The organism is Catenuloplanes japonicus (genome assembly GCF_000717135.1).
Lineage (GTDB): Bacteria > Actinomycetota > Actinomycetes > Mycobacteriales > Micromonosporaceae > Catenuloplanes > Catenuloplanes japonicus.
Genome location: NZ_JNXY01000030.1, coordinates 1 through 55,235, shown reverse-complemented (window position 1 = coordinate 55,235; position 55,235 = coordinate 1). Strand labels below are relative to the sequence as shown.

Below are 55,235 nucleotides of genomic sequence, written 5' to 3'. Positions count from 1 at the left end.
CCAACGCACCCGGCGGCAAACAGCGTTACGCAAGCCTGAACCCGACCACGACGCTGACCGGCAGCAGCCCACCCTACGCAACCCTCAAAACCGGACCACCCACGGACCGCCGCCGATCAGCGAGAAGCGACCGCCCAAACGTGAGAACCGCGCTGCCGCCGCGCGACAGACCAAAGCTGGCGGCCCTGCCGATGATCTGCTCGGCTTGTCCCGGATCGACGGCAGACGGGGCAGACAGGCCACGCGAAACCCAGCCACCCACGGGTGTGGGGCATCGCAGTTGAAATTGCCTTTCCGCTGCCCCGGTGTCGGAGGCTCCCGCCGGAGGCAAAAACAGCAACCAGCCCACCCAACACAACCAATAACACGAAATATCGGGCGCGGCAGCGCCCGACGACCGAGCGCATGCTGGCGATGCCCTCCTCCCAGCGGCGCCCGCAACGTCGCGGCTCAACAACCGGGCCTGCCCACCACGGTCCGGTTCATCATCACCAACCCGACCACACCCCACCCGGCCACCCATACCAAGAGAGACGGGACCGCAACCCCGCCCAAAAAAGCCGATCAGGCCGCCGAACCGACAAGCATGACCTGAAGAAGAGCTGAGACCTGCCCGGTCAGTTCCGGAATGGTAGATCCACGGGCGGCGGTCATCTGTTCCAGGGGACCGTCGACGGAGAGCATGGCAAGACCAGCACAGATCGACCAGATCATGGTGACCAGCGGTGCCGGGTCCCCGGCCGGCGCACCCCCGGAAGCCTGGCAGGCAAGCACAGTCTCGGTAAGCAGCTGAATCGCCGCCTGCGCCAGCGCCTCCGTCGCCGGGTCCTTGGCCGGCTCAGAGAGCTCCGGCCGGTACATCAGCTGCGCATAGGCCGGATGGGCACGGGAGAAGCGCACATAGGTCTCGACCATCGCGCCGATGGCTTCGACAGGACTGCCAGCAGCGGCATGGGCGGCACGCGCCTCTTCGAGCAGCGCCGCATACCCGCGCGCCGCCACCGCGTTGAGCAGGGCGGCGCGGTCCTCGAAGTGATGATAGGGCGCCCCCGGACTGACGCCGGCCTCGCGCGCGACGCGCCGGAGGCTGACCGCACCGATTCCGTCGGACTCGATCAGCGCGATGGAAGCAGTGATCAGTTCCTCCCGTAGCGCGCCGTGGTGGTACGTAGCTCGTGACACGCGATCAAGCCTATCGGCCTTGACATCACCCCCCATTCTAAGCGATGTTTAGATTCTGAACACCGTTTAGATTGGACCACGAATGACACGAGTCCTCGTCACCGGCGCCAGCGGCTTCCTGGCCGGTCACTGCATCGCCGACCTGCGCACGCACGGTTACACGGTCCGCGGCACCGTCCGCGATCCGCACACGGCCGACGTCGGCCATCTGGACGGCATCCAGCTGTGCAAGGCCACGCTCGACGCCGACGACGGCTGGCGCGAGGCCGTCGACGGCTGCGACTACGTCCTGCACGTCGCCTCGCCGTTCCCGGCCACGATCCCCCGCGACGAGAACGAAGTGATCAGGCCGGCGGTCGACGGCACGCTGCGCGTGCTCAGAGCGGCAAAGGCAGCGGGGGTACGCCGTGTGGTGCTCACCTCGTCCGTCGCGGCCGTCTCCTACGGCCACCCGGAAGGCACGCTGCTCACCGAGCAGGACTGGTCGGACACGGCGGTCACCGACGCGTATCCGAAGAGCAAGACACTCGCGGAACGGTCCGCCTGGGAGTTCGCACGAGACACCGGATTGGAGCTGGTCACGATCCTGCCGGGGTCGATCTTCGGCCCGGTGCTGCACGGGAACGAGCGCACCACCTCGCTGGAGGCGATCCGTCAGCTGCTGGCCGGCGAGATCCCCGCGGTCCCCCGGATCGGCTGGTCCACGGTCGACGTCCGCGACCTGGCCACGGCACACCGGCTCGCGATGGAGACGCCGGGCGCGGCCGGGAAACGGTACATCTGCGCGGGACCGCACGCCTGGCTCGGCGACATCGCGGGCATCCTGGCGGAACGGCACCGGGTCGTCACGCGGCGGCTGCCGTACTGGCTGATGTGGGTGCTGGGTCGTTTTGATCCGACGATCCGGCTCGGGCTCACGTTCTACGGCCGGAGTCAGCACGTCAGCGCCAGCCGGGCCGTCGGCGAGCTCGGCTGGTCCATGCGCCCGCTGCGCGAGACGCTGCACGACGCGGCGGAGAGCATGATCCGGCACGGTGTGGTCGCGGCGCGCTGAGTTGCGGGCCTGCGGCAGGATCACGGGGGTGAAGGCCCTTCGGATTCTCCCGCTGATCGCCCTCCTGCTGCTGGCCGGCTGCGTGCGGGACGGGGAGGGACACCGCACCTGGACACTGTGGAGCCCCGGCGACCGGAGTGCGGACGACGCGCGCGGTGGGGAGCCGGTCCTGGAGCCTCCGGTCGTCCCGTCCCCGACGCCGCGGTGGACGCCGCCGATCGAGTGCTCGGCGGACGGGCTCCGGATGGAGTTCGGTGAGGGTGACGCCGCCATGGGCCTGCGTGTCAGCGCCGTCCGCCTGATCAACTGCGGCACCGAGCCCTACCGGGTCGACGGCGTGGCGCAGGTCCGCGCGCTCGACGAGGACCGGCAGCCGCTCGACGTGGCGATCCTGACCGACGTCGGCGAGATCTCCGCCGGCCTCGACGACCTCGCGACCACGCCCTCGACCTTCACGCTGGAGCCGGGCGGAACCGCGCACGCGCCCGTGGCCTGGCGCAACACGTACGACAACCCGGAGAATCCGCCGGTCGACGTCGTGTACCTGGAGGTTGCGCCCCGGCCGGGCAGCCCGGCGCTGATCGTCATGCCGCCGGGGCCGCTCGACCTGGGCAGCACCGGCCGCTTCGCGTTCGGCCCCTGGAAGCCGGCGGGCTGACGTGCGGTGGACCGACCGGTGGCGGGCGTGATCAGGAGCGGGTAGATGGTGCGTGGGAGCGCGCGGGCACGTCGTACCCGGGCATCGCGGTGTGTCCTTTCCACGAACAACCACCGCGACGGTACGAACGGGAGCGCGCCCACGGCGTACCCCCGCTGCTCTTGGTCGTCGATTTTCGGTCTTTCTCAGCCGAGCCGGGCGGCCAGCTCGTCCGCGACGCGCTGCCAGCCGCGACGGTCCTCGTCCGTCGGCTCGCCCTCGGCCGGGGCCGCGATCGTGGTGAACAGCGCGCTGCCGACCGTGGTGCCGGAGTAGTGGGCCAGTGTGTCCGCGGCGTGGTTGCGCACCAGGAACGCGGGGTCGCCGATCGCGGCCGTCACCGCGGCCACGGTCGGCGGCACCGGCGGGAAGTCGCGCAGCGCGATCGCCGCGTCCAGCCGCACGTACTCGGAATCGTCGCCCTGCAGCACGCTGATCAGCGACGATGCCCAGGACGGGTCGCCGGTCAGCGTGAACAGCGCCTCGGCCAGCCGGATCAGGAAGCGGCCGTCCGCGCGCTCGGCCGCGGACCGCAGCAGGCCGGCGGCGCCGGGCGGCGCGAGGTCCACCGTGGACAGATGACGGTAGGACTGGGCCGCGACCGGGTCCTGCTCGCGCAGGCCGAGCGCGAGCATCGCCGCGACCTCGTCCGGCGCGGTCCGCGCCCGCGGCTCCAGCTCCGCGAAGGACGCGCCGTCGTGCCACACGTCGAACGGCTCGCCGAAGATCTCCAGCGACCAGGCGGACCACTTCTCGTTCACGGGCGTCCTCCGGTGTCGAGGCTAGGCCAGGAGCTTCTCGCGCATGGTCTTGCCGGGGTTGAACTGGCCGACGATCTGCTGGCCGGTGGGGAGGTAGACGTCGATGGTGTTGTTGCGGCGCATCAGCTCACGGACCGGCTGCGGCAGCGGCGGCTCCTGCGGCATGGCGGAGCGCAGGTCGGTGGCGCAGACGATGAGGCGGTCCGCGAGCATGGCGGAGTCGGCGTCGACGCGGACGCGGCCGAACTCCCAGCCGCAGATGAGCAGGTCGAGCGCCTCGAACAGGTGGGTGAGCGTGGCGTACGAGTCGGTGACGTCGATGTAGCGGCCGGCGTTGCGCCCGATCGCGGTGGCCGCGGCCTGCACGTGGATGTACGGGTGGAAGCCGCACGGCAGCGCGAACAGCGGCCACTGCAGCGCGTTCCCGGCGTCGCGCCAGAGCGGCCGGTAGTTGCGGCGGTCGACGACCATCCGGTGGCCGGTGCGGCGGTAGAGGTCCGCGAGCTGGGCCGCGAGCGCGTCGTTGGCCGTGTCCGCGAACTCGCGCAGGATCGTGCCGGCCACGAGCAGCCCGTCGTCGCCCTGGAGGAACGGCGTGACACCGGCCGCCTGGTCCGGGTAGCGGCCCTGCACGTGCGCGCCGAAACCCTCCCGGATCTGCGCGAGCAGCGCGGCCTGCTGGCCCAGATCCTGCTGGACCTTCCGCTTACCCAGTCCGAAAAGTCGCATCTGCCCTCGTTTCGACCTACGTAAGCGAACCCGGTCATGCTAACGAAGATCATGCCGGACGCTCGCCGGAGGGCCGGGGCATACCACCGGGACCATGGTGAAATTGATTGATTGACACCCATCAACCCCGATGTGAGGGTACGACTCGGCGGCACACCCCGAGCCGCCGCCTCGCGGAAGGGATCCTTCATGCAGCTTCGACGGGCACTCGCCACGGCGGCCGCCGCGGTCTTCGCGGCGGTCCTGATAGGACAGCCGGCCTCCGCGGCGCCCGCGCCGCCCGGGAAAGCAGTGGCGCCGGCGCCTGCCGCCCTTGCCACCACGCTGGCGTCCACCATCTCGCTCAGCAACTGCTCGGCGTCGCTGGTGCGCTACCCCACCTCGGTCAGCACGGACCGGGCCATGATGCTGACGAACGGGCACTGCTACGAGCGCGGCTTCATCAGCGCCGGCACCGTGCTGCGCAACGTCGCCAGCACCCGCTCCGGCACGCTGCTCAACGCGTCCGGCGGCGCGCTCGGCACCGTCCGCGCGGACCTGGTGCTCTACGCCACGATGACCGGGACCGACGTCACGCTCTACCGGCTGAACACCACGTTCGCGTCGCTGCAGAGCCAGTACGGCGCCACCGCGCTCACGCTCTCCGCGAGCCACCCCAGCGCCGGCACCTCGATGTCGATCCCGTCCGGCTACTGGAAGCGCATCTGGAACTGCTCCATCGACGGCTTCGTGCCCACGCTGCGTGAGGACGAGTGGTCGTGGACGGACTCGATCCGCTACAACGACGGCTGCGACACGATCGGCGGAACGTCCGGCTCCCCCATCGTGGACGCGACGTCCGGTCAGGTGGTCGGCATCAACAACACCGGCAACGAGGACGGCGGGCGCTGCACGCTCAACAACCCGTGTGAGGTTTCGGCGAACGGCACGATAACGGTGCTTGCCGGGCGGGGGTACGGCGAGCAGACGTACTGGTTCACCACGTGCCTGACCTCGGCACGCGTCATCGACCTGACCATCTCGGGCTGCCTGCTGCCACGCTGACCGCCACGGGCGGCCGGGTGTTCCCGGTCGCCCGTTCCGGCGAAAGATGCGGAAGATCCAGGAAACCGTGCTACGGTTCAACCCGTTGCAGTTTTGATTTCCGTAGACGTTGTGTTGCATGAATGACAGCGCCTGTTGGGTATCCGGACCCATCTAGGCGCTTTTTTCATATTCGTCTTTTCCGGACGGGCGATCAAACGCGGCAACGAGAGGTTCGCGCAGTGCGGACCTCCCACAGCTCGCGAAGGAGAAGACATGGCCACCGGCACCGTCAAGTGGTTCAACGCGGACAAGGGCTTCGGCTTCATCGTTCAGGATGAGGGTGGCGCCGACGTGTTCGCCCACTTCTCGGCGATCGCCTCCAGCGGTTTCCGCAGCCTGGAGGAGAACCAGCGGGTCGAGTTCGACATCACCCCTGGCCAGAAGGGCCCGCAGGCGGCCAACATCCGCCCGCTCTGATTTTCGTCCGGGTGGCGGCGTAACCGATTCGGTGCGCCGCCACCCGGGTTTTTCTCTGCCATATCACCTCGGTTCGTTTCCATCGATGCCTCGTGTCACGGTGCGGCGCGCGCCGTTTCCAGAAAGGCATCGGCAGACATATGACCGCTGGTACCGTCTCCCCCTCCCGGCGTGGCCGCAGACGCCCGCCGAGGAAGCCCGCAGAGGCTTCACTTCCCCCCGCGCCGACCACGGCGATGCCCACCGGCGCCGGCACGTTCGCCGAGCTGCCGCTGGCCCCTGGTCTGGCGAAGGCGTTGCACCGTAACGGCCTCACCACGCCGTTCCCCATACAGACTGCCGTGCTGGCCGACGCGCTGGCCGGACGGGACGTGCTCGGTCGCGGCCGCACCGGTTCCGGCAAGACGCTCGCGTTCGGACTTCCGCTGCTCACGCTGCTCGCCGGCAAGAGGGCCGCGAGCAAGGCGCCGCTGGCGCTGATCCTGGCACCGACCCGCGAGCTCGCCCAGCAGGTGACCGCGTCGCTGACGCCGTACGCGACCGCGCTCCGGCTGCGGATGGCCACCGTGGTCGGCGGCCTCTCCGCCACCGCGCAGGCGCAGACGCTCGCCCGCGGCGCCGAGATCGTGGTCGCCACCCCCGGTCGCCTCGCCGACCTGGTCAAGGCCGGTCAGTGCCGCCTGGACCAGATCACCACGACCGTGATCGACGAGGCCGACCAGATGTCCGACATCGGGTTCCTGCCGCAGGTCAGCGCGCTGCTCGACCAGACCCCGAGGAACGGGCAGCGCATGCTGTTCTCCGCCACGCTGGACAAGGCCGTCGACCGGCTCGTCCGGCGGTTCCTGCACGACCCGGTCACGCACGGCGTCGACCCGCCGACCGGCAGCGTCACCACGATGCGTCATCACCTGCTCGAGGTGGCCGCCGGTGACAAGCTGGCGATCGCGGCCGACATCGCCGCGCGCAACCCGCGGTCCATCATGTTCGTCGCCACCAAGCGTGCGGCGGACCGGCTGGCCACCCGGCTCAGCGCCACCGGCCTTCCCGCCGTCGCGCTCCACGGTGGACGGTCGCAGAACCAGCGCACGCGCGCGCTGGAGCAGTTCCGCACCGGCACGGCCACGGTCCTGGTCGCGACGAACGTGGCGGCGCGCGGCATCCACATCGACGAGCTCGACCTGGTCGTCAACGTGGACCCGCCGGCCGACGGCAAGGACTACCTGCACCGCGGCGGGCGTACCGCGCGGGCCGGCCGGTCCGGCACCGTCTTCACGCTGGTCTTCCCGGAGCAGCGCCGCGAGGTGCACCGGCTGCTCACCAAGGCCGGCATCCGGCCGGACATGACCGCGGTCACGCCCGGTCACCCGGCACTGATTCCCGCTTAAGATCAACAACGCCACGGGGGTACGAGCGCGCGCTCGTACCCCCGTGGCGTTGTTTTTCAGGCTGTTACGGCCGTGCGGCGGCGTACCAGCGGCGTGAGCAGCGAGTCCACGCTGACCCGGCCGGCGCCGACCGCGGCGAGCATCAGCGCGCCGACGCCGAGGACCAGCACCAGCTCCGCGCCGCCCGCGTCCACGAAGATGCCGTTCCCGGCGTGGACGAAGACGTAGGCGCCGAGCATGTTCAGCGCCAGCAGCACGCCGACGACCGGCGTGAGCAGGCCGAGGATCAGCGCGACGCCGCCGCCGACCTCGAGCAGCGCGGCGAACCAGGCGGCCGCGGTCGGCAGCGGGATGCCGACGCTGCCGAAGAATCCGGCGGTGCCGTCCACGCCGTTGGTGACCAGCTTCTGCCAGCCGTGTGCGATGAAGACCGCGCCGATGCCGATGCGGGCGACGAGAATCGCGAGATCGCGGGCCAGGGTCATCAGGGCTCCCGTTCTGGTTGAGCGTTCAACTTTCCGTCCGCCAGAACGTTAGCGGGATCGATGCCCGAAAGCCCGCGATCGTGATTTATCCCCGCACGGGGAACCAAATCCGGCGCTAATGCCTTTGGAGCAGATCCTCGATGCCGGACAGCAGCGTGTCCGCGACGTCGCCGGAGCCGGACAGGCAGCCGGACGCCATCGCGCCGTCCCGCAGCATCACGAAACGGCGGGCCAGCAACGCGGAATCCACGTCCGGCACGCGCACGAACAGCGCGGTGACCGTGTCCAGGAACCACTGCCGGTGCGCGAGGACGGCCCGGTGCACCGGGTGCGCCGGGTCGGGATATTCGGCGACGGCGTTGAGGAACGCGCAGCCGCGGAAACCGGGCCGCCCGATGTCGCCGGCGATCCCCCGTCCTATCCCGCGCAGCACCTCGACCGGCGGCAGACCGCTGGCCAGCACCGTCTCGACATGGCCGCGAATGGCGTGGTCGGCCTCGTTGAGGTAGGCCACGACCAGATCCTCCTTGCCGGGAAAGTGCCGGTAGAGCGTGGCGCGGGTGATCTGCGCCTCCGCCACGATCCGGTCGATGCCGACGGAGTGGATGCCCTCGGCGTAGAAGATCCGGGTCGCGGTGGCGAGCAGCCGGGCCCGCGCTTCGGACGTCCTGGGTTCGCTCATGATCCCATCGTAGCGGATAGAACGTTCGGTCTTGGTGTCTCGCGCGGGCCCGGACGGCCCGCCACGCTCGCGGGGCCCGTCGATGCACCGCTCAGGGCGTGATCAACGGGCGCTCCACGCCCGAAATTTCGTGAAATAGCAGGCTGCTATGCCTTACCGACGACCATCCCAGCGATCCTCATGACGAGCCATCTCCAGCGAGCGGCGACTGCGCCACCCATGGCGTTCCAGGTCCGGCACGTCGTGCAGGTGGGTGACCGGCCCCAGGCACAGCCAGGCGACCGGGCGGATCCCGGCCGGAATGCCGAGCAGCCCCCGGAGGAAGTCCTCGCGGTAGAAGGACACCCAGCCGACGCCCAGGCGCTCCGCGGTCGCGGCCAGCCACAGGTTCTGGATGGCCAGGCAGGACGAGTAGAGCCCGGCGTCCGCGATCGCATGCCGGCCCAGCACCCCCGGCCCGCCGCGCTCCGGGTCGTAGGTGACCACGACCGACAGCGTCGACTCCAGCACCCCGTCGATCCTGATCCGGGCGAACCGGGCCGCCGCCTCCGCGTCCAGCGTGGCCGCGAAGACCTCGCGCTCCTCCCGCACGTGCGCGTGGAACGTCTCGCGCAGTCGCCGATCGCGCACCACCACGAAGTCCCACGGCTGGGACAGCCCCACGCTCGGCGCCGCGTGCGCCGCCGTCAGAATCCGGTCCAGCGTGTCGTCCGGCACCGGCTCCCCGGTGAACTCGCCGCGCACGTCCCGGCGGCGGTGGATGATCTCGTACAGGTCATGACCCATGGCAGGCTCCCGCTGCGCTCCGGCCCCGGGCATGCCGGGGCCACCTCAGCGCGAGGCCGGTCTTCGGACTCCCGGATCGTCACCTCACCGCCCGCCTTCCCAGCCGTCACCGGCCAGTGGCTGCGCTCTCACGCATGGGCGGCAGCTCCCCGGTCACCGCGGCGGGCCCGTGCCGGACTCCCACCGGCTTCCCAGATTCTCCTCACCCGCGAACGGGCCGAGGCACCTCGCAACAGTTCGTGCCACCCGGCAGCCTACGTCAGGATCACCAACTGCCGGGTGGCGCGTGTCATCGCGACGTAGCGGTCCACCGGGGGCCACGACTGGGGGTCGATCAGCACGACGAGGTCGAACTCGAGGCCCTTGGCCAGCTCCGGCGTCAATGCGCGCACCCGGTCCGTACCGTCGAATGCGGGGTGTCCGATGACGCAGGCGACGCCGTCGTCGTGCAGGTGGGCGGACAGGACCAGATCAAGATCTTCGACCTTGGCGTGTACGACCGGGAGCCCGCTGCTGCGGATCGAGGACGGCACGTTCGCGTCCGGGAGCGCGGCGCGGATGATCGGCTCCGCCTCCGCCATGACCTCGGCGGGTGTGCGGTAATTGACGGTCAGCGACGACAGCCTGATGCTGTCGAGGCCGATCCGGGTCAGCCGTTCCTGCCACGACTCGGGGAACGGGCGGCGGGCCTGCGCGCGGTCGCCCACGATCGTCAGGCTGCGGGACGGGCAGCGCAGCAGCAGCATCTGCCACTCCGCGTCCGTCAGCTCCTGTGCCTCGTCCACCACGATGTGCGCGAACGGGCCGGCCAGCGCGTCCGGCTGGGCGTCGGGCAGCACGTCCTCGTTGACCAGCACGTCGTGCAGGTCCTTCTGGACCAGCATCTTCATCAGGCCCTCGCCGTCGTCGTAGGCGGACGAGTCGATCAGGTCGTCGATGACCGTGGCCATCCGCGCCCGCTGGGTGGCGACCGCGGCCTGGCGTTGCCGCTGCCGCTGGTCCGTCCCCGCGTCGCCGAGCCGTTGCCGGGCCGCGTCCAGCAGCGGCAGGTCGGCGGTGGTCCACGGGCCCTTCCTCTGCAGCTTCCGGACCTCGTCCGCGGTCAGGTGCGGCGCGCATCGGCGCAGGTAGGCCGGGACCGACCAGAGGTCGGCGATCAGGTCGGCGGCGTCGAGCATCGGCCAGGCGCGCAGCAGCGTCTCCCGGTCGCGGCGGCGCTCGTCGGCGTCCGCGTCGTCCCGGATCGCGATCAGCTCCTCCCAGATCAGCTCTCGGGCCTCGTTGTGCGGCGTGCCGGCCGCCGCGGCAAAGGCCTCCGCCCAATCGTTCGTGTCCGGCGGCGCCTCGTAGAACCGGACGGCGGCCTCGACCGCGTCGACCATGTCCTTCGAGGACTTGAGGCGCGCGACCTCCGGGTCTTCTTCGACGACGGCCGTCGCGCCCTCCGGGACGAGGTCGCGCAGCGTGCAGGTCTGGACGTCGTCCTCGCCGAGGCTGGGGAGCACGTCGGACACGTACGCGAGGTAGGGCTCGTGCGGGCCGACGAACAGCACGCCGCCGCGCCGCCGGCCGAGGCCGAGCCGTGGGTCGCTGTAGAGCAGGTAGGCGGTGCGGTGCAGCGCGACCACGGTCTTCCCGGTGCCCGGCCCGCCGTCCACCACGAGCGCGCCGCGTGATCCGGCCCGGATGATCGCGTCCTGGTCGGCCTGGATCGTGCCCAGCACGTCGCGCATCCGGTCGGAGCGGGAACCGCCGAGGCCGGCGATGAACGCGGACTGGTCGTCCAGAGCGGCGTGGCCCTCCAGTCCCTCCGCGGTGAAGACCTCGTCCCAGTAGTCGGTGATCCGGCCCCGCGTCCACCGGTAGCGGCGGCGGCTGGCCAGGCCCATCGGGTCCTTGTGCGTACCGCCGAAGAACGGCTCCGCGGCCGGGGACCGCCAGTCGGTGAGCAGGCGTCTTCCCTCGCTGTCGGTCAGGCCGAGACGTCCGATGTAGACGGCCTCACCGGTGACCGCGTCGATCATCCGGCCCAGGCACAGGTCCAGGCTGTAGCGGCGCAACGTCCGCAGCCTGGCCGCGAGCCGTTTGGCCTCCTCGTCCCGCTCCACCGCCTGCCGTCCGCGGCCCGCCGCGTTCTTCCGCACCGCGTTCAGCCGGTCGGACAGATCCTCGATCTGCGCGCGCGTCGACGCCGCCATGGCCGCGAAGTGCCGCTCGTCGTCCGCGATCAGCGTGGGATCCGTCTTCGCCTGCTCACGAAGATCGAAAACGCTGGTGGTTTGCATCGTCGCCAATCCCCCCATGTGCCGTGTTCACGGCTCCGGCCAGCGATTATGCGGGCGAACCGGGGTCTTGCGGCAAGACCCCCTGTCTGATATAGCTTGGAAGTGGCGGAGGACGGTGTCCCGCCTTTTTTGTTTCTCCCCGGCCTGGTCCGGGCCCCGGAGCGGCGTCCCGAATCCACGCCGGAGGAGCCCGCGCGTGCCGGCAACCACGTCGGCGTCGGCCGTCTGCCCTGAACCGCTGCCCGGAGGGCTCAGCGGAGGGTCAGCGGAACACGGCGTTCGGGACCGTCCTCGACGGGGAGCAGCCAGGCCTCGGTGAGATCCGCACGGTAGAGGCGAAGTGCCGCGCCACCGGTGACCTGCTCCGGACGCCAGCCGGGGAATCCGACGGCGAGCGACCGGGCGGAGAACTCCTGCAGCTCATCCGCCAGTTCGTCATCGGGGCAGAGGCCGGCGGTGCCGAGGCCGTAGAAGGCCGTGGCGCCACCCATCGGCACCGTCGAGTCGAACACCGTGACGGCCACCCGGCCGTTCTCCGCGATCAGTGCCGAATGCCGGGCGGTCGGACGGGAGAGCCAGAGCAGACTGCCGATCCCCGGGCTGACGAAGTAGACCGGGCTCACCCACGGTTCGCCGGCCGGGGTAGCCGTTCCGAGTACCGCGTAGCGGTTGCCGGCCAGGATCGCACGCGCCTGAGCAGTCATCTCATCGGTCATGCGATCCACGATGCCGCACGGCGCCCATCGCTGCAGGATGGCGAACGGGCGTGGCCGACGGCGTACCGGTGATCATTTCAGAGGGGGCGAACGCCCCAGCCGGCTTCGCGCTCGGCTCTTGCCGCCGACCAGATCCGTTCGAAGTCCTCTGCGGTGATCGTTTCTATGCGGTACTCGGCGGCGTCCTGTGGCGTGAAGTCGAACGGAGCTTCCGGGCTCACGCCATAGATGCGTTCGTAGTCGCCGACGGCCTGGAAGCCACCGGTGTCTCGCGCATGGAGCGTCTCCGGCAGAGAGGCGGCCGCGAGGACGACGTCGTCACGCTCGCGTTGCTCGACGTGACGCTGGGACCATCGGGACTCATCGAGTTCGTCATAACACCACAGGTCTTCCTCTGCCATGTACCACCGGATGTACGTCGCCACCAGCGCAATATAGGGCCGGTTCGGCAGCCAGTGGCCGCTCCCCCGCTTCAGGCAACGTTCTCGATGGCGGTCCGGCGGGTCGATCACCTGACCACGAGCCCGCCGGCCGCGCACGTCGCGGCTGGTGCCGGAAGGGACGACGGGGATCGCGGGTCTTCCCGGACCACGGCGGAACCGGCTCCGACGCGAAGGGGAAAGCGGAGCGCCAGCGGAGTCTTTGCCCGAAGCGAGGTTTGCCTGCGGGAGCAAACGGGCTGCACCACGCCGGAAGCGGGAAGATATTGATCTATGGGGCTTCTTCGGGGGTGCGGTGGAAGCGGCGCAGCAGGGTGGCCAGCACGCTCATCTCCGCGGCCAGCGCCTCGCGGCCCTTCGGCGTGATCGCGACCCAGGTGCGCGGGCGGCGGCCCTCGTAACCCTTGGTCACCTCGACGAGGGCCTGGCCGGCCAGGACGTCGAGGTGGCGGCCGAGATTGCCGTCGGTCAGCGCCAGCGTGCGTTTCAGGAAGGGGAAGTCGGCGCGGCCGGCCTCGTCGAGAACGGTGAGGAGCGCGAGCCGGGTCTTCTGGTGGACCGCGTCGTCAAGGTTGAGCGCGGGGTGCGGGCCGGGGTCGGCCGCGTCGGGCGGAGCGCTCACGCCGCGGCCTCGCGACGGCGGATGACCAGGCCACCGATGATCATGGCCAAGCCTACCGCCGCGTGGATGGGGAGCCAGAACCAGCCGTTCCCCTCGGGAGAGCTCGCGGCGAGCAGGACGGTGGTGACGCCGCCGGTGATGCCGATGGCGGCGGCCCAGGTGTAGAGCGGGTTGGAGCGCTGCCAGACCGCGAGCGCGATCAGGACCAGCGCGGGCCAGACCAGGGGCATGAAGACGCCGATGAAGAGCGCGGGGATGAAGCCGACGAGCATGATGACCAGGACTACGAGGTACGTCCGGGTGGCGGTGCCGTAGTCGTGCGTGCCCTCGCCGACGCCGTCGCGGAGGGTGCGGCGGCGTGCGGCGAGCCAGAGCGTGACCAGGCCGGCCGCGGTGGCGAGCGGCCAGTAGGCGAGGACCACCAGGTGGTTGCCGCCGGCGCCGAGCAGGCCGGCGAGCAGCGCGACGAGCGGGTAGATCAGCACCAGCACGCCGAACGTGAGCAGCGGGGCGGAGACGATGCGTTGCGCGCCCCGCACCCGGGCCCGCAGCTGTGCGAGATCGTCGATCATCTGGTTCGACATGGGTCAGCTCCCTCGTAGCGATTACTCTGCACTAGAGAGTACTCCATGATGGCAAGGGCGCGGTCAGATGATGCCGCCGTTCGCGCGGACGACCTGGCCGTTGACCCAGTGGCCGTCCGGGCCGGTCAGGAACGCGACCACGGACGCCATGTCCTCCGGCGTGCCGAGACGCTCCAGCGGCGGCTGCTTGGCCAGGTGGTCGACGGTGGCCTGGTCCTTGCCCTCGAAGAAGAAGTCGGTGGCGGTCGGACCGGGGGCCACCGTGTTCACCGTGATGTTCCGGCCGCGCAGCTCGCGCGCGAAGATGAGCGTGAACGCCTCGGCCGCGCCCTTGCTGGCGACATATCCGCCGTAGGACGGGAACTGCAGGCCGACCACCGAGGTCGAGACCATCACGAAGCTGCCGCCGTCGCGCAGCCGGCGGGCGGCCTCGCGCGCCACCACGAACGTGCCGCGGATGTTGGTGCGGTGCATGCGGTCGAGCGCGTCGAGGTCCAGGTCGGCGATGGGCGAGAGCGTCATGATGCCGGCCGAGTTGACGACCGTGTCGACGCCGCCGAACTCCTTCTCGGCCAGGTCGAACAGTGCGGCCACGTCGTGCTCGTCGCCGACGTCGCCGCCGGCCGCGACGGCCCGGCCGCCGGCGGCGGTGATCTCGTCGACCACCTCGGCGGCGCGGTCGGCCTTTCCGGCGTAGCCGACGACGACGGCGGTGCCGCGGGCGGCCAGGCGCAGTGCGACGGCACGTCCGATGCCGCGGGATGCTCCGGTGACGATAGCGACGTGAGTCATGGCCATTCCCTTTCGTATCAGCGCTAACGATGCGCCATAACGTTGATACGACGACCGTAGCACGGATAGTCGCGTGCCGTATCATTGATTTCATGACTGCGATCACGCCCGACCTGCGGGCCGTCATGCTGGAGGCGGCCGAGCGGCAGCTGGCGGCCTCACCGGACCGCGACATCGCCACCCGGGCCGTCAGCGAGGCGGCCGGCGTCACCCAGCCGGTGCTCTACCGGATCTTCGGGGACAAGAACGGGCTGCTGGACGCGCTGGCCGACGACGGGCTGCGGCGGTACGCGGAGCGCAAGGCGGCCCAGGAGCGCACCGGAGACCCGGTGGCGGATCTCCGGTCCGGGTGGGACGACCACACCGCGTTCGCGATGGAGAACCCGGCGCTCTACCAGCTGATGTTCACGCCCAGGCCGCGGTCGCACGCGCAGGCCTGGCGGAAGATCATGGATCTTCTGGAGGCCACGCTGCTGCGCTGTTCCGCCGTGGGCGCGCTGCGGATGTCACCGCAGGCGGCGGCGCAGCTGATCCTCCCGGCCAACGTCGGGCTCGCACTCAGCATGATCGCGCAACCGGAACTCTTTACAGATCCCGATTTATCGGTACGTATGCGCGAGTCCATGTTCGGCGCGGTGCTGACCGAACCGGCCCGCACCGAGGACCGCGAACCGGTGCCGGACGCGGCCCTGCGCCTGCGCTCCCAACTGGCCGTCTCCGGCACGACCACGTTGGAACCGGCCGAGGTCACACTGCTGGACCGATGGCTGGAACGGCTGTCGGCACCTCAGTCGTGAACGTCCGGGCCTCGTTCATGAGCGTCATCGCCTGGTCCACGCTCGCGTCCTGCGCCTCGTAGAACCCCGCCGGCGTCGCCACGCCGACCGTCATCCGGTCGCCCCACCGCTGGAACACCGTCTGCCGCAGCTTCCAGCCGACGACCGCGTCCCGGCGCAGCGCCACCGTGTGCCGGTTGACCGCGCCCCGGCGCAGCACCAGATAAGGCCCGGACATGGTGTGCCCCAGCGCGCGGAACCCGGCCACGGCCAGCAGCAGCGTGACCGGCAACGCGGACAGCGGCAGCGCCCACCACGGCCCCGGGATCGCGCCGCTGAGCGTGAACGCGCCGAGCACACCGGACACGATCACCGGCCCGGCGACCGCGCGGATCAGCAGGCTGGTCAGCGCGCCGCGCGGGTGGCGGCGCAGCGGCGCCTCGAGGGGACGGTGGCCGTCCGTGAGCACCTGCGCCGCGGCCGCGCGCGCCTCCGCCCGGGGCAGGCGGGGCAGCAGCGTCCCGGCGCCGGACTCGGCGCGCAGGCCGGTGGTGATCAGCGACGTCTCGGTGAGCCGCAGCCGGCGCCAGGCCAGCGGCTCCTTGAACGCGACGCCGCGTACCCGCCGGTCGTCGCGCTGCACGGTCCGCGTGTGGAACAGCCCGCGCCGGGTGACCAGCGTGTCCCCCTCGCGGAACAGCGTGAACCGCCAGTTCTCGGCCAGGAACGCGGCGGCGTTCAGCAGGATCCCGATCGGGTAGGCCAGCGCGACGATCCAGACCGGGCCGAGCAGGTGGTACAGCTCGCGTGCGTCCACGTCGAACAGCCGCAGGAACCAGTAGATGCCGAACGCTGGGCCGACCACGGCGAACACGGCCCAGACCCGCGCCGCGTTGTAGAGCACCCAGGCGGGGCGGATGGTCGCGATCGCGGGCGTTTCGGCAGGGCGTTCCACCGCGCCGAGCAGTTCGCCGCGGAGCAGCGCCGCGTCCCGGCGGTCCAGCGCGTCCAGCGAGAACGACGACTCCCGCTCGCCGGTGCCGATGTGCACCACGCGCAGCCCGAACGGCCGGTGCATCAGACGCGCGCCGGTGTCCACGCTGCGGATCCGGTCCCGGGCCACGGTGCGGTGCCGGCGGGCGATCCAGCCGCTGCGCATCTCCACCCGGTCGGGGTGCACGGCGTACCGCGTGGTCAGCAGCCGGACCAGGTCGGACAACGCCCGCAGCACGCCGATCACGGACGCGACCACGAGCGGCCACACCGGGCCGTCGTCGCCGAGGACCACGATGCCGACATATCCGGGCACGGACGTGGCCGCGGCCCTGATCAGGTCGACCCAGACGAGCCGCAGGCTCAGCCGTCTCACGTGGCGTCGCCCGGCGTCGCGGCGGTCACCTGGCGCAGCCGGTCCGCGGTCGCCTCCGCCGTGGCGACGTCCAGGCCGGCGATCGAGATCGTGCCCTCGGACGACGCGGTGGTCACCTTGATCGTGGCCAGGCCGAGCAGGTTCTGCAGCGGGCCGATCTCGGTGTCGATGCTCTGGATCCGGGAGATCGGCACGACCTGCCAGGTGCGGGTCAGCCAGCCCTCCAGCGCGTAGACCGCGTCGTCGGTCGCCTCCCAGCGGTGCACGTGGTACCGCCAGGCCGGCGTCACGGTGGTCCCGATCAGGTGGCTGAGCGCGAGCAACAACCAGATCGGACCGATCCACGGCCGGGCCGCGTCGAAGAACAGCCAGGCCAGGCCGAGCGGCGTCAGGACGACCACGGCCGAGATCAGCGTCTGCAGCGTCCGCCAGATCACGAAGCGCGGATGGACCCGGTGCCGGGGAGGGATCATCACCTCATCGTGACCGACGCCCGCCATCCGCGTGGTCGCCGCCGATCCGGCCGTCACCGGCGACCTGGCCCGCCACGCGACCGCCGTCGGCGACCCGGCCGAGCAACCGCATCGTCCGGCGCTGCTCGTCCGCATCGCCGAACGGCGAACCGACGAACTCCGCGACGCCCGCACCTGCGATCCGGTCCAGCTCGCGCGCGACCTGCTCCTCGTCGCCGATCAGCGCCACGTCCTGCGGGCCGGTCACGCCCTCCCGGTCGAAGACCGCGCGGTACTCGGGCACGCCCGCCGCCATCCCGAACCGGGCCGCGATCCACGCCCGCGCACCGTCCGGATCGCTCGTGACACAGACCGGCAGCCCGGCCACGATCTCCGCGCCGGACGCGCACTGCTCCGCCAGCACACGCGGGCCGGCCATCCAGGTGATCGCGCCGTCCGCGCGCTCGGCGGCCAGGCGCAGCATCGCGGGCCCGAGCGCGGCCAGCAGTACCGGCGGCGGCGTCGTACCCGGGATCACGGTGTCGTGCAGCAGCGGCACGAGCTGATCCAGGTAGTCCCGCATGCGCCGCACCGGGCGGTCGACCGGGAGTCCGAAGAGTCCGCTCATCATGCTGCCGATGCCCAGGCCGATGCCGAGCCGCAACCGGTTGCCGGTGGCGGCCTGCACGCTCAGCGCCTGGCTCGCGAGCGTGCGCGGGTGTCGTGGCGCGACCGGGACGACCGCGGTGCCGAGCGCGATCCCGGGCACCCTCGTGCCGGCCACGGCGAGGCCGGTCAGCGCGTCCCAGCCCAGTGCCTGCGCGGTCCAGGCCGTGCCGATGCCGTGCGCGACCACGTCCGCCACCTGTGCCACCAGGTCATCGACGGTCACCGGGCCGCGTACCTCGCCGACCATCACGCCGATCCGCATCGCCGCCCCCTTCCAAGCGGAGACCTTCTCCGCTTGACTCGGGCTACGATACGGAGACCCTCTCCGAATGACAACACCGGGATGACGATGAGAGCCGACGCCCGCCAGAACCGCGACCGCGTGCTGGCCGCCGCCCGCAACGAACTCGCCGAGCGCGGCACCCAGGCCTCGCTCAACGCGATCGCCCGTCGCGCCGGCGTCGGCCCCGGCACGCTCTACCGCCACTTCCCGACGCTGCAGGACCTGCTGGTCACGATCGTCCGGGACGATGTGGACACGCTCTGCACGCACGGCCGCGACCTGCTGTCCGATCCGGATCCGAGCGCCGCGCTGCGCACCTGGCTGCGGGCGCTGGCCGCGCACAGCACCGCCATGCGCGGCCTGCTCGCCACCGAGCTGCTGACCTCGGCCGGCACCGCGCTCCACGACTGCCACCAGGACATCCAGGCCACCGGCGCCGCGCTGCTCACCCGCGCCGAGGCCGGCCGCACGCCGCCGCTGCGGATCAGCGACGTCCTGACCGCGGTCAGCGCGGTCGCCTGGGCCAGCGAACAGGCCCCGCCGGGCGACGACGCCCGCCTCGACCGCCTCCTCGACCTGGTCATGGCCGGACTTCCATGACCACGAAGGCCTCGCCACCTCTCGACAGTCGAAGCCGCAGCAGCCTATTGCCGGTCGCCGTTAGAGCTTCAAGCACATTTTCCCACTTCGCGGTGGTTGCGGTCCGCGCGCTCCCGCGGGCACCGGTCGTCGCTGGCGCTCCTCCCTTCCGCTGCCGCGCCACACCGGCTCGGAACAAAACCCGCCGGGCGGTTTTCACCCACGGCCGCGCGGCACGGGACGCGCCACGGTCAGCGCGAGCACGGCGGGAGCCGCGTGCTCTTCCCCGCCCCGCGCGGAACCGGCTCCGACGCCAGGAGGCAAGCGGAGCGCCAGCGAAGTCTTGGCGTATGGCGAGGTTTGCCCGCGGGAGCAACGCTGCCGGACCACGCCGGGAGCGGGAACGTGAACTTGAATTTGATCTTGATCTTCGCGAGCCGGCAACGAGCCACCCGGCGCAAGAGCGTCAGGGCCGGGGGTCTGGGGTCGCCCCCAGGCAAGATCAAGCGCCCGCGGGAGCAACGCTGCCGGACCACGCCGGAAGCGGGAAACGATTTGGGTCTTGGTGGTGTGGTGCGGGTGCGGGCGACGTCACGTCCGCACCCGCGGCGTCACCATCGGTGGGCGATGTCCAGCGCGATGCGGCTGTGGGTGGCGGGGCCGGGCAGGGTGAGGATGCGGAAGGGGAGGCGGGCGCGGACGCCGACCGCGAACGTGGAGTAGCCCTCGAAGGTGCCGCCGTAGACGACGTCGCGGAGCGTGTCGTAGGGGACGACGGCGGCTACGTGTTCGCCGGAGATCGCGCCGAAGGTGAGGGACGGGGCGCGAAGGGAGACGCGGAGCCAGGCGGTGCCGGCGGTGTACGGGACGAGGTCGAGACCCTGGCCGTCCGTGAGGACCTGGGTGCCGTAGGCGACGGAGTAGCCCTGGGCGGCGCCGTCGAACTCGAAGACGACGCGGTCCCAGCACTCGTGGCGGCCGGTACGGACGTCGAGCAGTCCGGCCGTGCTCAGGTCGCCGGCGGTCTTCTCGCCACTGCCCCAGGTGATGCCGCAGAACGGGGCGGCGACGGCGGGGATCGCACCACCTCCGGCGACCGCCATCACGACGCCTGCCACCAGCGCCGACACCACTCCTCTGCGGAATGTTCGCATAGCGCACCTCCAGTGCTCGCCTCGGAGGTTATGCCTGCTCACGCATGGTCACATCGACCCGGGAGGGTGCTTCGGCGCGATGATCGGTGGTGGGCCGGGCCGATCGGGCGAGCCCGGCCCACCGGTGGTGTCAGGCGGCGGTGCAGGCGAGCGTGGGCGCGCCGTTCGTGCCGGTCCAGGAGCCGAGGAAGCCGAAATTGGTGCTGGCACCGGCGCCGAGCGTGCCGTTGTAGGACACGTTGCGGGCGGTGAGCGTGGAGCCGGTGCCGGTGATGGTGGCGTTCCAGGCCTGGGAGACGGTCTGGCCGTTCGGGAACGTGAGCGTGACCGCCCAGCTGCTGATCGCGGACGTTCCGGCGGTGACCTTGACGTCACCCTGGAAGCCGCCCTGCCACTGACCGGACGTGGCGTACGTCGCGGTGCAGCCCCGCGAAGGCGCCGGCGTGGTGGGCGTGGGCGACGGCGACGTGCCCGGTGTCGTGGGCTGCACGCCGCCGTAGATCGAGGCCTCGCGGGACGTGGCGCGGATGCCGTTCGTGCCGTTGATGATCCGCTGGCCCCAGGTGGTGATCTGCGCGGGGTCGAAGCTGAGCACCATGTCCAGGATCGGGTCCGTGTTCCCGGACCACGACCAGCCGATGTAGCCGAGCCCGCGCGCCTGGGCCTGCGCCAGGATCGTGGCGTCGTCGACCTCACCGGACGCGAACTGCCAGCCGAACTCGCCGATGACCAGCGGCCAGCCCTTCGCCTTGATCGCGTCCAGGTAGTTGATGATCGAGGCGGAGGTGTTGAAGACCGCGTACATGTGGATGGACAGCACGGTGTTGTGCTGCGTGTCCGCGTCGAGCACGGTCTGCGCGGTGTCGCGCATGACGTACTGCCAGTCCTGGCCCCAGTTCGGCGCGTCCACCATGAGCAGGTGCTGGAAGCCGTTGGCGCGGATCTTGGTCACGGCGGCGGCGGTCGCGGCGGTCCACTGGGCCGGGTTCGTGTTGCCGATCGGCTCGTTGCCGATGTTGATCACGACGTAGCTCTCCTGGCCCACCAGGTTCGCCTTCTGGCTGATCCAGTAGTTGGCGGCCTCGTCCAGCGACGCGGCCGCGCTCTCCTCGCCGTAGCCGGTGGTGTCGTGCACCTCCAGCACGCAGATCAGCTTGTTCTGCTTGCACAGCTGGATGACCGCGGGCACGTCGTTGGACGGGCCCCACCGCTTGCCGGTGCCGAGCACGACACGGATCGTGTTCGCGCCGGTGGCCTTGATGTCCGCGAACGCGCGGGTCTGGCCGGTGTACCAGATGTGCGGATGGTTGATGCCCCGCATGATCAGTTTCTGGCCGTTGGCCTCGACGACGTCGGTGCCGCTGATGTGCAGGCCGACCGCGGCGGACGCCGGCGTGACGACGAGCAGGACGGTGGCGACGGCGGCGGCGAGCGCCGCGCCGATCGCGAGCAGCTTTCTCTTCATGGCCTTCCTCAGACGCAGACAGGTGGAGATGCGCCTGCCCAAGCGCGTGTCGGCACGCGCGACGCATGACATGCAGCCCGGATCGATGCCAAGCTATCGCAGTTTGTCGATGCTTACAACTAAAGCACGCCAGGGTACGGTGAAACCCGATGCCGCAGCACAGACCACGACCCACCCTCAAGGATCTCGCCGCACGCCTGGGGATCTCCGAGACCGCCGCCTCGTTCGCGCTGAACGGCCGGGCCGGCGTGTCCGCGCAGACCCGGCAGCGCGTGCTCGCGCTCGCGGCCGAGCTGCAGTGGTCCCCGCACCACGCGGCCCGCACGCTGTCCGGCAGCGCGTCGATGACGATCGGGTTCGCGCTCACCCGGGACGTGCGCGAGTTCGGCATGGAGAGCTTCTACCTGCGGTTGCTGACCGGCACGCAGTCCGTGCTGGGCGGCGAGGGCTACGGCCTGCTGTTCCAGATGACGCGATCGGTCACCGAGGAGCTGACCGTGCTGCGCCGCTGGAGCGACGAACGCCGCGTGGACGGCGTGATCATCAGCGACCTGCGCCGCGGGGATCCGCGCCCGGCGCACCTCGCGGAGCTCGGGCTGCCCGCGGTGCTGGCCGGCGGGCCCGACCCGCGGAAGCTCATCCCGTGCGTGACCGTCGACGACGGCGCCGCGATCGGGCTGCTGGTGACGCATCTGCGGGAGACCGGACGGCGGCGGCTCGCCTACGTCAGCGGGCCGGCCGACCTGCTGCACGTGCACCGGCGCATCGCGGCGTTCCGGCGGGCCGCGGACGGGGTGCGCGCGCCGCTGGACGTGGTCAGCACCGACTACAGCGACGAGCAGGGGCTGAGCGCGGCACGGCGGCTGACGGCGGAGCGCCCGGATGCGGTGATCTTCGACAATGAGGTGCTGGCGGTCGCGGGGGTGCGGGTGCTGCGCGACGCCGGGCTCACCATTCCCGGGGACATCTCGGTCGCCAGCGTGGAGGACTCGCCGATCTGCACCGCGCTCCAGCCGTCGCTGACCGCGATCCAGCGCGATCCGGCGGTGTTCGGGGAGGCGGTGGCGCGGCGGTTGCTCCGGTTGGTGCACGGCGGTCCGGACGAGGCGGAGGAGCCGCAGCGGCCGGTCATCGCGATCCGGGAGAGCACGACTTTCTAGGTCAGCCCGTGCAGCTCTCCAGCGCCGGCCAGCGACCCGCGCGGAACGCGGCCGGCGGCGCGCCCATCAGCCGCCGGAACTCGGCCGTCATGTGCGACTGGTCGTAGTAGCCGGCCAGCATCGCCACGTCCGGCAGCGGCATGCCGGGATTGTCGAGCACCACCCGTACCCTCGCGATCTGGGTGTAGAGACGCGGCGGCATGCCCACCGCGTCCGTGAAGAGGCCGCGCAGGTGACGCTCGCTGACGTGCAGCCGCCGCGCGGCCTTCTGCACCTGCTCCGGCTGCGCCCCGGATCCCGCGCCGAACAGGGCCGTGGCCTGCCGCAACAGGCCCACCCGCCGGTCGGGCGCCGGACCGGCATCACGCATCAAGACCTCAAAATCAAGATCAAATTCACTCAGCGGTACGGCCCGGTCCGCGATGTCCCGCACAGGGCGGCCGAGCAGTGCATGTCCGAGCCCGGGAGCCACTCGCAGGCGCACGCACCCGGCCGCGGCCTTGACGTTGTGCCAGTAGCGGGCGCGCGTCCGCGGGCCCATCACCACCGGGGCGCTCGTGCCGTCCACGGACCACGACAGCACCGTGCCGTGATCCGGCGCCTCCACGGCCGCGCCCCCGTGCCACCGATGCGGCACCACCCTCGGCGGCCCACTGAACCAGCTGCTCACCGCTCCACCGTAGGCCGCTCCGCCTCCGCGAGCCGCCCCGCACGACGAACCGTGCCGAAACGTCCCAGGCGAGCGGTCGCGCCGTCGGCGTGGCCGGCGGGCGGCCATCGGGCGCGGTCCACCTTTGACGGTCGGCGAGGGCGCTCCCACCGAACCCGCCGGTCCACTTCGGTGCCACGCCGGCTCCCTGAGAGCGACCGGCAATTGGGACCGGCGCCGGGCGCCGAAGCCAGCCGGGCGCCGAAGCCAGCCGGGCGCCGAAGCCAGCCGGGCGCTGCGCGCCCGATATTTCGGCATATCGTGACCAGCGGGAAGGTGGGTCATGATCGTTGTTGCGCTCACTGTCCCTTCCGGCCGGTTGAAAGAGCAGTGAGCGCAACAACGATCTTGGACGTCCATCGCCGCTGTCACGCATCACTATATAGACGGAAATTTCGGGCAGGGAATGGCGCGACTCGTTCGGCGAGCGAAAGCAGAGACGACCGGGTCCGGCATCCATGCCGGTACGGAGGCTAGGCGTCGAGGCCGCGGTAGAAGGTCAGCAGCTCCTTCGCGAGGGTGTCGGGGGCCTCCAGCGCCACGAGGTGGCCGACGCCGTCGAGACGGATCGAGGTGACCCGGTCCGCGACCTGGGCCATGGTGCCGGACGTGAACGGACCGGATCCGCCGTCGACGGCCAGGACCGGCACGGTCAGCTTTCCCTCGGCGGCGATCGACCGGATCTCGTCGCCCTCGCGGAGCATGGAGGCGTAGAACGCGGCGGGCGCGCGCAGGCCGCCGGGGCGGGCGAGGACGCGGGTGAACTCGTCCACGTCACGGTCGGTGATCGCGCCGGGCGTGCCGTTCATGGCGGGGAAGGCGAAGCCGGTCAGGAATTCGCGTTCGCGGCCGGCCAGCAGCAGTTCGGGGATGCCGGGCGCGGCCAGGAAGCCGACGTGCCAGCTGCCGCCGTTGACCACGTCGGCGAGCGTCTCCAGGCCGTACCCCGGAAGGGTGGTCTCGATCGCGGTGAAGCTGCGCAGCAGCTCAGGGTGGCGGGCCGCGAGCCGGAACGTGGGGGTACCGCTGATGTCCTGGCCGGTGAGGTGCACCGGGCCGAGGCCGAGGTGGACGATCAGCGCGCACAGGCTCTCGGCCATGGTGGCGCTGGTGAAGTCGCCGACGGCGGAGTCCCCGAAGCCGGGGAGGTCGACCGCGATCACCCGGTGCTCGGCCGCGAGCAGCGGGATGAGCCGGCGGAAGGCCCACCAGGACTCCGGGAAGCCGTGGACGAGCAGCACGGGCGTGCCACCGGATCCCGCGCTGACCCAGTGCAGGTCGTCGCCGTTGATGGTGGCCGTGTGGTGGGTGATGCCATTGTCCGTCATGCACCGAGACTACCAACCAGGTTGTCGTAGCGTCAACCTGGTTGGCGCCCATTGGGCTGCCGTACCCTGATCGCATGTCGCAGTCCGGTGCCGAGCTCGCGCGGCTCCTCCTCGGTGGTTACCGCAAGCTCGTGGACGCCGCGATCGCCGAGATGGCCGCGCGCGGCTACGAGGAGGTCCGGCCGGTCCACGAGTTCACGATGCGGGCGATCGCGGCCGGCGCCACCACCACGTCCGAGGTGGCCCGCCGGATGTCGGTGTCCAAGCAGGCCGCGGCCAAGACCATCGCAGTCCTGCAGGAGCGCGGCTACGTGACCAGCGCGGCCGACCCGGCCGACCCGCGCCGCAACCGCATCGAGGTGACCGAGCGGGGGTTCGCGATGATGCGCGAGGGCGAGGCGATCTTCGACGACCTCCGGGCCGAGTGGGAGCGACAGATCGGGGCGCCCGCGCTCGCGCTGCTCGAGTCCCAGCTGACCGCGTTCGTCGGGGACTCGGGGATCCGGCTGCAGGAGCCGGGCTGGGCCGCCCAGGCTGCCGGCTGACACGGCCGGATCAGCCGGTGGGTTCGGCGTCCTGCCGGACGTAGGAGAGTCCGACGAGCTCCGGGTCGGCGAAGGCGTAGCCCTCGCAGGTGCCCGCCACGCCGGCGCTCGCGGCCGGCGGAGGCTATGCCGTGGCCACGGTCCTGGAGCGACGGCGCCTGCTCAGGGCGTGATCAGCACGTTGTAGCGGGACGTCTGCGTCGAGTTGAGCGGGCTGCGCAGCTTCTCCGCGCCCAGCAGCCAGCCGTTGCCGGCCCACAGGTCGCCCATCGGGTGGAAGAAGCCGGTGTAGCCCTGCTGGTCCAGGTATCCGGTGCCGCCGGTCGAGCCCTTGACCGTGCGCGGCGGCCAGACCAGCCGGGGGTGCACCCCGACGCCGCCCTGCGGGTAGTAGATCAGCGCGGCGGACGAGGCCGAGGGCTGACCGGGCAGGTTGAACCGGAAGTAGCGGACGGCGAACCCGGCGCCGGAGGAGAGCGCCGGGCAGTCCCGCACGACGACCGGGCCGGTGACGTCGCCGATCAGGCGCGGATCGCTGTAGCTGCCGGAGCCGGGCAGGGCGGCGCAGGACAGGGTGCGGGTCTGGGTTGCGGCCATGGCCTTGACAGCCGTGGCCGGGGAGGGGGCGACGAACAGCGCGGCGGCGGCCGCGATCAGCGCGATCACCATTCGGCGAATTGTCACGGGAAAGCCTTTCAGCATGCGGCCGCGGCGAACGCGGGAAGACGACCGGATCGACATCCGTACCATTCCTGCGCGTATCCGTCCCACGTCACCGAGATGACATCGGTCGACGGCGAATAGGACCGCTCGCTGATCCGCGAACTGCCGCCGCCGATCGTCCAGATCAGCTGCGTCTCCGTGCCGCCGGTCGAATAGGTGAACATGTACTGCGTCTGCACCGGCCAGCCCGTGTTCGTCTTCGGGTAGTCCTTGCGGTAACCGGTGCCGGTCGTCGTGTCGAACGCCCAGATGGAATCCGCCGTCCAGGCGTCCGCGCCGGGGCTGTACCAGACCCTGGTGCCGGCCGGTGCCGCCGAGGCCGCGGCCGGCCCGATCAACGCGCCGGCCGCGACGACGGCCAGCGCCGCAATCGATCGAAGAATGCGAGATCTCAACAGACACTCCCCATTGTCGGAATGGCCTGAGAATAGTCGCCGTATTCTTTCCTCAAACGCTCCGGAATGCATTTTCATCCGTTGGATGACCCTAAGGAGTGATCACCGCTGCTGGTCGACCGCGCGGATCAGGATCTCGTTGACCGCCACGTGCGGCGGCTGCGTCAGCGCGTACACCGTGGCCGCCGCCACGTCCTCCGCCCGCAGCGGCCTCATCGCGGCCGCGAACCGCGCCACCGCCTCCCGGGTCGGCGCGTGCGTGATGTGCGAGGCCAGATCCGTCGCGGTCGCGCCCGGTTCGATCAACACCACCCGCACGCCGCGCGCGGTCACCTCCTGCCGCAGCGACTCGGAGAACGCGTTCACCGCCCACTTCGACGCGTTGTAGACGCCGGTCAGCGCGCCCGCCGTGCGCCCGTCCACGGAGGACAGCTGCACGACCGCGCCGCGGGCCGCCAGCAGGTGCGGCAGTGCCGCATGCGTCATGTAGAGAACGCCGAGCACGTCCGTGGCGATCATCCGCCGCCAGTCCTCGGTGTCCGCGTCCTCGATCGGCCCGAGCAGCATCACGCCCGCGTTGTTGACCAGCACGTCCAGCGCGCCCAGTTCGTCCACGCACCGCCGTACCGCGGCCCGGCAGGACTCCTCGTCCGTCACGTCCAACGCGATCGCGACCGCGGTCCCACCGTCCGCGGTGATCTCCGCCGCGAGCTTCTCCAGCCGCTCGAGACGGCGCGCCGCGAGCGCGACCGCGGCACCCCGCGCCGCGAGCGCACGGGCCACCGCCGCGCCGATCCCGGACGACGCGCCGGTGACCAGCACGACCTGCCCGTTCAGTGAGTCAGTCATGCCCGCCAGCGTGTCGTCCCCGCCCCGGCTGAGGGAGACCGCGCTCCAGGGGGACCCGGCAGGGCGACCTACGCTGTAGGGGTGAGCCTCGGTGAGTTCCTCCGCGCGCGCCGCGAGCTGGTCTCGCCGGAACAGGCCGGGCTCGTGCCCCGCACCACCGCACGCCGCGTGCCCGGACTGCGGCGCGAGGAGGTGGCCACGCTCGCCGGCATCAGCATCGAATACCTGACCCGGCTCGAACGCGGCAAGGACCGCTCCCCCTCACGCCAGGTCATCGACGCGCTGTGCGTCGCACTCCACCTGGAGCCGGAGGCGGTGCGCTACCTGCACTCGCTGGTCTGGCCGATCGCCGCGGCCGATCGTGCCGACGACGAACCCGTACCCGCGCTGCTCCGGGCCCTGTCACGTTTCGAGGGCGACATCGCGTACATCCTCGGCCCACGCTTCGACATCCTGGCCCGCACCCGGGTCGCGGACGCGTTCCTCGGCCCCGCCGTCCACGGCAACCAGGTGGAGCATCTGTTCACCGATCCCACGGCCGCCGACATCTACCCGGACTGGGACGAGGTCGCGACGCAGGCCGTGGCCGCACTGCGCAGCCGGGCCCGCGGCAGCCACGACGACCCCGCACTGCACGCGATGCTCGACCGGCTGCGCGGGGCCAGCGAGCCGTTCGCACGCCTCTGGTCCCGGCACGAGATCCACGGCAGCGTCTCCGGCACGAAGCGGATCGTCCACCCGCGATTCGGCACGATCACGGTGGCCTGGGATGCGCTGACCACCGCTTATCCGGGCGATCAGACGATCGTGCTCTACACGACCGAGCCCGGGTCGGCATCCGAGGCGGCACTGGAGGCGGTGCGCCGCTCCCTCACCTCAGCCTCCTGAAAAGATCAAGATCCAGTTCATTTTCCCGCTTCCAGCGTGGTTGCGGTCCGCACGCTCCCGCGGGCACCGGTCGTCGCTGGCGCTCCTCCCTGCCGGTCCCGCGCGGGGCAGGAAAACCACAGCGTGCACCCGGGACGGCCAACAGCAGAACCACACGCCTATGTCAGCGATATTCGCGAGAGCGGCGATCTGATCGTGAGCCGCGCCGCCTCAAGGAAGCAACGACGGGAATCGCGGCCTTGGGCCGACCCGCGCGAACCGGCTCCGACGGGGCGGGCAAAGCGAAGCGCAAGCGGAGTCTTTGCCCGCCCCGAGGTTTGCCCGCGGGAGCATGCGGGCCGGACCACGCCGGAAGCGGGAAAATGATCTTCCAAGTTTTTGATCTTGCAGTCGACGACCGCCTCGATCACCCCGTCGCTGTTCGCGTTGTGGCGGGGCCGATGAGCGGGGTGATTACTGAGTTTTCGCGAGGGAGGCCGGAGCGGTGGGTGGCGTGGGGCATCTCCAGGAACGTGCTGAAGCGGATGGGGAGGGCGCGAGCGACGGACAGGTCGGTGTGGTCCATGGCCTGGAGGTGGAGGTGGGGCTGGGTGGAGTTGCCGGAGTTGCCGCATTCGCCGAGGTGCTGGCCCTGTGTGACCGGGTCTCCGACGGCGACGGTGAGTGAGCCCTGGCGCAGGTGGACGAGGGCCACGAAGGTGCCGGGGGCGATGGCGATGATCACGTGGTTGCCGGCGATCGCGGGGGTGCCGGCGCGGATTCGGGCGGGCTGACCGAGGGCGTAGGGGATGAGGGCGAGTGGCGAACGGCGGGCGGCGTGGTCGGGCTCGCGGTCGTGGGCGGCGACGACCGTACCGTGGGATGGGGCAAGGATGGGGCGGCCGAAGGCGACGAAGCGGGTCGGGGGCTCGGTCGCCAGGATCGTTCGCCAGTCGACGCGGTGGGCGGTGCGGTGGGTGTCGTCGACGCCGATGAAGTCTATGGCGTAGCGGGACGCCATCAGGTCGGTGCCGTGGCTCGGCACGCGGCGGGCGGGGCTGTTGCGGGCCCGCCAGCGGCCGGTGAACGGTAGGGCGAGCAGCACCTCATCCATGCTCTGCCACGGTAGCGGGTCAGTGCTTAACGGTCGCCTCGGCGTGGCCGCGGTAGCCGACGGCGCCCTCGCCGACGGTCTGGTGGGTGCCCAGGAAGCCGGCGCCGGAGGCGGTGAACGCGACGGTGCCGGTGTTGCCGCGCTGGTCGCGCCAGCTGAGGCGGGTCAGTTGGACGCCGTCGTGGCCCGCGGCGATGTCGATGTGGCCGCCACGGTGCCAGCCGCCGCCCCAGCCGGCCTCGACTCGGAAACGCTGCGGGGGCGCGCCGGCCTCGGGGGCGTCTGTCTCCCAGCGGGCGATCAGGTCGCCGCGGAACTCGTGCGGTTCGGTGGCGCCGGCGGGGCGGCACCAGCCGTAGAAGCCGTGCAGTTCGGCGGCGAACGTGACGGCGTACTCCGCGCCGGTGGAGTCGGCCCAGGCCAGGTGCTCCAGCGGGCTGTGCTTGCCGGCGTCGACGAAGGCGAGGATGGACGCGCCGGGCTGCCAGTCGTCGTCGATGAGTGTGCGCGTGGCGTACCGCAGCAGGGGTTTCTCGAAGGCGCTCAGGTCGAGCGCGTGTGCGGCCCTGTCGCGCTCCCACACTGAGTCGATGGTCAGCTGGTAGAGCCAGAGCATGCTGCTCGCGTCGGCGGCGCTGGCCAGTCGCAGCCGGTTCGGGCCGGCGCGCAGCACGCCGGCGGGCACGACGAAGTCCATCTGCTGCGGGATGTCGCCGCCGCCGGGGATCCGCCAGCCGTGGATGACCGGGCGCTCGTTGACCACGATGTCCAGCGGCGCGTGGCCGATCTGTGCGCCGAGCTTCGACACCAGCGCCCGGATCCGCAGCGTGGCCTCCAGGTGCGCGTTCTCGGCGGGCATCTCGAACGTGACGATCACCGCGCCGTCCGCGTTCAGCTTGAGGTGGTCGCGGGCCGGGTACGCGTTCTCGGTCTCCAGGCTCGCGTTGCCGGTCAGCGGCGGCTGCTGGGCGAAGCTCACATAGGTCGGTTCCATCGCGCCAGTGTAGGAATGGGCCTTCTTCAACGCGGTCCCAACCCGTGTGCGCCCGTCCCGCTCGCCAGGCCGGACGTTGCCCATTGCCGGTTCGTCCTAGAGTCCGGGCCGTGCGGGCGCGCAGGATCGGCGGCATGATTCTGGTTACGGGTGCTACCGGCACCATCGGGCGGCATGTGGTGGAACTGCTGCTGGGGCGCGGGATTCCGGTCCGGGCGATGACCCGTTCCCCGGAGCGGGTCGTGGCGGCGGACGGGCTGGAGGTCGTCGCGGCGGACTTCGAGGATCCGGCGTCGCTACGCCGGGCCGCGGCGGGTGTCTCGGGCGTCATGCTGATCACGGCGCCGCAGGAGCCGACCGCGCGGCACGACATCGCGATGATCGACGCGGCGCGGGACGCCGGGGTCGAACGGGTCGTGAAGCTGTCCGCGATCGGGACCGGGGAACGGTACGCGGGTGGCGTCATCGGCGAATGGCATCTGCACGGTAAGGACGCGCTGCGGGACAGCGGGCTGGGCTGGACGATCCTGCGGCCGTCCGTGTTCGCGTCGAACATGCTGTGGTGGGCTTCGGCCATCGCGAACGGCGCGCCGATCGCGGACACCGTGGACGGCGCGCGGCAGGGTGTGGTCGATCCACGGGACGTGTCCGCGGCCGCGGCCGCGGCGCTCACCGGGGACGGGCACGGCAAGGCGGTCTACACGCTGACCGGGCCGGAGCCGATCAGCGTGGGTGAGCAGGCGCTCGTCCTGGGCGAGGTGCTCGGCACGGACGTGCACGTCGAGACCGCGCCGCCGCCGGACGCCGCGTGGGCGGCCGGGATCGCCTGGTCGCGTGACGGCCGCAACGCGGTGGTCACCGGCGACGTCGCGCGTCTGCTCGGCCGCCCGCCGGCGTCGTTCCGCGCCTGGGCCGAGGACCACCGGGACGCGTTCCGCACCGCTCGGTGATCAGGCCGCCGAGGCCAGGTCGTCCGGGAAGTCGCGGCCCAGCTCGCGGAGCACGTCAATATTGAGCTGGTACGCGATGGCCGCCTCCGCCGCGAGCCGGTCCAGTTCCTCCGGCGCGTACGGCAGCGCGTCCAGCCGCTCCCGGTAGACGTCCTTGTAACCACGCGGGTCCGCGATCCCGTCGAACACGTAGAACGACGTGCCCGTCCCGTAGGAGGATCGCAGCGCCGGCCCGAGCATCAGCCCGCCGGACAGGTCACCCAGGTAGCGCACGTAGTGATGGGCGATGAACCCGGCCGGCCACTCCGCGCACGCGCCGCGCAGCCGGTCCGTGTACCGCACCGTGGCCGGCAGCGCGGTCACCTCGCCGGCCCACCCGCGGCCGAGCAGCTCACGCAGGTCGGCTTCGAGCGCAGGCAGCCGGTCCAGCGCCGCATCGACGAACGCGCCCGCGACCGGGTCCGCGCGCATCCGCGCACCGGCCTCCTCCAGCTCGCGGTAGATCAGATAGTGCTGGCTCACCAGCGCCGCGAAGCCGGCGACCGGGACTGCGCCGGCCGCGAGCCGGGACAGGAAGCCGGTCGACTCCGCGTCGCGGTGCGCGGTGGCGGTGGCCTTGCGAAGCTCCAGGGCGAAGCCGGTCATGTCAGATCCTCCGATGGGACGGTGACGGGCAGGACCAGCGGCCTGCCCGTGCGGGGATGCGGCATGACCTCTATGTCGTGCCGGTACACCTCGGTCAGCAGTGCCTCGGTGAGCACCTCGGCGGGCGTCCCGTCCGCGCGGACCCGGCCGGACGCCATCAGCACGATCCGGTCCGCGTGCGCGGCGGCCAGCCCGAGGTCGTGCAGTACCACCACGACCGCATCGCCGCGGGCGGCCCGGGTCCGCGCGGTGCGCAGCACGAGTTCCTGGTGGCGCAGGTCGAGCGCGGCGGTCGGCTCGTCGAGCAGCAGCACGGGTGCGCCTTGGGCGAGCACGCGGGCGAGCGACGCGCGGGCCTGCTCGCCGCCGGAGAGCGCACGGAACGGCCGGTCCGCGAACGCGGTCATCTCGGTGGCGTCCAGCGCCTCGTCGACACCATCCATCGTGGACCAGGGCGCGCGTCCCATCTCCACGACCTGTCGTACCGTGAAGGGGAAGGTGACCGTGTTCTGCTGCGGCAGCATGGATCGCAGACGCGCCAGCTCGATCGGCCGATAGTCGCTCAGCACCCGGCCGTCGAGCATGACTGAGCCATCAGACAGAGGAACGTCGCCGCACAGCGCGGCGAGCAATGTGGACTTTCCCGCCCCGTTCGGGCCGATCAGCGCGACCACCTCGCCGCGCGCCACCGACACCGTGACGCCGTCCACGACCGGACGGCCGCCGAGCGATACACGCACTCCGGAAGCGGTGATCATCCCCAGCCTCCCGCGCGGGCCCGGGTGCGGCGCAGCAGCCAGAAGAAGCACGGGCCGCCGACCGCCGCGGTGAGCACGCCGAGCGGCAGCTCCTGATATTCCAGCAGCGTGCGGGCGAGCAGGTCGCCGAGCACGACCACGATCGCGCCGCCGAGCGCGCTGGCCGGGATGAGCACGCGGTGGCCCGGCCCGGCGACCATGCGCACCAGGTGCGGCACCACCAGGCCGATGAACGCGATGATCCCGGTGAACGCGACCGCCGAGGCGGTCAGCAGCGCGACGACCACAATGGACGTCCGCCGTAGCCGCTCCGTGTCGACGCCGAGATGCCGGGCCGGGCGCTCGCCGAGCGAGAGCAGATCCAGTTTCCGGGCCAGCAGCGCCGCGACCGTGATGCCGAGGATCGCGCACGGCCCGGCCACCGTGACCGCGGCCCACGTGGCGGACGCGAGGCTGCCCAGCTGCCAGAACGCGATCGCCCGGACGCCGTCGTCGTCGGTGAGGAACATCAGCAGCCCGAGCAGCGCGCCCGCGGTCGCGTTCACCGCGACGCCGGTCAGCACCAGCGTGACCACCTCGGTGCGCCCGCCGGACCGCGACATCGCGTAGACGGCCGCGGTGGTGAACAGCCCGCCCGCGAACGCGGCCACCGCCACGGTCCACGGCCCGAACAGCGACGCGCCGGACACGATCGCGGCCGCGGCACCGACCGCGGCACCGGACGACACCCCAACCACGCCGGGCTCGGCCAGCGGATTGCCGAACACGCCCTGCATCAGCGCGCCCGCGCAGCCGAGCGCGGCACCGACGATCGCGGCCAGCACCACGCGCGGAAACCTGACCACCCACAGCGCGTTCTCACCCTGCGCGACGGACGGCAACGGCCCGGCCTCGAGCCCGATCCGGTGCAGAATCGAACCGACCACTTCGGACGGTGAGATCGGCACCTGCCCCGACCCGGCCGCGAACACGCCGACCACCAGCACCGCCACAGACAAACCCACGATCAAGAGCGATCCAGCGGTACGGGTCCCCGTAACCGATCCGGCCGAGCGCAGACTCAGCCGCATGGTGCGTAGACCGCCTCGGCCAGGGCCTGGATCGCGCGGCCGGTGCGGGCGCCGAAGTTGAGCAGGATGCCGTCCTCCATGTCGACGACGCGCTTGTTCACGCCGGCCGGCGTCTGGGCCACGCCGGGGAGTGTGAGAAGGCCGTCGACGCCGCCGACCGAATTGAGGCCCTCGGTCATCACCAGGATCACGTCCGGGGCCGCGTTGATCAGGCCCTCGCTGGTCATCGGGCGGAACTTCTCCAGCCCGATCGACGTGCCGGCGTCGACCGCGCCGATCGCCTGGATCATCGAGTCCGAGCCCGCGCCCTTGCCGCCGATCAGGTAGACGCCGGCACTGCCGCGCACGTAGAGGAACGCGATCCTGGGCGGCTGACCACCCTTCGGCGCGCTCGCCTTCGCCGCGTCGATCTCGCCCTGCACGCGGGTGACCAGGCGCTCGCCCGCGTCGGCCACGCCGAGCGCGGCCGCGACCGCGCGGATGTGCTTCGGGACCGCCTCGAGGCTGGCCTCGTCGTCGATCATCACGACCGGGATGCCGGAGTCGCGCAGCTGGTCCAGGACCGCGGCCGGGCCGATGCTGTCGTCCGCGATGACCACGGTCGGGTCGAGCTTGAGCACGGCCTCGGCGCCGAGGTCGTGCCCCTGCGGCGTGACCAGCGGCAGGTGCGCCGCGGCCGGGAACGTGGTGGAGGTGTCCCGGCCGACCACGCTGCCGCCGAGTCCGAGGCTGAACACGATCTCGGCGAGCGAGCCGTAGAGGTTGACCGCGAGGATCCGGCTCGCGTCCGTGACCGTGACCTTCTTTCCGTCCGCGGAGTCCACGACGGCCGGGAGCAGCGGGGACGGCTTCGGGTCCAGCGGTGAGATGTCGTCGCTGTCCAGCTTCGCGGTGACGATGCCGCAGTCCCCGCCCGCGGACGAGCTGGAACCACCCGCCTCCGCGACGGTGGTGCAACCGGCGGTGGCGAGCAACGCCGCCGCGGCCGCGATCGTGGCCAGCTTGCGCACGACGAACCCTCTCCCGTGGTGATGTCCGGATAGACCCGACCGGCCGCCGGCTGAGCGGTCGGACAGGGGACTGATGACTGAGCCGTCAGGCAGGTTGGTCATGACTGAGCCGTCAGGCAGCGTTTCGAGGACTGCGTCGTCAGGCATGGCGCTCATGCCGCTGCCTCGGCCCGGCGGTTCTCGCGACGGCGGCGCAGGCGGCCCACGATCGCGGCGACGACGAGACCGGCCAGGAACGCGCCGCCGACCGCCCACCAGTGACCGAGCGGGGTCGCGGCGCTGACCCGGTGGAGCGGGTTCGCGCGGCCCGCCATGGCCGCGGGCTCACCGGTCGGCGGCAACGAGGCCGTGGACAGCGCGGTCGCGGCCGGCGCACTCGGCGCGGCGAACGTGCGGCCGGGCGTCACCGCGGCCGGGTTCGCTCCCCCGACCGGCACGGCGCCCCCGCCGTTGTTGGTGGCGCCTCCGCCGCCGTTGTCGGTAGCGCCGCCGTTGGATCCGCCGCCGTTGGATCCGCCGCCCTCGCTCGTACCCCCGGCGGGTGTGAAGGTGATCGGGATGCGGACGTCCTGGGAGCGGTCCTCGGTGCGGGTGTGGTCGTTGCGGGTGACGATGGCGCAGGTCTTGACCGTGCAGTCGACGGACCCGATCGCCGGCACCACGCGGATCGAGGCGGAGAACGAGCCGCCGGCGCCGTACGGCGTGGTCAGCCCTTCCGCGTACGACGGCGGGTTGGAGGAGATCCAGACGGACGCGCCGGAGCTGCCGGACGTGTCCGCCCCCCCGCCGCACGGCGTGGGCAGCGCGCCCGGTCCGTTGTCCACACAGAACGCGACGTAGATGCCCTTGGTCTCGTCGTAGCCGCGGCCGGAGACGGTGACCGCTTCGCCGGCCCGGTTCAGCTGCGCGGACTTGGAGGCGGTCAGCCGCTGTCCACCGGGCCCGCTCGCGCTCGTGTCCGCGTGCGCGGGCGACGCCGGCAGGACCACGACAGCGAGCACCAGCGCCGCGGTCAGAACGGTCCTGATCTGCACAAACCCTCCCACGCTTGAACTGCAAGTTAGGCGAGGCTAACCTAAACCTCGGCGCGATGCACCGGTGGGTCTGCTCACAAAAGTTGATCATTTACTTCGCGGCTTAGGCAAGGCTAACCTAACTGCCGCCGGGCCCCAAGCGCCGGGCGAGTTCCACCTTCGAGCAATCTGTCCGAAAGGGACACTCATGGCCCTGAAGACCGGCCCGAGTCGGGTCGCGTACTGGGCAACCGCCCTGACCATCGGCGCAGCCTCGGTGCTGACCGCCGCCTCCCCCGCCTCCGCCGCCCCCGCCGACGTCGCCGGTGGCAAGCTGGACTGGGGTTTCAAGGCGTCGTTCCGCGCCTACGTCGGCTCCGGCAACGGCAACCCGCCGATCGCCGCCAGCAACGGCGCCACGATCGACACGGACGGCACCTTCGACTTCCCGGCCACCGGCGGCACGTTCGACGCCGCGGCCGGGACGGCGACGGTCAACTACGGGGGGACGGTCGTCTTCTCGTACCCGGCGCACTTCTTCACGATCACGATCGCGAACCCGACCGTGGTCGTGGGCGCGAACGGCGCCGGCACGCTCCTCGCGGACGTGGACCTGACCGGCATGGCCGAGCAGCACCTCGACCAGGCCGAGGTGGCGACGCTCGCCGTCACCAACCCGACCGTCGACGGCGGCGCCGTCACCTGGACGAACCTCGCGGCCACGCTCACCGACGCCGGTGCCAGCGCGTTCAACGGGTTCTACGCCGGCGGCACCTCACTCGACCCGGTCACCGCCTCCGCGTCCGCCTCCTCCACGCCGGAGGAGCCGGAAGAGCCCGAGGAGCCGGGCACGCCGGGCGGCGGCAGCGCCACCCAGCAGATCACCGCGGCCGTCACCGGCGGCGCGCTGACCCTGGCCGCGTCCGGCACGTCCGTGGCACTCTCGGCGGCGACGCCGGGCGCGACCGCCACCGGCTCGCTGAACCCGGTCACGGTCAGCGACCTGCGCGGCACCAACGCCGGCTGGGACCTGGTCGGTCAGGTCACGGACTTCACCAGCACCGGCGGCGGCGTGATCCCGGCCGACAACCTCGGCTGGACCCCGACCGCGTCCGTCGTCACCAGCAGCCTCAAGGCCGCCGGTGGCGTCACCGCCGCGGTCAGCCCGGGTTCGCCCGCGGCGCCGGGTGCGGGCAGCGGCCTCGGCGCGAGCCGGGCCCTGTGCAAGGCCGCGGCCGGCAGCAGCCTCGGCAGCTCCACCTGCGGCGCGGCGCTGAGCCTCGGCGTGCCGGAGTCCAGCGCGGCCGGCTCCTACGCCGCCGTGCTCACGCTCACGCTGGCCTGAGTTAGCGCTCAGCCGGGCAGGGTCCCGCGGGCTTGGCCACGAGCGGGATCCGTGCTGCGCTCCGGCGCGGCCTACGCGCCTTGACACGGCGCACGCGCTCCGGCGCGGCCCTGCCTGACGCAGGTTCGTCCTGTGAGCAGGCACAGATCGGCCCCGGCGGCGCCGGCCCCCTCCCCTGGGGCCGGCGCCGCCGGGTTGGATCCATCCCACCACATTGGAGCAATTCCGCCGTGACCACTCTCCGACACCTCCGCCGCGCGGCCACGGCGCTGCTCGTCTCCTCCATATCCGTGCTCGCCGTGCCTGCGGGTGCGTCGGCAGTTCCGGCCACCGCTGCGGTCCCGGCGACCGCTGCCGTCGCCGCGGCCTTCCCCGTCGCCATGGCTGCGCCCGGTGACGCGCGGTGGGCCGTGCAGCCGTCCACGGACAGAGGGCCCGACGGCCGGGACTACTTCATCTACGACAACGCGCCCGGCACCGAGCGGACCGATCACCTCGGGATCACGAACCTCACGGACACACCCCAGACCTTCACGGTGTACGGGACGGACGCCTACACCACCGCGGACGGCGCGTTCGCGCTGCTGCCCGCGTCCCAGTCGCCGGCCGACGTGGGCTCCTGGGTGACGCTCGCGTCCCGGGCCTACACGGTGCCGGCGAACACCCGCCTGGACGTGCCGTTCCGGCTGAGCGTGCCGGGCAACGCCTCACCGGGCGACCACGCGGGCGGACTGGTCGCGTCGATCGCGGAGTCCGCCACGGACGCGAACGGGCAGACCGTGCTGGTCGACCGTAGGATCGCGGTCCGCATCTACCTGACCGTGGCCGGGCCGGCCCGGCCGGAGATGACGATCGACGGGCTGCGCGTCGCGCACACCCAGCCTGTCAACCCGGCCACCGGCGGCACGACCACCATCACGTACCGGCTGCGCAACACCGGGAACCTGCGGCTGACCGGCGCGTCGACCGTGCGGGTGACCGGGCCGGCCGGCTGGCGGCTGGCGGCCACGGACACGCTCGCGGTCCCGGAGCTGCTGCCCGGCAGCGAAATCACCATCACCGAGCAGATCACCGGCGTGCAGCCGGCCGGGCTGCTCACCGCGACCGTCTCCGTCGTGCCGTCCACACCGGACACGCTGCTCGGCCCGGTCACACTGGGCGCGTCACTGTGGGCACCGCCGTGGGTGCTGATCGGGCTGCTGGCGCTGCTGCTGATCTGGGCTCTCTACAGGCTCGTCCGGTACGTCCGTGCGCGCCGGAAGGCGGCCAGGCCGGCGCCCGAGGTCGTGGAGACCGTCGAGACGCCGGCCTGACCGCTCAGTCGAGCCAGACTGCGCTGTCAGTCAGGAACGCTCTATGCCCGAAGCCCACGCGGCCGGTCGGCACCGCTGTCCGCCCGCTGCCGGCCGGCACCGCCCGGCCGCTCACGGCGTGATGGGCTCGGTCGCCACTGCCGGTCCGGGCCAGACCATGTCGATCTGGCGCTGGAACACGTGGTAGCCGGCCCGGTCGAACGCGGCCGCCATCGGCGCGTTCCCCACGTCCGTGGCCGCGCGCACGTGCGGCACGCCCTGCTCCGCCAGCAGGCGCGTGCCCTCGGCCAGCAGGTCGTCGACCAGGCCGAGTCCGCGCTGCTCCGGCACGACGCCGATGTACGCGATGATCGGGTTGTAGCCGTTGTGGCCCGGCAGCACGAACCCGGCCGCCGTCCCGTCCGCCAGCACGCCGACCCGCCACCACTCCCGCGGACTGGGGTAGCGCAGCAACTCCTCGTGATATTGCGCGCGCGCTGCCTCCGCCGCGGACTGACGGGTCAGTTCGTCCCGGCCGTGCGCGTCCAGCGTCCCGTCCATCACCCGGGTCATCAGCCCGATCAGCTCCTCCGCGTCCCGCGGTTGACGGAACGTGAGACGCCCGCGCGGCAGCGGCACCGGCGACGTGGCCGGCCAGTGCAGCCGCAACCGCTCCACGAACAGCCGCCCGCCGAGTCTTTCGATCGCGTGCATCCGCAGCAGCGTCGGGGCGGGGCCGGTCTCCCGCCAGTCCGGCGCCACGAACCTGGTGTACTCAGGTTTGCTGCGCAGAGCGGAGTGGGCGCGCTCCAGGAGTCGTACCCCGTCATCCAGATCTTGTTCTTCTGCGACATCGAAGATGTCGGTGACCATCGGCTCCGGATCGCCGGGCCGCGACCAGAACCCGGCGCGCGCGACCAGCCGGCCGTCACGCAACGCCACCCACAGCCAGTGCGGATGCCGCCGCCCGGCCTCGAGATCCTTGGCGACCTCGTCGTTCAGCTGATACGGCAGGCCGTTGAAGAGATCGACGTCCTCGGGCCCGGTGATGGTGCGAATTTCGAGCGTCACGTGCTCTCCCAGAAAGGATGCCCGTGGCCCTACACGGTCTCCCGGAAGGGCACGAGCGGCATGATCATGCGGAACATCGCTGCGCCTCCCTCCTGCTCGTAGGTCCGCTCTGTCTACCCCGCGCCCACCGGCCCCCGCAACCGATTATCCAGCCGCTAGGGTGCGCAGATGACAGGCGTCGAGGAGCCGGCGCACGCCCGGCTGCGATCGGCCGGAACGCCGGACACGTTCCGGGACGAGGCGCTGCCGTTCCTGCGTGGTGAGGAGTGAACCGGGACGTGGTGCTGCTCGGGCTCGCGGAGAATCCGGCGCTGCCGGAGGCGTTGATGCGCAGGATGATCGGGCTCGAGTTCGCGGGCGGCCAGATCGCGAGACGGCCCGATCTGCCCGGCAGCCTGATCGCCGAGATCATGGCCTCCGGCGACGAGTGGTTGCTGCGCGCGCTGGCGCGCAATCCCAGGCTGTCGTCGGACACCCGGCTCCGTCTCGCCGCGCACCATGATCCGCGTGTCCGCGAGGCGCTGGCAGCTCCGGCGCTGTCCGCCCCCGATCGATGATCACAATTCGGTGCTGCCGTTCGCGGCTGACGCCCGGGTGGGCGTTCTTCTCGCCCGCGACCCTGCCCCGGAGGTCCGGGCCGCGGTCGCGCTGTTCTGGAGCGACATGCCGGATGACGTCTCCCGGGCGCTGCTCACCGATCCGGTCGAGAAGGTCCGCGCCGACTGGTTCCGTTACCACCCGCGCCGGACCCCGCCGGCAGACCTGATACCCGGCCTGCTGGACGACCCGGCCACCCGCGCGGCCGCGATACGGCACGCCACGCTCACCCCGCCGCTGATGGAACGGCTGGCGGCGGACCCGGACAGCGACGTGCGGCGCGAGCTGGCCGCCGTGCGCGGGCTACCGGCCGCGCTGCGTGACCGGCTCGCCGAGGACAGGTCAGCGCGGGTCCGGCTGGCCGTCTTCACCCGATCGGACACGGCTTCGGCGATGCGCCGGCACATCCACGACGCCATTCTGGGTGGCGCCGCGGCTGCCGACTGGAATCGTGACATGGACGACGCGGAGCTCGAGCAGTGGATCGAGAACGAGTACGCGGTCACCGAACTGGCCATGCTGCACCTGCCCTGGGTGACCGCCGATCCGCTGCCGCACGTGTCCTCGCCGTACGCGTGCTTCCGGCGTTCCGCCGCCGCCCACCCCGCACTGCCGCCGGAGGTCGTCCGCCGTCTGCTCGACGACGAGGACAACAGCGTTGCCGTCGCGGCCGCGCGATCTGCGCCGCATCTGGTGGATCCGGCCACAGCGGAACGCATCGAGCGCGAATACCGGCCCGCGAAACGCATGCGGTGGCGGCCGGCCGACGATCTCGGCTTCCCCACCGAGTCGCTGCGCCGGTTCGCCACCGACGACGACCCCCGGGTGCGCTGCCTCGCGCCGCGCGATCCGGACCTGCCCGCGGAGATCATCGTCCGCCTCGCCGGCGACCCGGACCCTCAGGTCCGCGCCGCTGTCGCCGCCCATCCACGGCTGCCCGGACCCGTGCTCGCCCGGCTGCTTCACGACGACGAGAGCTGGGTTGCACGCGCCGCCGCGGCCGCGCCCGCGCTGCCGGTGTCCGAGATGGAGCGGCTGGTCCCCGGAGAGCGGTCAGGCGGGTTCTGGGACCGCGCCCGGGTCGCCGCCGGGATCGTCCGGGGACGGCTCGATCGGGGGCGGCGGTAGCGTGTCGGGGGTGTCGGGGAGCAGCTCGCCGGCATCGTCCGGGGCGGGCTCGTTCGGGTCGATCAGCGGGAACGGGTCTGGTTGTGCCATGACCCCAGATGCCCGGAACGACGCGTCACAAACCATAGCCGCGCTGCAGCAGCGCGCGGCGCAGTGACTTGAGTGCGTAGAACGTGCGGGACTTGACCGTGCCCTCGGGGATGCCGAGCACGCCGGCCATCTCGGCGACGGTGCGTCCCTCGAAGTAGGTGCCGACGAGCATGCGCCGGGACGTCTCCGGCAGGGATGCGAGCGCGGCGCGCACCTCCATGCGGTCGAGCGCGCGCTGGGCGGTGTCCTCGACGCGCGCCCGGCCCTCGAGGTGCTCGTCGCTGACCTCGGTGACGCGCACGCGTGCGGCGCGCAGGTGGTCGATGGCGATCCGGCGCGCGACCGTGAGCAGCCACGCCCTGTTCCACGTGCCCTCTGCGTTGCGGGCCTCGGGGTGCTTCCAGGCGCGGATCGCGGTCTCCTGGAGGATGTCGGCGGCCTGGTGCACGTCGCCGCCGGTCACCCGTGTGAGCGCGGCCATCAGCGCCGCGCCGTGCTCCCGATACAGAAGCTCAAGGCCTTCTGATATCTCCGAGCCTGCCCGCATCACACGAACTTAGGACGTGACCGCCTACGCGTCGTCACCCGAGAGCGGCATATGCACATACCCCTCTGGAGGTACGCCGCAGTCCTTCCACGGGGAGACGCGCGCGGGGATCCACTCGCGATAGCGTCTGTGACGTGCGGAAATTGTTCATCCCGGTGCTGGCCGACGTGTTGCTGACGGTGGCGCTGACCGTGCTGACCACCGCCAACCTGGTCACCCAGAGTGATGGCAAGCCACACTGGCTGGCAACACTGCTGGCGTTCCTGACTGTGGCGCCGATCGCGTTCCGGCAGTGGGCGCCGGTGGGCACGTTCGCGGTGATCGTGGTCGCGCTCGTGCTCTACAGCACGCTCGGCTTCGGTGCCTGGCCGAACACCGGCCTCGGCATGGTGGTCGGGCTGTTCACCGTCGCCGCGATGCGCAGCCGGCTCGCGGGCACGACCGCGTTCGTGGTCACGCTGCTGTCCGTGGTGGTGGCGTACCGGACGTTCCCGGTGCCGCTGGCCGTCTCCGACATCCTGCAGTCCGCGCTCGCCATGTCCGTGGCGTGGGCGGTCGGCGACAGCACGCGCCGGTGGATGCTGCGCACGGAACGGCTGGCCGCGAAGGCCGTTTCGGCGGTGGCGGAGGAGCGGGTGCGGATCGCGCGCGAGATGCACGACATCGTCACGCACCACATGTCGGTGATCTCGCTGCAGGCCGGTGTGGCGGAATACGTGCTGGACACCGACCCGCCGACCGCGAAGGCCGCGATCGCGACCGTGGGCGACGCCAGCCGCGAGGCGCTGTCCGAGATGCGCCGCCTGCTCGACGTGCTGCGCATCGAGCAGGACGCTGATCCGTTCAGCCCGCAGCCGGGCCTGGCCGATCTCGGGGAGCTGGTGTCGCGCACCCGGTCGGCCGGGCTCTCGGTCACGCTCACCACCACCGGCCAGGTGCGCCAGCTGGCCGCCGGCCCGGATCTTTGTGCGTACCGCGTGGTGCAGGAGTCACTGACCAATGTGCTCCAGCACGCCGGTCCCGCCACCGCCACGGTCGAGGTGGAGTACGGCGAGTTGACGCTCACCGTGATGATCACCGACGACGGCGTGAAGCCCTACAACCCGGCGCCGTCGCCGGACTCGCACGGCATCCGCGGCATGCGGGAGCGCGCGGAGCTCTACGGCGGCGTGCTCACCGCGGGCCGGTGCAGCGGCGGCGGCTTCCGAGTTGTGCTTCGACTTCCCCTGGAGGAGACCCCATGAGTGCCGTGCGGCTGCTGGTCGCGGATGACCAGGCGCTGATCCGTGCAGGCCTGATCGCGCTGTTCACGGCCGCGCCCGGCCTCGAGGTGGTCGGCGAGGCCTGCGACGGCGAGCAGGCGATCACGATGGCGGCCCGCACCCGGCCGGACGTGGTGATGATGGACATCCGCATGCCCACCGTGGACGGCATCGCGGCCACCCGCGCGATCCTCGCCGCGGCGGAGGAGCCGAAGCCGCGCGTGGTCGCGCTGACCACGTTCGACCTGGACGAGTACGTGTATGCCGCACTGAGCGCGGGCGCGTCCGGTTTCCTGCTGAAGGACACACCGCCGCAGCGGATCATCGCGGCCGTGCACACCATCGTGGCCGGCGATCTGCTGATGGCGCCGCGGATCACCCAGCGACTGATCGAGGCCTATGCGGATCGTCACCGCTCCCCCGCCACCGCCGCGCCCCGGCTGGACAGCCTGACCGCGCGCGAGACCGAGGTGCTGCGCCTGGTGGCGAACGGGCTGTCCAACACGCAGATCGCGGAGCGGCTGGTGCTGAGCGAGGCCACGGTGAAGACACACGTGAAACGCCTGATGGGCAAGCTGGAGCTGGCCAGCCGCGCCCAGGCAGTGGTGGTGGCGTACGAGAGCGGGCTGGTCATCCCACGCCGGGGCTGACCGGCCGCTCAGTATCCGGAGTCGGTCCCGCCCGGTTCCTGCGGCGGGAGCGCGTCGGCCGTGCCGGTGAACAGGTTCGTCGGGCCGGACCGCGGCTTCCGGCGCAGCGCCTGCGCGGCCCGGCGGGCTGCGGCCAGCTTCTCCTCCGGCGTCACCGGCACCCGGCGCCGACGGGAGACGAGCACGAACACCCCGGCCGCGATCAGGATGACGGCCGCAGCACCGGCGGCCACGAGAATCAGCGTCATCCATTCACGGTAGGACTCGCGCGCACCCACCAAGCCGTGCCGCGAAACCCGCGCACACGCGTCACACCATGCCACCGCGCAGGCATCAGGCTGCGCCGCAGAACCCATACACACGCGTCAGTGAGTTTTCGGAGTGGGTCACGGTCGGCGCACCGGCTGCTATTTCCTAATATTTCGGGCACGGAGTGCCCGGCCGATCGCAGCGAGCGCGGTCAGTCGCAGCGAGCGCGGTCAGTCGCAGCAAGCGCGGTCAGTCGCAGCAAGCGCGGACCTCGACGCCAGAGACTCGGTAAGCTCCGCTGCGATGAGGACCGTGAACGCAGGCGGAGTGACGATCGCCTATCGGACAGAAGGTGACCCGGGCTCGCCACCGGTGGTCCTGCTGCACGGCGGTGGCAGCCGCGGCTCGGTCACCTGGGAGGCGTTCCTGCCGGCGCTGGCAGGGGTCGGGCTGCGGGCGGTCGCGATGGATCTGCGCGGGCACGGCGGCAGCGCACGCACCGGCGACTATCCCCTGACCGGATACCGCGACGACGTGCTGGCCGCGATGGACGCGCTCGGCCTGGAGAAAGCGGCATTCGTCGGGCATTCGCTCGGCGGCTACACGGCCGCGCTGGTCGCACAGGCGCAACCGGACCGGGTGACGCGCCTGGTGCTGGAGGATCCGCCCGCGCCGTCGTCCACCGCACGGTCGCAGACGCTGCCCGCGTGGCGGCTCGCGCTACCGGGGCTGATGATGCTGGCCCAGCGCGGCGACTTCGACCACCGGGCGCTGAAGGAAGCCATCCGCCGGCTGCGCGAGCCGGACCAGGCCTGGTGGGACCGGGTCCCACGGATCGCGGCCCCCACATTGATCATCGGCGGCGGCCCGCGCAGCCACATCTCCGCGGAGCGGCTCGGCACCCTCGCCCGCACGCTCCCGGACGGCCGGCTGATCACGATCCCGGCCGGGCACCGCATCCACAGCACCCGGCCGGCGGAGTTCGAGAGGGCGGTGATCCCGTTCCTCACCGCTCCGAGATGATCAAAGCGGAGGGCCCACCGGCACATCGCCCTGCAGCGTGATCCGGTGCATGACGCGACGCTGCGTGCCGTAATCCCTGTTCGCGTAGTGGGACGTGCTGCGGTTGTCCCACATGGCGACGTCGCCGGGCTGCCAGCGGTGCCGGACGATGTGCTCCGGCTTGGTCAGGTGCGCGTAGAGCAGGTCCAGGATGCCGCGGCTCTCCGCGTCCGACACGCCGACGATGTGCGACGTGAAGCCGGGGTTCACGAACAGCCCTTTCCGCCCGGTCTCCGGGTGCACGCGCACCACCGGGTGCTCGATCGGGTCGAGCCGCGTGACGACCTCGCCGTCCCACTCGTTGCCGCGCCCGTTGCGGCGCTGCGCCAGGTAGTAGCCGAACTCCCGGTTCCCGTCGTGGACCGCGGTCAGGCCGTCCACCAGCGTGCGCACGCCCGGTGACAGTGACTCGTAGGCGAGCTGCGAGTCCGCCCAGTTCGTGTCGCCGCCGCTCGGCGGCAGCGTGACCGCGCGCAGGATCGAGCCCATCGGAGGCCGCCGCACGAACGTCACGTCCGTGTGCCACACGTCCGCGAAACCGTTGTCCGCGCTGTCGATCGCGTAGATCTCCTGGTGTTTGTCGCTGAGCGGGCCGATCACCGGGTGCGACGCGGTGAGCCGGCCGAGGCGGTTGCCGAGGCGCACCTGCGCGTCCACGTCCAGCGCCTGGTTGCGGAAGAACAGCACCTTGCGGTCGACCAGCGTGGCCCGGATCGCGGCGATCTGGTCGTCGCTCGCGGTGGCCAGGTCCAGCCCGAGCACGTCCGCGCCGAAGTGCGGGCCGAGCGGGTCGAGCCGCAGCTGCACAGCCGTGGTTGTCATGATCAAATCCCTTCGACGGTACGACGTGAGGTGTGCTTTTCAGGCGGCCGCGCGCACGGCGTGCCCGATCTCCGCGCGCAGGGCCGCATATTCCGGCCGGGCACGTAACTCCTCCGGCTCGACCCCGCTGCGTGGCAACGGGATCGGCAGGTCGAGCGCGACCCGCCCCGGCCGCGCCGTGAGCACCACGACGCGGCTGCCGAGGAACACCGCCTCGTCCACGCTGTGCGTGACGAAGACGCTGGTCCGGCCGGTGGCCGCGCTGACCCGGCGCAGGTCTTCCTGGAGGCGTTCGCGGGTGAGCGCGTCCAGCGCCGCGAACGGCTCGTCGAGCAGCAACAGCGGGTTGTCGACCGCGAGCGCGCGGGCGATCGCGACGCGCTGCTGCTGGCCGCCGGAGATCTGCCAGACCCGCCGGCGTTCCACGTCGCGCAGGCCCACGTCGGCCAGCAGTTGCGGGACGCGGGCGACGCGCTCCTCCTTCGGCACCTTGGCGTAGCGCAGTGCCAGGTCCACGTTGCCACCGGCCGTGCGCCACGGGAACAGGCGCGGCTGCTGGAAGACCAGCCCGGCGCCGCGGCCCGGCCGGGGTGGCTGGCCCGCGGCGCGTACCGTGCCGGTGGTGGGCTCCTCGAAGCCCGCGATCAGGCGCAGCAGCGTGCTCTTCCCGCAGCCGGACGCGCCCACCAGCACCAGGAACTCGCCTTCCGGCACGGTCAGGTCGACCGGGCCGACCGCGGTCACGGCGTCGGTGCCGGCGCCGTAGACGTGCGTGACGTCCTCGATCGTGATCGCGGCCTCGCCGCCGTCGTTAGGAGAGGACACCGGGCAGCCCTTTCACGTAGACCGCCTTCTGCACGGTGGCCAGGTCCGGGACCGCGTCGATCTTCTTCTGGTCGGCGAGGAACTGCGCGGCCGCGACCAGGTTGTCGGCCAGCTTGCCGGGCTTGCCCTCGGTGCCGAGCCACTCGTCGGTGGCGAGGTCGGCCGGCGTGAGGAAGACGCCCTGGCTGAGCTGGTTCTTCGCCTCGTCCGGGCTGAGGTTGAGCTCCGTGCCGACCGCGGTGGCGGCGGCCGTGGGGTCGGTGGCGATCAGGTCCAGCGCCTGCGACTCGGCCTTGCGCCAGGCGTCGACCGCGTCCGGGTGCGCCTCGATGAACGAGGTGGCGACCACGCCGAGGTCGAGCGTGGGCTTGCCGGCCGTGGCCAGCTCGCGGCTGGAGATGAGGACGGTGCCGTCCTTATTCAGCGCGTCCAGCGTGGGCAGCCAGGTGTAGGCCGCGTCCAGGTCGCCGCGCGTCCAGGCGGCCTGGATGTCCTGCGGCTCCAGGTCCACGATCGTCAGGTCGGACTCCTTCAGCCCGGCCTGGTCCAGCGCCGCGAGCAGGCTGTAGTGCGACGTGGACGCGAAGCTGGTGGCGACCTTCTTGCCCTTGAGGCCGGCCACGTCCTTGACGCCGGACGCGTTGCGGGCCACCAGCGCCTCGTTGTCGCCGGCGACGTCCAGCACGAACGCGACCTGGTACGGAATGTGGAGCGGCGCGGAGAGCCCGCGTGCGACCGGGCTGGAGCCGATCGCGGCTATGTCGATGCTGCCGGCCACGAACGCGGTGTTGATGCTGGCGCCGGAGTCGAACTTCGTCCACGTGATCTTGTAGTCCGGCAGCGCCTTCTCCAGCAGGCCCTGGTTCTTGACGATCAGGTCGCCGCTGGGGAACGCCTGGTAGGCGATGCGGATGGTCCTGTCCGCGGAGTCGCCGCCCCGGCCCTGGCTGGCCGCGCCGTCACCGCAGGCGGTGGTCGTCACCAGCGCAAGAGCCGCAATTGCCACAAAACGCTTGAAAGAGCTCACACTCGTACCCTCTGATGGTTGTGGTTGTTGATCAGACGCGCCCGCGCCAGGGGACCAGCCGGTCCTCGGCCTGCCGCAGCAGTGCGTCGATGAGCAGGCCGGAGATGCCGATGGCGAAGAGCCCGAGCACCACCACGTCGGTCTGGGAGTAGCGCTGCGCGTCGCGGACCATGCCGCCGATGCCCGGCACGCCGTTGATCGTCTCGGCAGCGACCACGGACGAGTAGGCGATGCCGACCGCGAGCCGGATGCCGGTGAAGATCTCCGGGAGCGCGTGCGGCAGCACCACGTCGCGCACCACCTCGCCGCGGGTCGCACCGAGCGCGCGGGCGGCCTCGACCAGGCCGGTCGGCGCCGCGTGCACGGCCGCCGCGGTGGCGACCGCGACCGGGGGCAGCGCCGCGATCGAGAGCAGCCACAGCTTCGGCGTCTCGTCGATGCCGAACCAGATGATGAACAGGCTGAAGTAGGCCAGCGGCGGCAGCGCGCGGACGAACGTGACGACCGGCTCGGTCACCACCCGCACCCACGGGACCGTGCCCATCACCACGCCGACCACGAGACCGGCCGCGACGCCGATCACGGAGCCGATCAGGATGCGGCGCAGGCTCACACCGAGGTGCTCGATCAGCAGGTGCCCGCTGTAGCCCTCGGTCGACGTCCTGATCAGCTGCTCCCACACGGCGGCGGGCGACGGGATGAACGTCGGGTTCTGCATGACCCGGGCGGTGATCTCCCAGAGCGCCAGCAGCACGACGACGGCGATCAGCCGGAGGCCGAGATGGCGCTTCCGGTTCCTCCTCGTGGCCGCGGTCGGGCCGACGGTCGTCGTCGGCGCCGCGGACTCCAGCACAGCGGTCACCCTGATATTCCTATAGGACTACTCGGAATTAGGCAATGGGGTGTGCCGCGCCGTCTCACGGGGTAAGCAGGAATGGCCTGCTACCTGGAGGAACACGCGCCCATGGAACTCAACGTCCCCACCGCTTGCGCGGTCGTGGTCAACCCGTCGAAGGTTCCCGACCTCGACACGTTCCGCGAGACCGTCACGCGTGTGCTCGGCGCGGCAGGCTGGCCCGAACCTCGCTGGTACGAGACCACGCCCGAGGACCCCGGCTGCGGCCAGGCCACCGAGGCGATGAAGGACGGCGCCGAGGTGGTGTTCGCGGCCGGCGGCGACGGCACCGTGATGGCCTGCGTCACCGCGCTCGCGGAGACGGACGTGGCGCTCGCGATCCTGCCCGCCGGTACCGGCAACCTGCTGGCCGCGAACCTCGGGCTCGCCGCGGACCTGGACACCGGGCTCGCGGTCGCGATCGAGGGCGGGCTGCGCCGGCTGGACGTGGGCCGCACCGAGGGTTCCTGCTTCGCGGTGATGGCCGGGCTCGGCTTCGACGCGAAGATGCTCGACTCCACGTCCGAGGTGACGAAGAAGCGGATCGGCTGGCCGGCCTACGTCATCGGCGCGGCCCGGCACCTGCGCGACCGTCCGATGCGCGTCACGATCACCATCGACGACCAGCCCCCGTTCCGCCGCCGCGCGCGCACGGTCCTGATCGCGAACGTCGGCCGGCTCCAGGGCGGCGTGCGGCTGCTCGAGGAGGCCGACCCCGCCGACGGCAAGCTCGACGTGGCCGTGCTGTCGCCGCGCACGCTGTCCCAGTGGGTCGCGATGGCCTGGGGCGTCATGCGGCGGCAGGGCCGGGTGCCCTCGCTGGAGGTGCTGCGCGGCGCCCGCGTGCGCATCGAGGCGAAGGGCACCGAGGCGCGGCAGCTGGACGGCGACCTGATCGACCCCGGTACGGTGCTGGAGGCGTCCGTTCTGCCGAAGGCGCTGTGGCTGTGCGTGCCCGAGCCAGCCGGCCACCCCGATCTCGCGGTCGACGCGAACGCGGCCGCGGAACGCCTGCAGCGCCTCACGAAGGCCGGTCGGATCAAGGACTGAGCATGGTCAAGTCCCCCGGCCGGAGAGCAGTGTCGTTCTCCTAAGGGGGAAACACCATGACTATCAAGGCTGACGGCCTGTGGCTGAAGTCAGTGTCCATTATGGCCGGTGAGCGGCTGCTCGGCGCCACGGGGGAGAAACTGCCGGACAGCGCCGTGGGCAAGGAGATCGCGATCCCGGGGGCAGCGGACCTGACCGCACGGATCGTCGAGCTCGACCAGCACCAGCTGGTGAACGACGCCGCGATGACGGCGGGGAGCACGCGGCTGACCGGCACGCTCGTCAACCCGGCCAAGCCTGCCGAGGCGGTCGGGTTCCGGGAGTCGCACGTCGGGCGCCGGATCACGGTCGCCGGCGCCGGGCCCGGCGGCACCACGCTGATCACCGACGTCACCGGGTTCGTCAACACCACCACGATCACGCTCGGCACGGCCGCGTCCGTCGCGGTGACCGGCGCGGTGGCACACCTGAACGCGCCCGGCCGGGTCGGGCTCAGCGACTACGCCCGGCACACACGCACCGGACTCACGTTGAACCTCGGGACCCGGACCGTCACCGACGGCGTCGTGACGATCGGCGGGCGGGGGCTGAGCAGCGCGACCGCGAAGTTCTCCCACGACGACCTGAACAAGACGCTCACGCTCACCGGCGCCGGGCTGTTCCGGACCGTCGTCACCGCCGTCACCCTGCCCGGCCGGGACCAGTTGCAACTGCGCGACCCGGCGGTCCGGGACGTGACGGACGTGCAGGCTGACGTGTGGGGCGCGGACAGCCTGCCGGATCTCCTCGCGGCGATCGCGGACGACACCGAGATCGTGCTCGGGCCGGGCGTCTACGACTTCAAGCGTCCGCCCGCCACCAACAACATCATCAATCTGACGAACCGGCGCAACGTCACGATCCGTGGCGCCGGGCAGGGCGCCACCGTCCTGCGGATGATGCCCGGCCAGGACGTCAGCGACCGTGACACGTTCCTGATCGGCATGACCGGCGCCACCGGCCTGCGATTCCGGGACCTGTCGATGCACGGGGCGTACCTGACCCAGGCCGCGGTCAACGAGCAGGTCCACACGATCAACATCGGCCAGGGCACCCGCGACGTGATCATCTCGGACGTGCGGTTCTTCCAGTCCGCCGGCGATGCGGTGCGGCTGCTCGGCGAGGCCGTCCGGCCGGTGGAACAGATCGTGATCTCGCACTGCCACTTCGTCCAGAACAAGCGCACCGGCGTCGGCTTCCAGCGCGGCACACGGGCGATCTGGGTCCGCGACTGCCACTTCGACGTCAGCGCGCCCAGCACGGACGCGGCCATCGACCTCGAGCCGACCAGCACCGGCGGGCCGGCCGACATCATCATCGACTCCAACGTCATCGTCCACCGGACCGGCACGATCTCGGTCGCGCTCTCCGGCCCGTCCGGCCCCGACCCGGCCCGCCGCGTCACGTTCAGCAACAACCGGATCGACGGTGGCACGCTCTTCAGCACCGACGTGCGGGAACTGTCGATCCTGGACAACGTGTTCAGCGGCGTGCTTCCGGAGCGGCCGGTCGTCCACGTGCAGCGCGGCGGCGACACCGTCCGCATCGCCGGGAACACCATCACGGGCAGCACGAACTACGGGATTCTGATCAGCCAGGTCAACGACCGGCCGGTCGACCGGGCGCTGATCACCGGCAACCTGTGCGAGGTCTCGGCCGGCGGCGGCATCCGCGTCGACACCAGCGAGGACGTGACCGTCACGGACAACCTGCTGATCGCGGCCGGCCCCGGCGCCACCGCCGCGGTCGAGTTGCGGGCGGACGCCGGGCCCAGCGCGGGCATCTCCGTCCGCGGCAACACGATCGGCGTGCGCGACACCGGCCGCTGGAAGACCGGCATCGAGGTCGGTGCCGCGAACTCCTTCGGCCCGCTGTCGATCACCGCCAACTCCATCCGCGGTGCCACCACCGCGATCCGCTTCGCCGGCACCCACATCATCACCACGCCGGTCTGCGCGCTCAACGACGGCGGCCCGGTCACCGGCTTCGAGTTCCTGCCCGAGAGGTCCGTCATATCCGCCGGCGCCACCTCCCTCGGCGGCGGCCGCGCCCTCACCGGCACCGTCACACCCGAGGGCATCGTCACCGGCAGCGCCGGCGACCTCTACCAGCGCATCGGCCCCGGCTCCGAGCCCCGCCTCTTCATCAAGGAATCCGACGACAAGCCCCAGACCGGCTGGTCCCCCAAGTAACCCAGCACTGACAGATACGTGGGATACCTTATGAAGCCACCGTAAGGTATCCCACGTATCTGTCGACGTTGATCTTTGCGAAAGCGACAGGATGTCCGCGTGGTGCGACGTGCTTCGATGCCGGAAAAGCTCCGCTTCCTGCCGTTTCGCGGGAGCGAGGCAGTGGCGAAAGGGCTGCTGACCAAGCGGCAGCTGACCGGGGTGGCGTGGCGACGACTGTTCCAGGACGTATATGTCGCGGCCACGGAGTTCAATCCGGACGATCACCGCATGTGGTGCGACGCGGCCGCGCTCGCGCTCCCGGACGGAGCGGCGATCTGCGGGAAGAGCGCCGCGTTCCTGTGGGGTGCCGGCACGCCCGAGCGCGGATCACCGGTCAGCGTTACCGTCCCGCCACCCCGGCGGATGCGGGCACAGACAGGACTGCTGATTCAGCACCAGCTACTACCGTCCGGCGATCACGTCATGCGCGCGGGACTACCGGTGACCAGCCCGGCCCGCACCGCCTTCGACCTCGGCCGGCAGCCCGACCGGCACAAAGCGATCATGGCGCTGGACGCGCTTCTCCACCGGAAACTCGTGACCGTGGACCGGCTGTCGCGCTTCGCGAGCACGCGTAGGGGCTGGCGGGGAACGGCGCTCTTCAGCGCACGCCTCGCGGAGACGGAGCCGTTGGCGGAGTCACCGATGGAGACGCTGCTGCGGCTGCTGATCATGGATGCGGGACTGCCGCGGCCGGTCGCCCAGTTCGAGGTCCGCACGCATCAGGGGTGGCTGCGCATCGATCTCGCCTATCCGGACCTGCGGATCGCCATCGAGTACGACGGCGATCATCACCGGGATCGGACCACGTTCCGGCGCGATGTCGCCCGGGAGCGCCGACTGGTGCAGCAGGGCTGGCTGGTGCTCCGCTTCACGGCGAACGACGTGCTGCACAGCCCGGCGGAGACCGTCCAGTCGATCACCACCGCCCGACGCCGCCGCGCCGCCGGCCGGACCTGACAGCCAAGATCTTCAAGCTTCCGGCCTGGTCCTCGGGCGCTCGAGCTTTCCTGGGGCGCCCCCAGGCCCCGAGCCTGCTGACGCGACGGCCCGGCTCGCGCCTTGCCGCCGGTATTCGCAGCGACCGGGAGGCGACAACCCAGATCAAGATCTTGCTTGCCCGCTTCCGGCGTGGTGCGGCAGCGTTGCTCCCGCGGGCAAACCTCGCGTCGGGCTCCGCTGGCGCTCCGCTCGTCGCGAGGAGCCGGTTCCGCCGTGGCCCGGCACACCGCAGGGGGTCGACGGGCGGGTGGGGTTTGACCTTGACACGACGCGGCTGACGGCCGCGGGAGCCGCGGAACGTGAGTGCGACGGGAGGGGGAGATCGGGTTTATGGGGTTGAATTTGCACATGTCCGGCCGCACCCAATTCGGGAGCATGCAGTACGACAAAGGTGTGATCGGGATAGGCGTGGACCTTCGGGATCTGATTCCGTTGCACACAGTCGCGGATCGCCAACGGATGAAATCCGAAGATCCCGGTCAGAAGATCACCGGTTACCTCATCGCAACGTGGGATGTCCACCCAGTGCACGCCGTCGCTGCCTGCCAGAAGTTCGGGCAGGTCAGCGGCGGTTTTCTGCACCGCGCCATCGGCCTCGGTCAGCCGTCGGACGTCCGCGCTGCGACCATAGGCGACGCCGGGTCCCGAGTCGGCTGAAATACCGGGAGAGCGACCCTCGCATTAGGGCTCAGCGTCTTGGTAACATGCCGCGGTTCAAAGCCCGTCTCACCGGCGTCTCGTCGGCACGAAGCCGCGCGTATGAGCCCACACGTACGGAGAAAGTCGTGGCTGACAATCGGATGAAGGATCGTGTCAAGGTGATGTTCAACGGCAACGCAGTGCCGGACAGCACGACCTCGGAGCACCCCGAGATCATGCCCGCGATGGCAGCCCAGCTCGGAGGTCCCGCCGGCGGTCCGCCCATGCCCGGTCAGGCGCTCCAGGTCCTGACCATGGCCCAGCGCACGGCCGAGGTGCACATCACGAGCGCCCAGGCCCAGGCCGAGAAGATCCGCGCCGATGCGGCCGCCGCGGCGCAGCAGATCGCCGCGGCCGCGGAGCAGCACGCGGAGAACGTGCGCCGTGAGGCCGACAAGGCCGTCGCCGAGGCGCGCGGCGCGGCGGAGCGGATGACGCGTGACTCGCAGGCGCGCGTCGACGAGGCGCACCGCATGGCCGAGAAGATCGTGGCGGATGCGCGCGCGTCCGCGAAGACCATCGAGGCCCACGCGGAGCAGAACGCCGAGCACACCCGTCAGCAGGCGCAGCGCCGGTTCGACGACGTGGTCGGCAGCCTCGGCGCGAAGCGCGAGTCGCTGCAGGACCAGATCGAGGCGCTGGAGCAGTTCGACCGGGAGTACCGCGGTCGGCTGACCTCGTTCATGCAGGGCCAGCTGCGCGCGCTCTGGGTGGACCAGCCGCAGGTCGAGGCCGGCCTGACGGAGGACGCGGAGTACGACGAGGCCGAGTCCGCACCGGTCGCCATCCCGGCGCAGGCGCAGAAGGCGGTCCAGGCCGCCCAGGCCCAGGCCGCGGCGCAGGCGCAGCACGCGCAGGTCCAGCATGCCCAGGCGCAGCACGCGGCCCACGCGCAGCAGGCGGCACAGGGGCAGCAGGACGACGACGAGCTCGACGAAGAAGACGACGAAAAGTAACTCTCAGTAATTAGCCCGGAACGCCATGATCGGCGTTCCGGGCTTTTTTGCTGTGTTTACGACACCCTTCGAACTTAAGGCACCTATCACTCGTCAACAGGTCGTCAACCCAGCGCGGGCCTAATTGCTGAAAGCCCGGCACATTCGCACGAGGAGGAATCGACCGTGCAGCGCATTTCGCTCACCCCACGACCCGCCCCCGCACGGCACGTACCGCCGCCCTCCTCAGCCGGTCTCGGCTGGGCGCTACGTACCGTTCTCCGTGACTACCTCGCACGCGCCGACGCGGTCCTGGCGACCGCGCCAGGTGGTCAACATGGATACGAGATACTGGCCGCGGTGTCGGCCGGTGACTACGGCACGCAGATCTCGCTGGCCAACCGGCTCGGGATCCACCGCACCGTGGTCACGGACCGCATCGACGACCTGGAGCGGGCCGGCATGCTGCAGCGGCACCTGTCCGCCGCGGACCGCCGTGTCCGCCGCCTGGTGATCACGGACGCCGGACGCGCCGTGCTCACCGAGCTCTCCGCCGGCCTGGAGTCGGCCGAGGAGGAGACGCTGGCCTCGCTCGACGAGGGCTCGCGCGAGCAGTTCCTCGGCGCGCTGCACCTGCTGGCCCGGCGCCCGGTCGCCGCGGCCTGATTCACCTGCACGGGGGGATGTACTAGTCGTCGTGTGGCAGCGCGACGAGTAGGTGTGTGGGGGGATCTAGGTCGTGTTTGATGGATCATGGTTTGGTTCAGTCGATCTTCATGCGGAGCCAGACCATGATCGAAGCGACCGTGACGGTAGCTTCGTAGCGGACTT

60 protein-coding genes and 1 riboswitch are annotated in these 55,235 nt (G+C 71.3%); of the genes, 24 read left to right on the top strand and 36 right to left on the bottom strand.

The window, feature by feature from the left end; all coding sequences use genetic code 11:
- Positions 1–564: 564 nt before the first annotated feature.
- The gene (locus tag OP04_RS35610; protein ID WP_033344345.1) at positions 565–1,182 is read right to left on the bottom strand and encodes a TetR/AcrR family transcriptional regulator; all 618 of its coding nucleotides are present in this window, start codon (positions 1,180–1,182) and stop codon (positions 565–567) included.
- Positions 1,183–1,264: 82 nt separating this feature from the next.
- Between OP04_RS35610 and OP04_RS35605 the strand changes: the two genes are divergently transcribed.
- Both OP04_RS35605 and OP04_RS35600 read left to right on the top strand, forming a co-directional pair.
- Complete coding sequence (locus OP04_RS35605; protein ID WP_033344344.1) at positions 1,265–2,236, top strand: SDR family oxidoreductase; 972 nt, start codon at positions 1,265–1,267, stop codon at positions 2,234–2,236.
- A gap of 28 nt (positions 2,237–2,264) precedes the next feature.
- Positions 2,265–2,894 carry a DUF4232 domain-containing protein gene (locus tag OP04_RS35600; RefSeq protein ID WP_051799597.1) on the top strand — a complete coding sequence of 210 codons (630 nt, stop codon included), beginning with the start codon at positions 2,265–2,267 and terminating at the stop codon, positions 2,892–2,894.
- 185 nt (positions 2,895–3,079) lie between these two features.
- On the opposite strand, the gene OP04_RS35595 is transcribed toward OP04_RS35600, so the two are convergent.
- The gene (locus OP04_RS35595) at positions 3,080–3,694 is read right to left on the bottom strand and encodes a HEAT repeat domain-containing protein (protein WP_033344343.1); all 615 of its coding nucleotides are present in this window, start codon (positions 3,692–3,694) and stop codon (positions 3,080–3,082) included.
- A gap of 21 nt (positions 3,695–3,715) precedes the next feature.
- Entirely contained in the window at positions 3,716–4,423 is a 708-nt protein-coding gene (locus tag OP04_RS35590) for a hypothetical protein (RefSeq protein WP_033344342.1), read from the bottom strand.
- 189 nt (positions 4,424–4,612) lie between these two features.
- On the opposite strand from OP04_RS35590, the gene OP04_RS35585 reads away from it, so the two are divergent.
- From OP04_RS35585 to OP04_RS35575, 3 genes are all read left to right on the top strand, one after another.
- A complete protein-coding gene (locus OP04_RS35585) occupies positions 4,613–5,467 on the top strand; it encodes a S1 family peptidase (RefSeq protein ID WP_033344341.1) in 855 nt (284 codons plus the stop codon).
- Positions 5,468–5,722: 255 nt separating this feature from the next.
- The gene (locus tag OP04_RS35580) at positions 5,723–5,926 is read left to right on the top strand and encodes a cold-shock protein (protein WP_033344340.1); all 204 of its coding nucleotides are present in this window, start codon (positions 5,723–5,725) and stop codon (positions 5,924–5,926) included.
- A 236-nt stretch (positions 5,927–6,162) separates the two neighbouring features.
- The gene (locus OP04_RS35575) at positions 6,163–7,314 is read left to right on the top strand and encodes a DEAD/DEAH box helicase (protein WP_051799596.1); all 1,152 of its coding nucleotides are present in this window, start codon (positions 6,163–6,165) and stop codon (positions 7,312–7,314) included.
- Between the two features lie 56 nt (positions 7,315–7,370).
- On the opposite strand, the gene OP04_RS35570 is transcribed toward OP04_RS35575, so the two are convergent.
- The 9 genes from OP04_RS35570 to OP04_RS35530 form a co-directional block, all read right to left on the bottom strand.
- On the bottom strand, positions 7,371–7,799 hold the full coding sequence (locus OP04_RS35570) for a DoxX family protein (RefSeq protein WP_033344339.1): 429 nt from the start codon (positions 7,797–7,799) through the stop codon (positions 7,371–7,373).
- A 115-nt stretch (positions 7,800–7,914) separates the two neighbouring features.
- Entirely contained in the window at positions 7,915–8,481 is a 567-nt protein-coding gene (locus OP04_RS35565) for a TetR/AcrR family transcriptional regulator (RefSeq protein ID WP_033344338.1), read from the bottom strand.
- A 153-nt stretch (positions 8,482–8,634) separates the two neighbouring features.
- A complete protein-coding gene (bluB, locus tag OP04_RS35560; RefSeq protein ID WP_033344337.1) occupies positions 8,635–9,267 on the bottom strand; it encodes a 5,6-dimethylbenzimidazole synthase in 633 nt (210 codons plus the stop codon).
- A gap of 37 nt (positions 9,268–9,304) precedes the next feature.
- A riboswitch (cobalamin riboswitch) is annotated at positions 9,305–9,512 on the bottom strand.
- Positions 9,513–9,521: 9 nt separating this feature from the next.
- Positions 9,522–11,552 (bottom strand): RNA polymerase recycling motor ATPase HelR, encoded by a 2,031-nt coding sequence (gene helR / locus OP04_RS35555; RefSeq protein ID WP_033344336.1) that lies wholly within the window; start codon positions 11,550–11,552, stop codon positions 9,522–9,524.
- Between the two features lie 251 nt (positions 11,553–11,803).
- Positions 11,804–12,268 (bottom strand): pyridoxamine 5'-phosphate oxidase family protein, encoded by a 465-nt coding sequence (locus OP04_RS50485; RefSeq protein ID WP_051799595.1) that lies wholly within the window; start codon positions 12,266–12,268, stop codon positions 11,804–11,806.
- Between the two features lie 77 nt (positions 12,269–12,345).
- Complete coding sequence (locus OP04_RS50480) at positions 12,346–12,780, bottom strand: hypothetical protein (RefSeq protein ID WP_157240813.1); 435 nt, start codon at positions 12,778–12,780, stop codon at positions 12,346–12,348.
- 199 nt (positions 12,781–12,979) lie between these two features.
- Positions 12,980–13,330, bottom strand: coding sequence for a transcriptional regulator (locus OP04_RS35540; protein WP_033344335.1), 351 nt, complete (start codon positions 13,328–13,330; stop codon positions 12,980–12,982).
- Positions 13,327–13,914, bottom strand: coding sequence for a hypothetical protein (locus OP04_RS35535; protein ID WP_033344334.1), 588 nt, complete (start codon positions 13,912–13,914; stop codon positions 13,327–13,329). Before OP04_RS35535 ends, OP04_RS35540 begins: the two co-directional genes overlap by 4 nt.
- A 63-nt stretch (positions 13,915–13,977) precedes the next feature.
- Complete coding sequence (locus tag OP04_RS35530) at positions 13,978–14,712, bottom strand: SDR family oxidoreductase (protein ID WP_033344333.1); 735 nt, start codon at positions 14,710–14,712, stop codon at positions 13,978–13,980.
- Between the two features lie 86 nt (positions 14,713–14,798).
- Here OP04_RS35530 and OP04_RS35525 point away from each other — a divergent pair, with 86 nt between their 5' ends.
- Positions 14,799–15,503: a TetR/AcrR family transcriptional regulator gene (locus tag OP04_RS35525; RefSeq protein ID WP_033344332.1), complete on the top strand. Its 705-nt coding sequence runs from the start codon at positions 14,799–14,801 to the stop codon at positions 15,501–15,503.
- Here OP04_RS35525 and OP04_RS35520 read toward each other — a convergent pair.
- From OP04_RS35520 to OP04_RS35510, 3 genes are read right to left on the bottom strand one after another with little or no spacing between them, the layout of a single operon-like run.
- Entirely contained in the window at positions 15,454–16,851 is a 1,398-nt protein-coding gene (locus tag OP04_RS35520) for a PH domain-containing protein (RefSeq protein ID WP_033344331.1), read from the bottom strand. The genes OP04_RS35525 and OP04_RS35520 overlap by 50 nt on opposite strands.
- Positions 16,848–17,324, bottom strand: coding sequence for a PH domain-containing protein (locus OP04_RS35515; RefSeq protein WP_157240811.1), 477 nt, complete (start codon positions 17,322–17,324; stop codon positions 16,848–16,850). The genes OP04_RS35520 and OP04_RS35515 overlap by 4 nt, the downstream gene beginning before the upstream one ends.
- A gap of 4 nt (positions 17,325–17,328) precedes the next feature.
- Complete coding sequence (locus tag OP04_RS35510) at positions 17,329–18,234, bottom strand: LLM class flavin-dependent oxidoreductase (protein WP_063746750.1); 906 nt, start codon at positions 18,232–18,234, stop codon at positions 17,329–17,331.
- 81 nt (positions 18,235–18,315) lie between these two features.
- On the opposite strand from OP04_RS35510, the gene OP04_RS35505 reads away from it, so the two are divergent.
- Positions 18,316–18,855 (top strand): TetR/AcrR family transcriptional regulator, encoded by a 540-nt coding sequence (locus OP04_RS35505; RefSeq protein WP_033344330.1) that lies wholly within the window; start codon positions 18,316–18,318, stop codon positions 18,853–18,855.
- Positions 18,856–19,445: 590 nt separating this feature from the next.
- Here OP04_RS35505 and OP04_RS35500 read toward each other — a convergent pair.
- The gene (locus tag OP04_RS35500) at positions 19,446–19,988 is read right to left on the bottom strand and encodes an AMIN-like domain-containing (lipo)protein (RefSeq protein ID WP_051799593.1); all 543 of its coding nucleotides are present in this window, start codon (positions 19,986–19,988) and stop codon (positions 19,446–19,448) included.
- Positions 19,989–20,118: 130 nt separating this feature from the next.
- A complete protein-coding gene (locus tag OP04_RS35495; RefSeq protein WP_033344329.1) occupies positions 20,119–21,453 on the bottom strand; it encodes a cellulase family glycosylhydrolase in 1,335 nt (444 codons plus the stop codon).
- A gap of 149 nt (positions 21,454–21,602) precedes the next feature.
- Here OP04_RS35495 and OP04_RS35490 point away from each other — a divergent pair, with 149 nt between their 5' ends.
- A complete protein-coding gene (locus OP04_RS35490) occupies positions 21,603–22,613 on the top strand; it encodes a LacI family DNA-binding transcriptional regulator (protein ID WP_033344328.1) in 1,011 nt (336 codons plus the stop codon).
- Position 22,614: 1 nt separating this feature from the next.
- Here the strand turns inward: OP04_RS35490 and OP04_RS54965 are convergent, their stop codons facing one another.
- Positions 22,615–23,283 carry a helix-turn-helix transcriptional regulator gene (locus tag OP04_RS54965; RefSeq protein ID WP_198154094.1) on the bottom strand — a complete coding sequence of 223 codons (669 nt, stop codon included), beginning with the start codon at positions 23,281–23,283 and terminating at the stop codon, positions 22,615–22,617.
- A gap of 512 nt (positions 23,284–23,795) precedes the next feature.
- Positions 23,796–24,650 carry an alpha/beta fold hydrolase gene (locus tag OP04_RS35480; protein ID WP_033344326.1) on the bottom strand — a complete coding sequence of 285 codons (855 nt, stop codon included), beginning with the start codon at positions 24,648–24,650 and terminating at the stop codon, positions 23,796–23,798.
- Positions 24,651–24,724: 74 nt separating this feature from the next.
- Here OP04_RS35480 and OP04_RS35475 point away from each other — a divergent pair, with 74 nt between their 5' ends.
- Positions 24,725–25,195, top strand: a complete 471-nt coding sequence (locus OP04_RS35475; protein WP_033344325.1) for a MarR family winged helix-turn-helix transcriptional regulator — start codon at positions 24,725–24,727, stop codon at positions 25,193–25,195.
- Positions 25,196–25,357: 162 nt separating this feature from the next.
- Here OP04_RS35475 and OP04_RS35470 read toward each other — a convergent pair whose 3' ends face one another.
- From OP04_RS35470 to OP04_RS35460, 3 genes are all read right to left on the bottom strand, one after another.
- Positions 25,358–25,864 (bottom strand): hypothetical protein, encoded by a 507-nt coding sequence (locus tag OP04_RS35470; protein ID WP_033344324.1) that lies wholly within the window; start codon positions 25,862–25,864, stop codon positions 25,358–25,360.
- A 26-nt stretch (positions 25,865–25,890) separates the two neighbouring features.
- Positions 25,891–26,313, bottom strand: a complete 423-nt coding sequence (locus tag OP04_RS35465) for a hypothetical protein (protein ID WP_157240807.1) — start codon at positions 26,311–26,313, stop codon at positions 25,891–25,893.
- Positions 26,314–26,415: 102 nt separating this feature from the next.
- Positions 26,416–27,162, bottom strand: coding sequence for an SDR family NAD(P)-dependent oxidoreductase (locus OP04_RS35460; protein WP_033344322.1), 747 nt, complete (start codon positions 27,160–27,162; stop codon positions 26,416–26,418).
- 81 nt (positions 27,163–27,243) lie between these two features.
- Between OP04_RS35460 and OP04_RS35455 the strand changes: the two genes are divergently transcribed.
- Complete coding sequence (locus OP04_RS35455) at positions 27,244–28,050, top strand: helix-turn-helix domain-containing protein (protein ID WP_033344321.1); 807 nt, start codon at positions 27,244–27,246, stop codon at positions 28,048–28,050.
- A gap of 406 nt (positions 28,051–28,456) precedes the next feature.
- Here the strand turns inward: OP04_RS35455 and OP04_RS35450 are convergent, their stop codons facing one another.
- Both OP04_RS35450 and OP04_RS35445 read right to left on the bottom strand, forming a co-directional pair.
- The gene (locus OP04_RS35450) at positions 28,457–29,143 is read right to left on the bottom strand and encodes a M23 family metallopeptidase (RefSeq protein WP_033344320.1); all 687 of its coding nucleotides are present in this window, start codon (positions 29,141–29,143) and stop codon (positions 28,457–28,459) included.
- A 19-nt stretch (positions 29,144–29,162) separates the two neighbouring features.
- A complete protein-coding gene (locus OP04_RS35445; protein ID WP_033344319.1) occupies positions 29,163–30,137 on the bottom strand; it encodes a hypothetical protein in 975 nt (324 codons plus the stop codon).
- Between the two features lie 134 nt (positions 30,138–30,271).
- Between OP04_RS35445 and OP04_RS35440 the strand changes: the two genes are divergently transcribed.
- Positions 30,272–31,087, top strand: coding sequence for an NAD(P)H-binding protein (locus tag OP04_RS35440; protein ID WP_033344318.1), 816 nt, complete (start codon positions 30,272–30,274; stop codon positions 31,085–31,087).
- On the opposite strand, the gene OP04_RS35435 is transcribed toward OP04_RS35440, so the two are convergent.
- The 5 genes from OP04_RS35435 to OP04_RS53920 all read right to left on the bottom strand — a co-directional run bounded on the left by OP04_RS35435 (position 31,088) and on the right by OP04_RS53920 (position 35,604).
- Positions 31,088–31,732: a biliverdin-producing heme oxygenase gene (locus tag OP04_RS35435; RefSeq protein WP_033344317.1), complete on the bottom strand. Its 645-nt coding sequence runs from the start codon at positions 31,730–31,732 to the stop codon at positions 31,088–31,090.
- Complete coding sequence (locus OP04_RS35430) at positions 31,729–32,472, bottom strand: heme ABC transporter ATP-binding protein (RefSeq protein WP_232323865.1); 744 nt, start codon at positions 32,470–32,472, stop codon at positions 31,729–31,731. Before OP04_RS35430 ends, OP04_RS35435 begins: the two co-directional genes overlap by 4 nt.
- A 14-nt stretch (positions 32,473–32,486) precedes the next feature.
- The gene (locus tag OP04_RS35425) at positions 32,487–33,494 is read right to left on the bottom strand and encodes a FecCD family ABC transporter permease (RefSeq protein ID WP_232323864.1); all 1,008 of its coding nucleotides are present in this window, start codon (positions 33,492–33,494) and stop codon (positions 32,487–32,489) included.
- A gap of 56 nt (positions 33,495–33,550) precedes the next feature.
- Entirely contained in the window at positions 33,551–34,570 is a 1,020-nt protein-coding gene (locus tag OP04_RS35420) for a heme/hemin ABC transporter substrate-binding protein (protein WP_232323863.1), read from the bottom strand.
- Positions 34,571–34,722: 152 nt separating this feature from the next.
- Positions 34,723–35,604 (bottom strand): hypothetical protein, encoded by an 882-nt coding sequence (locus tag OP04_RS53920; protein WP_033344315.1) that lies wholly within the window; start codon positions 35,602–35,604, stop codon positions 34,723–34,725.
- Between the two features lie 187 nt (positions 35,605–35,791).
- Between OP04_RS53920 and OP04_RS35410 the strand changes: the two genes are divergently transcribed.
- A complete protein-coding gene (locus tag OP04_RS35410) occupies positions 35,792–36,928 on the top strand; it encodes an HtaA domain-containing protein (RefSeq protein WP_051799591.1) in 1,137 nt (378 codons plus the stop codon).
- Positions 36,929–37,158: 230 nt separating this feature from the next.
- Entirely contained in the window at positions 37,159–38,241 is a 1,083-nt protein-coding gene (locus OP04_RS35405; protein WP_051799590.1) for a WxL protein peptidoglycan domain-containing protein, read from the top strand.
- Positions 38,242–38,352: 111 nt separating this feature from the next.
- On the opposite strand, the gene OP04_RS35400 is transcribed toward OP04_RS35405, so the two are convergent.
- Positions 38,353–39,291, bottom strand: coding sequence for a GNAT family N-acetyltransferase (locus OP04_RS35400; RefSeq protein ID WP_051799589.1), 939 nt, complete (start codon positions 39,289–39,291; stop codon positions 38,353–38,355).
- Between the two features lie 278 nt (positions 39,292–39,569).
- Between OP04_RS35400 and OP04_RS56005 the strand changes: the two genes are divergently transcribed.
- Together OP04_RS56005 and OP04_RS48725 are read left to right on the top strand one after the other, a co-directional pair.
- A complete protein-coding gene (locus tag OP04_RS56005) occupies positions 39,570–39,848 on the top strand; it encodes a hypothetical protein (RefSeq protein ID WP_232323862.1) in 279 nt (92 codons plus the stop codon).
- A 10-nt stretch (positions 39,849–39,858) separates the two neighbouring features.
- Positions 39,859–41,016 carry a hypothetical protein gene (locus tag OP04_RS48725; protein WP_063746746.1) on the top strand — a complete coding sequence of 386 codons (1,158 nt, stop codon included), beginning with the start codon at positions 39,859–39,861 and terminating at the stop codon, positions 41,014–41,016.
- 115 nt (positions 41,017–41,131) lie between these two features.
- Here the strand turns inward: OP04_RS48725 and OP04_RS35390 are convergent, their stop codons facing one another.
- A complete protein-coding gene (locus OP04_RS35390; protein WP_033344314.1) occupies positions 41,132–41,653 on the bottom strand; it encodes a sigma-70 family RNA polymerase sigma factor in 522 nt (173 codons plus the stop codon).
- Positions 41,654–41,787: 134 nt separating this feature from the next.
- Between OP04_RS35390 and OP04_RS35385 the strand changes: the two genes are divergently transcribed.
- Entirely contained in the window at positions 41,788–42,897 is a 1,110-nt protein-coding gene (locus OP04_RS35385; protein WP_033344313.1) for a sensor histidine kinase, read from the top strand.
- Positions 42,894–43,565: a response regulator gene (locus tag OP04_RS35380; RefSeq protein ID WP_033344312.1), complete on the top strand. Its 672-nt coding sequence runs from the start codon at positions 42,894–42,896 to the stop codon at positions 43,563–43,565. The genes OP04_RS35385 and OP04_RS35380 overlap by 4 nt, the downstream gene beginning before the upstream one ends.
- A gap of 8 nt (positions 43,566–43,573) precedes the next feature.
- Here OP04_RS35380 and OP04_RS35375 read toward each other — a convergent pair whose 3' ends face one another.
- Entirely contained in the window at positions 43,574–43,813 is a 240-nt protein-coding gene (locus OP04_RS35375) for a hypothetical protein (protein WP_033344311.1), read from the bottom strand.
- Between the two features lie 313 nt (positions 43,814–44,126).
- Here OP04_RS35375 and OP04_RS35370 point away from each other — a divergent pair, with 313 nt between their 5' ends.
- The gene (locus OP04_RS35370; protein ID WP_198154093.1) at positions 44,127–44,837 is read left to right on the top strand and encodes an alpha/beta fold hydrolase; all 711 of its coding nucleotides are present in this window, start codon (positions 44,127–44,129) and stop codon (positions 44,835–44,837) included.
- Here the strand turns inward: OP04_RS35370 and OP04_RS35365 are convergent, their stop codons facing one another.
- The 4 genes from OP04_RS35365 to OP04_RS35350 all read right to left on the bottom strand — a co-directional run bounded on the left by OP04_RS35365 (position 44,838) and on the right by OP04_RS35350 (position 48,412).
- Positions 44,838–45,698, bottom strand: coding sequence for a TauD/TfdA dioxygenase family protein (locus OP04_RS35365; RefSeq protein ID WP_033344309.1), 861 nt, complete (start codon positions 45,696–45,698; stop codon positions 44,838–44,840). It lies immediately after the preceding gene.
- A 39-nt stretch (positions 45,699–45,737) separates the two neighbouring features.
- Positions 45,738–46,523: an ABC transporter ATP-binding protein gene (locus OP04_RS35360; RefSeq protein WP_033344308.1), complete on the bottom strand. Its 786-nt coding sequence runs from the start codon at positions 46,521–46,523 to the stop codon at positions 45,738–45,740.
- Positions 46,510–47,505, bottom strand: a complete 996-nt coding sequence (locus tag OP04_RS35355; RefSeq protein WP_232323861.1) for a taurine ABC transporter substrate-binding protein — start codon at positions 47,503–47,505, stop codon at positions 46,510–46,512. Before OP04_RS35355 ends, OP04_RS35360 begins: the two co-directional genes overlap by 14 nt.
- A 76-nt stretch (positions 47,506–47,581) precedes the next feature.
- The gene (locus tag OP04_RS35350; RefSeq protein ID WP_033344306.1) at positions 47,582–48,412 is read right to left on the bottom strand and encodes an ABC transporter permease; all 831 of its coding nucleotides are present in this window, start codon (positions 48,410–48,412) and stop codon (positions 47,582–47,584) included.
- Positions 48,413–48,514: 102 nt separating this feature from the next.
- Here OP04_RS35350 and OP04_RS35345 point away from each other — a divergent pair, with 102 nt between their 5' ends.
- The 6 genes from OP04_RS35345 (at position 48,515) to OP04_RS53910 (ending at position 55,070) form a co-directional block, all read left to right on the top strand.
- Positions 48,515–49,495, top strand: coding sequence for a diacylglycerol/lipid kinase family protein (locus OP04_RS35345; protein ID WP_033344367.1), 981 nt, complete (start codon positions 48,515–48,517; stop codon positions 49,493–49,495).
- Between the two features lie 56 nt (positions 49,496–49,551).
- Entirely contained in the window at positions 49,552–51,726 is a 2,175-nt protein-coding gene (locus OP04_RS35340) for a NosD domain-containing protein (RefSeq protein ID WP_085067029.1), read from the top strand.
- 162 nt (positions 51,727–51,888) lie between these two features.
- Positions 51,889–52,728 (top strand): DUF559 domain-containing protein, encoded by an 840-nt coding sequence (locus tag OP04_RS35335; protein ID WP_198154092.1) that lies wholly within the window; start codon positions 51,889–51,891, stop codon positions 52,726–52,728.
- 390 nt (positions 52,729–53,118) lie between these two features.
- The gene (locus OP04_RS56000) at positions 53,119–53,427 is read left to right on the top strand and encodes a hypothetical protein (protein WP_232323860.1); all 309 of its coding nucleotides are present in this window, start codon (positions 53,119–53,121) and stop codon (positions 53,425–53,427) included.
- Positions 53,428–53,555: 128 nt separating this feature from the next.
- Positions 53,556–54,425, top strand: coding sequence for a hypothetical protein (locus OP04_RS35325; RefSeq protein WP_157240805.1), 870 nt, complete (start codon positions 53,556–53,558; stop codon positions 54,423–54,425).
- A gap of 165 nt (positions 54,426–54,590) precedes the next feature.
- Positions 54,591–55,070, top strand: a complete 480-nt coding sequence (locus OP04_RS53910; protein ID WP_198154090.1) for a MarR family winged helix-turn-helix transcriptional regulator — start codon at positions 54,591–54,593, stop codon at positions 55,068–55,070.
- The last annotated feature ends 165 nt before the right edge of the window (positions 55,071–55,235 follow it).

Bases quoted from the DNA above. Each gene is read 5' to 3' on its own strand.
- OP04_RS35605 (WP_033344344.1), top strand. From the start codon at position 1,265: ATGACACGAGTCCTCGTCACCGGCGCCAGCGGCTTCCTGGCCGGTCAC.
- OP04_RS35590 (WP_033344342.1), bottom strand. From the start codon at position 4,423: ATGCGACTTTTCGGACTGGGTAAGCGGAAGGTCCAGCAGGATCTGGGC.
- OP04_RS35585 (WP_033344341.1), top strand. From the start codon at position 4,613: ATGCAGCTTCGACGGGCACTCGCCACGGCGGCCGCCGCGGTCTTCGCG.
- OP04_RS35580 (WP_033344340.1), top strand. From the start codon at position 5,723: ATGGCCACCGGCACCGTCAAGTGGTTCAACGCGGACAAGGGCTTCGGC.
- OP04_RS35575 (WP_051799596.1), top strand. From the start codon at position 6,163: ATGCCCACCGGCGCCGGCACGTTCGCCGAGCTGCCGCTGGCCCCTGGT.
- OP04_RS35570 (WP_033344339.1), bottom strand. From the start codon at position 7,799: ATGACCCTGGCCCGCGATCTCGCGATTCTCGTCGCCCGCATCGGCATC.
- OP04_RS35565 (WP_033344338.1), bottom strand. From the start codon at position 8,481: ATGAGCGAACCCAGGACGTCCGAAGCGCGGGCCCGGCTGCTCGCCACC.
- bluB (WP_033344337.1), bottom strand. From the start codon at position 9,267: ATGGGTCATGACCTGTACGAGATCATCCACCGCCGCCGGGACGTGCGC.
- helR (WP_033344336.1), bottom strand. From the start codon at position 11,552: ATGCAAACCACCAGCGTTTTCGATCTTCGTGAGCAGGCGAAGACGGAT.
- OP04_RS50485 (WP_051799595.1), bottom strand. From the start codon at position 12,268: ATGACCGATGAGATGACTGCTCAGGCGCGTGCGATCCTGGCCGGCAAC.
- OP04_RS35535 (WP_033344334.1), bottom strand. From the start codon at position 13,914: ATGTCGAACCAGATGATCGACGATCTCGCACAGCTGCGGGCCCGGGTG.
- OP04_RS35530 (WP_033344333.1), bottom strand. From the start codon at position 14,712: ATGGCCATGACTCACGTCGCTATCGTCACCGGAGCATCCCGCGGCATC.
- OP04_RS35525 (WP_033344332.1), top strand. From the start codon at position 14,799: ATGACTGCGATCACGCCCGACCTGCGGGCCGTCATGCTGGAGGCGGCC.
- OP04_RS35515 (WP_157240811.1), bottom strand. From the start codon at position 17,324: ATGATCCCTCCCCGGCACCGGGTCCATCCGCGCTTCGTGATCTGGCGG.
- OP04_RS35510 (WP_063746750.1), bottom strand. From the start codon at position 18,234: ATGCGGATCGGCGTGATGGTCGGCGAGGTACGCGGCCCGGTGACCGTC.
- OP04_RS35505 (WP_033344330.1), top strand. From the start codon at position 18,316: ATGACGATGAGAGCCGACGCCCGCCAGAACCGCGACCGCGTGCTGGCC.
- OP04_RS35500 (WP_051799593.1), bottom strand. From the start codon at position 19,988: ATGCGAACATTCCGCAGAGGAGTGGTGTCGGCGCTGGTGGCAGGCGTC.
- OP04_RS35495 (WP_033344329.1), bottom strand. From the start codon at position 21,453: ATGAAGAGAAAGCTGCTCGCGATCGGCGCGGCGCTCGCCGCCGCCGTC.
- OP04_RS35490 (WP_033344328.1), top strand. From the start codon at position 21,603: ATGCCGCAGCACAGACCACGACCCACCCTCAAGGATCTCGCCGCACGC.
- OP04_RS35480 (WP_033344326.1), bottom strand. From the start codon at position 24,650: ATGACGGACAATGGCATCACCCACCACACGGCCACCATCAACGGCGAC.
- OP04_RS35475 (WP_033344325.1), top strand. From the start codon at position 24,725: ATGTCGCAGTCCGGTGCCGAGCTCGCGCGGCTCCTCCTCGGTGGTTAC.
- OP04_RS35470 (WP_033344324.1), bottom strand. From the start codon at position 25,864: ATGGTGATCGCGCTGATCGCGGCCGCCGCCGCGCTGTTCGTCGCCCCC.
- OP04_RS35460 (WP_033344322.1), bottom strand. From the start codon at position 27,162: ATGACTGACTCACTGAACGGGCAGGTCGTGCTGGTCACCGGCGCGTCG.
- OP04_RS35450 (WP_033344320.1), bottom strand. From the start codon at position 29,143: ATGGATGAGGTGCTGCTCGCCCTACCGTTCACCGGCCGCTGGCGGGCC.
- OP04_RS35445 (WP_033344319.1), bottom strand. From the start codon at position 30,137: ATGGAACCGACCTATGTGAGCTTCGCCCAGCAGCCGCCGCTGACCGGC.
- OP04_RS35440 (WP_033344318.1), top strand. From the start codon at position 30,272: ATGATTCTGGTTACGGGTGCTACCGGCACCATCGGGCGGCATGTGGTG.
- OP04_RS35435 (WP_033344317.1), bottom strand. From the start codon at position 31,732: ATGACCGGCTTCGCCCTGGAGCTTCGCAAGGCCACCGCCACCGCGCAC.
- OP04_RS35410 (WP_051799591.1), top strand. From the start codon at position 35,792: ATGGCCCTGAAGACCGGCCCGAGTCGGGTCGCGTACTGGGCAACCGCC.
- OP04_RS35390 (WP_033344314.1), bottom strand. From the start codon at position 41,653: ATGCGGGCAGGCTCGGAGATATCAGAAGGCCTTGAGCTTCTGTATCGG.
- OP04_RS35380 (WP_033344312.1), top strand. From the start codon at position 42,894: ATGAGTGCCGTGCGGCTGCTGGTCGCGGATGACCAGGCGCTGATCCGT.
- OP04_RS35375 (WP_033344311.1), bottom strand. From the start codon at position 43,813: ATGACGCTGATTCTCGTGGCCGCCGGTGCTGCGGCCGTCATCCTGATC.
- OP04_RS35365 (WP_033344309.1), bottom strand. From the start codon at position 45,698: ATGACAACCACGGCTGTGCAGCTGCGGCTCGACCCGCTCGGCCCGCAC.
- OP04_RS35345 (WP_033344367.1), top strand. From the start codon at position 48,515: ATGGAACTCAACGTCCCCACCGCTTGCGCGGTCGTGGTCAACCCGTCG.
- OP04_RS35340 (WP_085067029.1), top strand. From the start codon at position 49,552: ATGACTATCAAGGCTGACGGCCTGTGGCTGAAGTCAGTGTCCATTATG.
- OP04_RS56000 (WP_232323860.1), top strand. From the start codon at position 53,119: ATGTCCGGCCGCACCCAATTCGGGAGCATGCAGTACGACAAAGGTGTG.